The 57,671-nt window shown below is 60.8% G+C and carries 47 protein-coding genes (2 of these 47 cut by a window edge); 17 read left to right on the top strand and 30 right to left on the bottom strand.

The genetic code is table 11. The features are described from left to right. From NKJ26_RS02940 to NKJ26_RS02915, 6 genes are all read left to right on the top strand, one after another. Positions 1–359 carry the 3' portion of a hypothetical protein gene (locus tag NKJ26_RS02940; protein WP_352693517.1) on the top strand. Its footprint begins 118 nt before the window's first position, so the window shows 359 of its 477 coding nt (coding positions 119–477); the start codon falls outside the window, past its left edge; its stop codon occupies positions 357–359. Then, positions 334–1,221 (top strand): exonuclease domain-containing protein, encoded by an 888-nt coding sequence (locus tag NKJ26_RS02935; RefSeq protein WP_352693515.1) that lies wholly within the window; start codon positions 334–336, stop codon positions 1,219–1,221. Before NKJ26_RS02940 ends, NKJ26_RS02935 begins: the two co-directional genes overlap by 26 nt. Beyond that, a complete protein-coding gene (locus NKJ26_RS02930) occupies positions 1,221–1,703 on the top strand; it encodes a hypothetical protein (protein ID WP_352693513.1) in 483 nt (160 codons plus the stop codon). Before NKJ26_RS02935 ends, NKJ26_RS02930 begins: the two co-directional genes overlap by 1 nt. Then, positions 1,700–1,921: a hypothetical protein gene (locus tag NKJ26_RS02925; RefSeq protein WP_352693511.1), complete on the top strand. Its 222-nt coding sequence runs from the start codon at positions 1,700–1,702 to the stop codon at positions 1,919–1,921. Before NKJ26_RS02930 ends, NKJ26_RS02925 begins: the two co-directional genes overlap by 4 nt. A gap of 262 nt (positions 1,922–2,183) precedes the next feature. Further along, the gene (locus tag NKJ26_RS02920) at positions 2,184–3,341 is read left to right on the top strand and encodes a tyrosine-type recombinase/integrase (protein ID WP_352693510.1); all 1,158 of its coding nucleotides are present in this window, start codon (positions 2,184–2,186) and stop codon (positions 3,339–3,341) included. A gap of 588 nt (positions 3,342–3,929) precedes the next feature. Continuing rightward, on the top strand, positions 3,930–4,226 hold the full coding sequence (locus tag NKJ26_RS02915; protein WP_352693508.1) for a hypothetical protein: 297 nt from the start codon (positions 3,930–3,932) through the stop codon (positions 4,224–4,226). Positions 4,227–4,274: 48 nt separating this feature from the next. Here the strand turns inward: NKJ26_RS02915 and NKJ26_RS02910 are convergent, their stop codons facing one another. The 4 genes from NKJ26_RS02910 to NKJ26_RS02895 all read right to left on the bottom strand — a co-directional run bounded on the left by NKJ26_RS02910 (position 4,275) and on the right by NKJ26_RS02895 (position 9,702). Then, positions 4,275–5,894 (bottom strand): ABC transporter ATP-binding protein, encoded by a 1,620-nt coding sequence (locus tag NKJ26_RS02910; protein WP_352693506.1) that lies wholly within the window; start codon positions 5,892–5,894, stop codon positions 4,275–4,277. A 17-nt stretch (positions 5,895–5,911) separates the two neighbouring features. After that, positions 5,912–7,033, bottom strand: coding sequence for an ABC transporter permease (locus NKJ26_RS02905; protein WP_352693504.1), 1,122 nt, complete (start codon positions 7,031–7,033; stop codon positions 5,912–5,914). After that, positions 7,026–7,949 (bottom strand): ABC transporter permease subunit, encoded by a 924-nt coding sequence (locus tag NKJ26_RS02900; protein ID WP_352693503.1) that lies wholly within the window; start codon positions 7,947–7,949, stop codon positions 7,026–7,028. The genes NKJ26_RS02905 and NKJ26_RS02900 overlap by 8 nt, the downstream gene beginning before the upstream one ends. 160 nt (positions 7,950–8,109) lie before the next feature. Continuing rightward, on the bottom strand, positions 8,110–9,702 hold the full coding sequence (locus NKJ26_RS02895) for a peptide ABC transporter substrate-binding protein (RefSeq protein ID WP_352693502.1): 1,593 nt from the start codon (positions 9,700–9,702) through the stop codon (positions 8,110–8,112). Positions 9,703–10,071: 369 nt separating this feature from the next. On the opposite strand from NKJ26_RS02895, the gene NKJ26_RS02890 reads away from it, so the two are divergent. Further along, a complete protein-coding gene (locus NKJ26_RS02890) occupies positions 10,072–10,527 on the top strand; it encodes a TadE family protein (protein ID WP_352599472.1) in 456 nt (151 codons plus the stop codon). Then, positions 10,528–12,282, top strand: coding sequence for a Tad domain-containing protein (locus tag NKJ26_RS02885; RefSeq protein WP_352693500.1), 1,755 nt, complete (start codon positions 10,528–10,530; stop codon positions 12,280–12,282). 21 nt (positions 12,283–12,303) lie between these two features. Here NKJ26_RS02885 and bglA read toward each other — a convergent pair whose 3' ends face one another. The 10 genes from bglA to NKJ26_RS02835 all read right to left on the bottom strand — a co-directional run bounded on the left by bglA (position 12,304) and on the right by NKJ26_RS02835 (position 28,434). Continuing rightward, the gene (gene bglA / locus NKJ26_RS02880; protein WP_352693499.1) at positions 12,304–13,920 is read right to left on the bottom strand and encodes a beta-galactosidase BglA; all 1,617 of its coding nucleotides are present in this window, start codon (positions 13,918–13,920) and stop codon (positions 12,304–12,306) included. Continuing rightward, the gene (glgX, locus tag NKJ26_RS02875; protein ID WP_352693498.1) at positions 13,920–15,923 is read right to left on the bottom strand and encodes a glycogen debranching protein GlgX; all 2,004 of its coding nucleotides are present in this window, start codon (positions 15,921–15,923) and stop codon (positions 13,920–13,922) included. The genes bglA and glgX overlap by 1 nt, the downstream gene beginning before the upstream one ends. Before the next feature lie 157 nt (positions 15,924–16,080). After that, a complete protein-coding gene (locus NKJ26_RS02870; protein ID WP_352693496.1) occupies positions 16,081–17,709 on the bottom strand; it encodes an alpha-D-glucose phosphate-specific phosphoglucomutase in 1,629 nt (542 codons plus the stop codon). A 3-nt stretch (positions 17,710–17,712) separates the two neighbouring features. Then, positions 17,713–19,158 (bottom strand): glycogen synthase GlgA, encoded by a 1,446-nt coding sequence (glgA, locus tag NKJ26_RS02865; protein WP_352693494.1) that lies wholly within the window; start codon positions 19,156–19,158, stop codon positions 17,713–17,715. A 76-nt stretch (positions 19,159–19,234) separates the two neighbouring features. Next, positions 19,235–20,500 (bottom strand): glucose-1-phosphate adenylyltransferase, encoded by a 1,266-nt coding sequence (gene glgC / locus NKJ26_RS02860; RefSeq protein ID WP_027022864.1) that lies wholly within the window; start codon positions 20,498–20,500, stop codon positions 19,235–19,237. 35 nt (positions 20,501–20,535) lie between these two features. Continuing rightward, complete coding sequence (gene glgB / locus NKJ26_RS02855) at positions 20,536–22,749, bottom strand: 1,4-alpha-glucan branching protein GlgB (RefSeq protein WP_352693493.1); 2,214 nt, start codon at positions 22,747–22,749, stop codon at positions 20,536–20,538. A gap of 101 nt (positions 22,750–22,850) precedes the next feature. Beyond that, a complete protein-coding gene (locus NKJ26_RS02850) occupies positions 22,851–25,319 on the bottom strand; it encodes a glycogen/starch/alpha-glucan phosphorylase (protein ID WP_352599457.1) in 2,469 nt (822 codons plus the stop codon). Between the two features lie 133 nt (positions 25,320–25,452). Further along, positions 25,453–26,235, bottom strand: coding sequence for an ATP-binding cassette domain-containing protein (locus NKJ26_RS02845; protein ID WP_352599747.1), 783 nt, complete (start codon positions 26,233–26,235; stop codon positions 25,453–25,455). A 2-nt stretch (positions 26,236–26,237) separates the two neighbouring features. Beyond that, the gene (locus NKJ26_RS02840; RefSeq protein ID WP_352599455.1) at positions 26,238–27,299 is read right to left on the bottom strand and encodes an ABC transporter permease; all 1,062 of its coding nucleotides are present in this window, start codon (positions 27,297–27,299) and stop codon (positions 26,238–26,240) included. 157 nt (positions 27,300–27,456) lie between these two features. After that, on the bottom strand, positions 27,457–28,434 hold the full coding sequence (locus NKJ26_RS02835) for a sugar ABC transporter substrate-binding protein (protein WP_502899492.1): 978 nt from the start codon (positions 28,432–28,434) through the stop codon (positions 27,457–27,459). A 269-nt stretch (positions 28,435–28,703) separates the two neighbouring features. Here NKJ26_RS02835 and NKJ26_RS02830 point away from each other — a divergent pair, with 269 nt between their 5' ends. From NKJ26_RS02830 to NKJ26_RS02815, 4 genes are all read left to right on the top strand, one after another. Then, positions 28,704–29,924, top strand: coding sequence for an ROK family transcriptional regulator (locus NKJ26_RS02830; protein ID WP_352693491.1), 1,221 nt, complete (start codon positions 28,704–28,706; stop codon positions 29,922–29,924). Continuing rightward, positions 29,925–30,365 carry an RbsD/FucU family protein gene (locus NKJ26_RS02825; RefSeq protein ID WP_352693489.1) on the top strand — a complete coding sequence of 147 codons (441 nt, stop codon included), beginning with the start codon at positions 29,925–29,927 and terminating at the stop codon, positions 30,363–30,365. It abuts the gene before it with no gap. A 2-nt stretch (positions 30,366–30,367) separates the two neighbouring features. Further along, positions 30,368–31,291 carry a carbohydrate kinase family protein gene (locus tag NKJ26_RS02820; protein ID WP_352693487.1) on the top strand — a complete coding sequence of 308 codons (924 nt, stop codon included), beginning with the start codon at positions 30,368–30,370 and terminating at the stop codon, positions 31,289–31,291. Positions 31,292–31,555: 264 nt separating this feature from the next. After that, positions 31,556–32,698 (top strand): DegT/DnrJ/EryC1/StrS family aminotransferase, encoded by a 1,143-nt coding sequence (locus tag NKJ26_RS02815; protein ID WP_352693485.1) that lies wholly within the window; start codon positions 31,556–31,558, stop codon positions 32,696–32,698. A 13-nt stretch (positions 32,699–32,711) separates the two neighbouring features. On the opposite strand, the gene cysQ is transcribed toward NKJ26_RS02815, so the two are convergent. From cysQ to cysD, 3 genes are read right to left on the bottom strand one after another with little or no spacing between them, the layout of a single operon-like run. After that, positions 32,712–33,503 (bottom strand): 3'(2'),5'-bisphosphate nucleotidase CysQ, encoded by a 792-nt coding sequence (gene cysQ, locus NKJ26_RS02810; protein WP_352693842.1) that lies wholly within the window; start codon positions 33,501–33,503, stop codon positions 32,712–32,714. A 10-nt stretch (positions 33,504–33,513) separates the two neighbouring features. Further along, positions 33,514–35,451 (bottom strand): sulfate adenylyltransferase subunit CysN, encoded by a 1,938-nt coding sequence (gene cysN / locus NKJ26_RS02805; RefSeq protein ID WP_352599445.1) that lies wholly within the window; start codon positions 35,449–35,451, stop codon positions 33,514–33,516. A gap of 2 nt (positions 35,452–35,453) precedes the next feature. After that, complete coding sequence (gene cysD, locus NKJ26_RS02800; RefSeq protein WP_027022876.1) at positions 35,454–36,359, bottom strand: sulfate adenylyltransferase subunit CysD; 906 nt, start codon at positions 36,357–36,359, stop codon at positions 35,454–35,456. A 464-nt stretch (positions 36,360–36,823) separates the two neighbouring features. Between cysD and NKJ26_RS02795 the strand changes: the two genes are divergently transcribed. Continuing rightward, positions 36,824–38,122 carry an O-antigen ligase family protein gene (locus tag NKJ26_RS02795; RefSeq protein ID WP_352693483.1) on the top strand — a complete coding sequence of 433 codons (1,299 nt, stop codon included), beginning with the start codon at positions 36,824–36,826 and terminating at the stop codon, positions 38,120–38,122. Positions 38,123–38,139: 17 nt separating this feature from the next. Beyond that, a complete protein-coding gene (locus tag NKJ26_RS02790) occupies positions 38,140–39,087 on the top strand; it encodes an NAD-dependent epimerase/dehydratase family protein (RefSeq protein ID WP_352693481.1) in 948 nt (315 codons plus the stop codon). Between the two features lie 36 nt (positions 39,088–39,123). Here NKJ26_RS02790 and NKJ26_RS02785 read toward each other — a convergent pair whose 3' ends face one another. The 3 genes from NKJ26_RS02785 to NKJ26_RS02775 all read right to left on the bottom strand — a co-directional run bounded on the left by NKJ26_RS02785 (position 39,124) and on the right by NKJ26_RS02775 (position 42,805). After that, the gene (locus NKJ26_RS02785; protein WP_352693479.1) at positions 39,124–39,663 is read right to left on the bottom strand and encodes a sugar transferase; all 540 of its coding nucleotides are present in this window, start codon (positions 39,661–39,663) and stop codon (positions 39,124–39,126) included. Between the two features lie 122 nt (positions 39,664–39,785). After that, positions 39,786–40,718 (bottom strand): glycosyltransferase family 2 protein, encoded by a 933-nt coding sequence (locus NKJ26_RS02780; RefSeq protein ID WP_352693477.1) that lies wholly within the window; start codon positions 40,716–40,718, stop codon positions 39,786–39,788. A gap of 107 nt (positions 40,719–40,825) precedes the next feature. Beyond that, complete coding sequence (locus NKJ26_RS02775) at positions 40,826–42,805, bottom strand: UDP-N-acetylglucosamine 4,6-dehydratase (RefSeq protein ID WP_352693475.1); 1,980 nt, start codon at positions 42,803–42,805, stop codon at positions 40,826–40,828. Between the two features lie 416 nt (positions 42,806–43,221). Here NKJ26_RS02775 and NKJ26_RS02770 point away from each other — a divergent pair, with 416 nt between their 5' ends. Beyond that, on the top strand, positions 43,222–44,013 hold the full coding sequence (locus NKJ26_RS02770; RefSeq protein WP_352693474.1) for an ABC transporter permease: 792 nt from the start codon (positions 43,222–43,224) through the stop codon (positions 44,011–44,013). A gap of 59 nt (positions 44,014–44,072) precedes the next feature. Then, on the top strand, positions 44,073–44,720 hold the full coding sequence (locus NKJ26_RS02765; RefSeq protein ID WP_352693472.1) for an ABC transporter ATP-binding protein: 648 nt from the start codon (positions 44,073–44,075) through the stop codon (positions 44,718–44,720). A 38-nt stretch (positions 44,721–44,758) separates the two neighbouring features. On the opposite strand, the gene NKJ26_RS02760 is transcribed toward NKJ26_RS02765, so the two are convergent. Then, on the bottom strand, positions 44,759–46,606 hold the full coding sequence (locus NKJ26_RS02760) for a rhamnan synthesis F family protein (protein WP_352693470.1): 1,848 nt from the start codon (positions 46,604–46,606) through the stop codon (positions 44,759–44,761). Between the two features lie 50 nt (positions 46,607–46,656). Here NKJ26_RS02760 and NKJ26_RS02755 point away from each other — a divergent pair, with 50 nt between their 5' ends. Further along, entirely contained in the window at positions 46,657–48,081 is a 1,425-nt protein-coding gene (locus NKJ26_RS02755; protein WP_352596516.1) for an acyltransferase family protein, read from the top strand. 117 nt (positions 48,082–48,198) lie between these two features. Here NKJ26_RS02755 and NKJ26_RS02750 read toward each other — a convergent pair whose 3' ends face one another. The 9 genes from NKJ26_RS02750 to NKJ26_RS02710 form a co-directional block, all read right to left on the bottom strand. After that, complete coding sequence (locus NKJ26_RS02750) at positions 48,199–50,091, bottom strand: rhamnan synthesis F family protein (RefSeq protein WP_352596514.1); 1,893 nt, start codon at positions 50,089–50,091, stop codon at positions 48,199–48,201. Between the two features lie 156 nt (positions 50,092–50,247). Then, complete coding sequence (locus tag NKJ26_RS02745; RefSeq protein ID WP_352693468.1) at positions 50,248–51,306, bottom strand: NAD-dependent epimerase/dehydratase family protein; 1,059 nt, start codon at positions 51,304–51,306, stop codon at positions 50,248–50,250. A 125-nt stretch (positions 51,307–51,431) separates the two neighbouring features. Then, positions 51,432–52,514: a class I SAM-dependent methyltransferase gene (locus NKJ26_RS02740; protein WP_352693466.1), complete on the bottom strand. Its 1,083-nt coding sequence runs from the start codon at positions 52,512–52,514 to the stop codon at positions 51,432–51,434. A 25-nt stretch (positions 52,515–52,539) separates the two neighbouring features. Beyond that, positions 52,540–53,427 (bottom strand): dTDP-4-dehydrorhamnose reductase, encoded by an 888-nt coding sequence (gene rfbD / locus NKJ26_RS02735; RefSeq protein ID WP_352693464.1) that lies wholly within the window; start codon positions 53,425–53,427, stop codon positions 52,540–52,542. Continuing rightward, positions 53,424–54,494 carry a dTDP-glucose 4,6-dehydratase gene (gene rfbB / locus NKJ26_RS02730; RefSeq protein WP_352693462.1) on the bottom strand — a complete coding sequence of 357 codons (1,071 nt, stop codon included), beginning with the start codon at positions 54,492–54,494 and terminating at the stop codon, positions 53,424–53,426. Before rfbB ends, rfbD begins: the two co-directional genes overlap by 4 nt. Positions 54,495–54,534: 40 nt before the next feature. Beyond that, positions 54,535–55,089 (bottom strand): dTDP-4-dehydrorhamnose 3,5-epimerase, encoded by a 555-nt coding sequence (rfbC, locus tag NKJ26_RS02725; protein WP_352693460.1) that lies wholly within the window; start codon positions 55,087–55,089, stop codon positions 54,535–54,537. Further along, entirely contained in the window at positions 55,090–55,971 is an 882-nt protein-coding gene (gene rfbA / locus NKJ26_RS02720) for a glucose-1-phosphate thymidylyltransferase RfbA (protein WP_352693458.1), read from the bottom strand. A gap of 157 nt (positions 55,972–56,128) precedes the next feature. Beyond that, positions 56,129–57,463, bottom strand: a complete 1,335-nt coding sequence (locus NKJ26_RS02715) for an O-antigen ligase family protein (protein ID WP_352693456.1) — start codon at positions 57,461–57,463, stop codon at positions 56,129–56,131. Continuing rightward, positions 57,460–57,671: the final stretch of a tetratricopeptide repeat protein gene (locus tag NKJ26_RS02710; RefSeq protein WP_352599412.1), read on the bottom strand. 1,048 nt of this gene lie beyond the right edge of the window; the window shows 212 of its 1,260 coding nt (coding positions 1,049–1,260); its start codon lies off the right edge, out of view — the gene reads right to left on this strand; the stop codon is at positions 57,460–57,462. The genes NKJ26_RS02715 and NKJ26_RS02710 overlap by 4 nt, the downstream gene beginning before the upstream one ends.

The raw sequence follows: 57,671 nt of genomic DNA, 5'->3' as shown, positions 1-57,671 counted from the left end.
TGCGCGCCAACATCACTATGCCGCGCTCGCTCCCTCGCCATCGGTTCTATTGGGTGCTGCTTGGCATCGTCGCGGAGAACCAAGACCGCTGGCGCACGGCGGAAGACCTTCACACCGCGATCAAGGTCAAGCTTGGCTACATCGAAGACTTCCACCTTATCGACGGAAGCCTCTTGATCCGGCCGCGATCGACCAACTTCGACAGCATGGATGAACTGGAGTTTCGCGAATATCTCGACGCTGCGCTTCAGGTCATTTGCACCGAAATCATTCCCGGCCTCGACATCAAAGCCTTGAAGGCCGAGGGCGAGCGCAAGACAGGCAAGCCTCGACATGACCGCTACCTTTCGCACGCTTGACATTGAGACTTCGGGCCTCGACCCGAAGGAACATGAAATCCTGCAAATCGGCTGGCGCGACAGCGTCCAGCCGGAGGCCGGGCCGATCTCGATCGGGCCTTGGTATGACGAAACCTTCGTGAAGAACACGAAGCCGATCCCGATCGAGGCGAGCGCAATTCACCATATCGTCGAGAGCGATCTCGCGGTTGCGCCGCCTCGCTCCCTCGTCGTCGAGCGCATCAAGCGGGCGAGCCTCTACGTCGCCCACAACGCCGATTTTGAAGCGAGCTTCCTTCCGGAGCTTCAGCCGTGGGTTTGCACCTACAAGACCGCTCTACGCCTCGTCCCCGACGCGGCAAAGCACAGTAACCAGTATCTCCGATACCACTTCGGCGTCGCCGTGACCCGCGACGAGCGCGAGAGCCTGTTTCCGCACCGCTCCGGCCCGGATGCCTATGTCACGGCTCCGATCTTCCTCCAGCTATTGAAGCTCGCTCCCCTGGACGAATTGCTTCGGATTTCAGCGCTCCCGGCCCTGTTCAAAAAGTTCGGGTTCGGCAAGCACAAAGGCCAGCCGATTGCCGTGGTGCCGCTCGACTATTTCGACTGGATCAAGGGCGAAGGAACGTTCGACGACGGCGTTCTCCACTCGATCGCCGTCGAGCGCGCCCGGCGGCTCGACGGCGACCACGAAACCTACTTCGGCCTCGCGTGCATTGTTCTGGAGGCTTCCGAGAGCCGGGCGATGATGGTCGATTGGTGGAAGGCCGAAGCCGTCAACCGGGCGAAGCATTACGTCGTTGAGGGAACGCCGCTTTATGCACGCTTGGTCGAGCGGTGCGCCGCCAAGACCGCCACGTTCGTTTCCGAGGCCGCGTGATGTCTGTAGCGCCACGCGAACCCGAAGCCGCCCCACCGGCCGGCTACCGGCCGAAGATCAGCGTTAAGACGACGCTGGAGGCTTGCCTTGTGCAGGCACGTTGCCCGGACTGCGGCGAGAGGCTTGGCTCCCTCGACAATATCCACCGCGACCACGTCCCGCCGCTCCAGCTGCGGGCCTGGGACGCGGAGGCCGGCGACACAATCCCGGGGGCCAATGATCCGAAGCATATTGTCATCCGCCACCGCGATTGCCACGTCGGCAAGACCTCCGGCGGCAAGACGAAGGCCAAGGCGCAAGGCGACGTGACGGAGATTTACCGCGCGCGTCGTCTCGCCAAGGAACAAGCCGCCTTCCGAGCGCGAATGCTCGCCACCGCCACCGAAGAGGAGCCGACCGACCCGCCGCCGAAAAAGAGATCGAACTTCGCTTCCCGACCATTCCCTAAGCGCCCTACCACGCTGAAACGGAGAGACAGATGATCAAGACCAAGATTGAATTCATATGCCGGCGAGACGCCGCCAAGCGCGCCAAGGTCGACCCGCAACTGATCGACTATTGGGCCAAAAAGCATCCCGACCTTCTGAAGCATTACGGCGAGGATGGCCGCATGTATGTCGCGGCCAAGGCTCTCGACAGCATCATCGCCCTCCGCGCGGCGCTGAAGGGGCTGGCCAAGGCAAAGGCGGTGATGTCGTGAACGCAAGAGCCGTTTGCTTATTCGACAAAGACGCCCCGATCCGGCTTGACACCGCAATTAAGATCGCGTTTCCCGATAGGACGATGACGGTCAAGGGGCTTCGAAAAGAGCGCGACCGGGGTCGCCTTACCACAGAAATGATCGCCAACAAGGAATATACCACCCTGGAGGCGATCGAGCGCATGAGAGAACTATGTCGCGTCCAACCAAAGGTGCCCGCCTCGTCTGGCGAGACGAATACCGGAAAAAAGACGGCTCGCCCATGCACAGCGCCGGCTGGTATATCGAAGATGGCGGACGACGATATCGCACTGGCTGCGCTCGATCTGACATTGGACAGGCTGAAAAACTACTCGCGGCCCATATCGCATCGAAGCACGCGCCAGCGCGCCAGCGCAACCGTGACCCGGATCAAGTAAAGGTTCACGACGTTCTAAGCGTCTACGCCGCCGAGGTAGCGGCCGACCATGCGAGGCCGGCCGAGACAGCGGCCCGCCTGAAGGCGATCTCGAAATTCTTCGGTCGCTTTTCGCTGGCGGATATCAATGGCAAGCTTTGCCGCGACTACGTCGAACAAGCATCGTCGCCAGCGGCGGCCCGACGCCAGCTAGAAGACCTTCGCGCCGCCCTGAAACACTATTACAACGAAGGCTTCGTCAACGCGGTCCCGGCCGTCGTGCTTCCGGAGAAGAGCGAGAGCCGCCAGCGCTGGCTTACGCGGCAAGAGGCCGCCCGCCTGGTGCGCGCCGCGTGGCGGATGCGCCAGACATGGAAAGGCATCGCCAGCGACCGCTACACCGGCCGCCACGTCGCGCGGTTCATCTTGACGGCCGTCTACACCGGCACGCGGTCGGGCGCGATCTGTGACGCTGCAATCCGGCCGACAGAGGGCCGCGCTTATGTCGACCTCGAACGCGGCGTCTTTTTTCGACGCGCCGACGGCGAGCGCGAGACAAAGAAACGACAGCCGCCGGTGAGGCTCCCCGACCGCCTGCTCGCCCATATGCGCCGTTGGGCGCGGACGCCGATCTTCCTGAAGTATGAGCGCCGACAGAAGAGCCTCAACATCGGGCGCATGATCTCGCACGACTACGTGGTCGAATGGGAGGGCGCACCTATCGGCTCCATCCGCAAGGCGTTTAAGTCCGCGTGCGAGGCGGCCGGACTTGGCTGGTATGACGACGACGGCCAGTTCCAAACCGACGTGACGCCCCATATCCTTCGGCACACCGCCGCGACGTGGTTGATGCAGAACGGAACCGACCTCTCCCTCGCGGCCGACTACCTTGGCATGACGGAGGCGGTTCTCCGTTCGACGTACTATCACCATCATCCGGACTTCCAGGCCGAGGCGGCCGAGCGGATCACGGCCAAGGCTCCGGCGCTGAAGGTGAAAAGCAACGTTGTTCGGATGCGTTAGAACGCGACTAGAACACCTACCTTTTACCTACCTGAAACCTACCTGAAACCCCGGAATAAATGCGGAACAAGCGGGCCGGGAGGCAACAAAAAAGCCCGGAAATCCGGGCTTTTCTTGGCAAGACGCCTTGTTCGGGACGAGGGGGTCGCAGGTTCAAATCCTGCCACTCCGACCAGAAAAAACAATATGTTAGCGCATCCCGACTTTGGCGCCCCACCTGATATCCCACCTGAAACTTGGCGCCATGAGCGGCTGCCTCCTAAAAAGTTCCGTGAATTCCTCCAGGCGATGTCTTCGATGTCCCGAAGTCCGCCTTCATCAAATCCGATGCGAGCCGGCGACTTGATTGCGGTCTCCATGATTGGGGTTGAATCAGCCCTATGCGTTGGCCTTTAGATCTCCGTTCCAGCGACAAAGTGATCGCAACAATGGTTTGAGCCAATGGCTGATGATCGGTAGGGCATTTTGACGAGACAGACCCCTGCGCTACCTCAATAATGGGATCACGGCTGACGAAGCAGTGCCAGAGAGGTTGCGGATATGAATGTTATTTCGAACTCGGGCCTGTCGTCCTCCGTGGTACTCGCTTTGTTTCTTGCCGCCGGCTGTTCGTCGATCGGCCGAACCGTCGATCCGTCCAAATATGAAAGCATGAGCTGTACCGAGCTCAACAGCGCGCTGGGAGACACCGCCCGCAATATCTCGCAGACCGCAATCACCCGCGGCAAAGTCGCGAACACCAGCGTTCCACGCTGGTTGCTGGGCGGCTCGCGCGTGAAGGCGGCGATCGCCAACCGTGAAACGGCTGGCATCGACCGGCTGAAGCAGCAGCAACAGGCCATCGTCGCGGTGCGGGCGCGCAAGTGCCCCAGGTCAGCGGACTAGCGGACAGTGTGGTCCTGAAGAATTTGCATCATCTCGCGGTGACTGCCCTCAGGCGCTCAAACGGAACCGCGTGACGTCGATCGCGGCATTCATGAGCGTCTGCGTATAGGCAGCCTGCGGGTTGCTGAAGATGGCCTCGGTCGGCCCCTCCTCGACGATCTTGCCCTGCTTCATGACGATGATGTAGTCGGCCATGGCGCGCACGACGGCAAGGTCGTGGCTGATGAAGAGGTAGGACAGTTCGTGGTCAGCCTGCAGCTTGCGCAGCAATTCGACGATCTGTTTCTGCACCGAGCGGTCGAGCGCCGAGGTCGGCTCGTCCAGTACCACCAGCTTTGGTTTCAGGATCATGGCGCGGGCAATGGCGATGCGTTGCCGTTGCCCGCCGGAGAATTCATGCGGGTAGCGGTTGCGGGCGTTGGGATCGAGACCGACTTCCCGCAAGGCCTCGACCGCGCGCTGGTCGCGCTGCTTGCCCGACAGGTGCGGCTCGTGCACCAGCAGCCCTTCGGTGATGACCTGGCCCACAGTCATGCGCGGGGACAGCGAACCGAACGGATCCTGGAAGACGAGCTGCATCTCGCGCCGCAGCGGCCGCATCGCCTGCCGGTCGGCCTGCGAAATGTCGCGGTCGCCGAAGCGGATGAGGCCATCGCTGGGCAGCAGCCGCAGCAAGGCGCGGCCGAGCGTGGATTTGCCCGAGCCGGATTCGCCGACGATGCCGATGGTCTGGTTGCGTTGCAGCCGGATGGAAATGTGATCGACCGCACGCAGCATCAGCGGCTCGCCACCGAGAAAACCGCCGCCGATCCTGAATGTCACTTCGACATTCCTGCCTTCGAGCACCACGGGAGCGGCGGCAGGCGGCGGCGCCTTGCTGCCGGTCGGCTCGGCCGCCAGCAGCATCTTGGTATAGGCATGCTGCGGATCGACGAAGATCGCTTCAGCGTCGCCCTCCTCCACCACCTCGCCCTGGCGCATCACATAGACCCGATCCGCGAAGCGGCGGACGATGCCGAGGTCGTGGGTGATGAAGACGATCGCCATGCCGAGCTTGCGCTGCAGCTCGGCAAGCAGCACCAGGATCTGCGCCTGGATGGTCACGTCGAGCGCCGTCGTCGGCTCATCGGCGATCAATATGTCGGGATCGTTGGCAAGTGCCATGGCGATCATCACGCGCTGGCGCTGGCCGCCGGACATTTCGTGCGGATAGGATTTCATCCGCCGTTCCGGATCTGGAATATGCACAAGCCGCAAAAGCTTGAGCGCCTCTTCGCGCGCTTCGGCGGCCCTCAAGCCGCGATGCCGGCGGATCGGTTCGATCAGCTGGTTGCCGATCGAATAGAGCGGATCGAGCGAGGTCATCGGCTCCTGGAAGATCATGCTGATCTTGCGGCCGCGGACCTGGTTCAGCTCGGCTTTGCTCAGCGTCAGAAGGTTGCGGCCGCGATAGTCGACACTGCCTGACGCTTCGCCATTGGACGCCAGCAGGCTCATCGCCGCCATCATCGTCTGGCTCTTGCCGGATCCGGATTCGCCGACCACGGCAACGGTTTCGCCCGCATTGACGTGGATGTTGATGCCTTTCACCGCCTCGACCGCACCGTCGAGCGTGCGAAAGCGGACGCGCAGGTCCTTGACGCTGAGGATCGTTTCGGAAGCAGCCATTTCAGCGGTCCCCACTTTTATCGATCTCTAGGGTCGAGCGCGTCGCGCAGGCCGTCGCCGACGAAATTCAGGGCGAACAGCGTCGAGACGAGGAAGAAGGCGGGAAACAGCAGCAACCAGTTGGCCGTTCCAATATTCTTGGCGCCGACCGAGATCAGCACGCCCCAGCTGGTCATCGGCTCCTGGATGCCCAGCCCAAGGAACGACAAGAAGCTTTCCAGGATGATGACCTGCGGCACCAGCAGCGTCATGTAGATGACGACCGGACCGAGCAGATTGGGAATGACGTGGCGCAGCAGGATGCCACGCTGGCCAACGCCCATGGCTTCCGCCGCCTGGACATATTCTTGGCGACGGATCGACAGCGCCTGGCCGCGCACGATGCGCGCCATATCGAGCCACAGCACGGCGCCGACCGCCAGGAACATCAGCACGAAGTTGCGGCCGAAGAACACCACCAGCATGATGACGAAGAAGATGAAGGGCAAGGAATAGAGCACATCGACGATGCGCATCATCACCTCATCGACCTTGCCGCCGGCAAAGCCGGCAGCCGCGCCATAGATCACCCCGATAACCACCGCCACGACACCCGCAAGCAGGCCGATGGCCAGAGATATGCGCCCGGCCATCAGCGTGCGCGACAGCAGATCACGGCCGGTGTTGTCGGTGCCGAACAGGAAATATTGCTGCTTGATCGATGCGCTCATCGTCACTTCAAGTCCGTCGGGCGATTTGCTCTCGATCCTGGTCCCGTCAAAGGCATCGGAACGGTCGAGGTAGCGGATGTTGCGATCGTCGATCGGCTTGGTCGACTTGACGGTAACGAAAACCTTACTGCCTTCCTGCCGCCATTCCTTGATGTCGACCCGCATGCGCCTGATCGCTTCGCTAAGCGCCGTCTCGATCATCTCGGCCTTCGGATAGGCCGACAGGCTTGGCGGCATGCGCACGTAATCGGCGTAGATCGTGGTGTATTGATGCGGCACGAACGAGGGTCCGAATACACTGATTAACGCAATCGCGGCGAGATAATAGAGGCTGAACATGGCGGCGCGATTGGCCTTGAGGCGCGCCCAGGCATCGCCCCAGAGCGAGCGGCCGATGACAGCGGGAGCGGTGGCTGCGATATCAGTCATAGCGCACCCTCGGATCGACGACCGCGTACATGACATCGACGATCAGGTTGAAGACGATGGTGAAGATGGCGATCACCACCACCGTGCCCATCACCAGCGTATAGTCGCGGTTGAGCGCGGCATCGACGAAATAGCGGCCGACGCCCGGGATGGAGAAGATCGTCTCGACGATGACCGAGCCGGTCAGCAGTGCCGCGGCTGCCGGGCCGGTGAAAGAGACGATCGGCAGGATGGCGCCGCGCAAGGCGTGCTTGACGACCACCGACCAGTCGGAGAGGCCGAGCGCGCGTGCCGTGCGTATATGATGGGATCGCAGGGATTCGATCATCGAGCCACGCATCAGCCGGGCGACGATGGCGATCTGCGGCAGAGCAAGCGTCAAAACCGGGCCGACCTTGTTGATAAAGGCGCCGTCGCCCCATCCACCGATCGGCAAAAGCTTCCAGGTCAGCCCGAACAGGAGCTGGATCACCGGGGCGATGACGAAGGTTGGGATGGTGCTGCCGGCGGTCGCCAGCGCAATCACCGTGTAGTCGCCAAGCTTGTTCTGGTTGAGCGCGGCAATGGTGCCGAGCATGGAGCCGAGGAGCAGTGCCAGGATCAGCGCCGAGGCACCGAGCTGGACCGAAATGGGCAGGCCCTTGGCGAACAGTTCGGTGACGGTGAAATCCGGCATGTTGTAGCTCGGCCCGAAATTGCCGCGCAGCAGATTGCCGAGATAATGGACAAATTGCAGCCAGAGCGGATCGTTGAGGCCAAACTGGGCTTCGAGGTTGGCCTTGATCTCGGGGCTTAGCCCTCGCTCCTGGTTGAACGGGCCGCCTGGCGCGACACGCATCAGGAAGAACGCCATCGTCAAGATGACGAAAAGCGTCGGGATGGCGGTCAAAAGCCGCCGGAATACGTATCGCAGCATCGGTGCCCCGCTTGATCCAGAGCAACGCGCGTCCAGCTGGACGATTGCGCTCTAGCCTTCAAATCTTCGCATCGGGCTTTCCGAAAATCGATCCGATTCACGGGGTCCGATGCGACGGCAAGCCACCGCGCATTTCGATGCGCGGTGGCCCGGCCAGGGATCAGTCCTTGCTGATGAAGCGGGACGGATGCACGTCCATCACATTGTCGACGAAGCCATGCAGCTTCGAGGAGACGATATCGTGGTAGCTGTAATAGAGAAGCGGAATCTGGCCAACGTCGTCGATGAGGATGCGCTCGGCTTCAGCGAGGTCCTTCATGCGCTCTTCGGGCTTGCCGCCGGCGGCGGCTGCCTTGTCCATGGCCTCTTCGTATTTCGGGCTGTTGTAGTTCGAATAGTTGTTGCCGCTGGCCTTGCGTGTGATGCCGAGGAAGGTCTCCGGATCCTTGTAGTCGGCGATCCAGGCGGCACGCGCGACGTCATAATCGCCCTTCTGCTCGAGGAAGGAGTAGTGGGTCTTGGTGTCGGTATTGAGCAGCGTGACGTCAACGCCAAGCGGCTTCAACTGTTCCTGGATGGCGACCGCGGTGTTCTTGTGGTTTTCCGAAGTGTTGTAGCGGATCTCCATCTTCAATGGATGCTCGGGCGTATAGCCGAGTTTCTCGAGGATCTTCTTGGCGGCGTCCTCGCGGTCGATCTGAGGCATGTCGGCATATTTGGCCAGTGCCGGCGTGTAGCCCTCGATGCCGGGAGGCACCATCGAATAGCCGGGCAGCATCGAGTTCTGCCAGACCTTTTCGGCAATGAAGTCACGGTCGATCGCCATCGAGATGGCATTGCGCAGCTCGACATTGTCCCAAGGCGCCTTGTCGGTCTTGATCGCGTAATAATAGGTGCCGAGATACGGTCCGACGTGGATCTGGTCGCCAAACTTGGTCTTGAGGTCGGCGAGCTGTTCTGTCGGCAGATCGTCGTAGCTGTCGAGTTCGCCAGCCTCGAAGCGCTTCATCGCAGACGAGCGATCTTCGGTCGGAATGTAGTTGACCACGTCGAACTTGACGCTCGCGGCATCCCAGAATTTCGGATTCTTGATCAGTTTCATGTGGTCGTTGGGAACCCATTCGGCAAGCGAATAGGCGCCGTTGGACACCAGATTGCCGGGCTTGATCCAATCGGCGCCGAGCTTTTCGATGGAGGCCTTGCTGACCGGGTAGGTCGCCTGGTGGGTCAGCATCTCCAGGAAGTAGGGTGTCGGCGCCTTGAGCGTGATTTCCAGGGTATTTGCGTCAATCGCCTTGACGCCCATGTCCTCCGGCTTGCCCTTCTTGGTGTTGACTTCCTCGGCGTTCTTCACGGGATAGAGCATGGAAGCATATTCGGCGCCGGTCGCCGGATCCTCCAGCCGGTGGAAAGAGTAGACGAAGTCATCTGCCGTCACCGGGCTGCCATCCGACCACATGCCGTCCTTGCGAAGCTTGAACGTATAGACGGTGCCGTCATCCGAAACCGTCCAGCTCTCGGCGGCGCCTGGAATGACGTTGGCCTTCTCATCCTGCATGACCAGGCCCTGGAACAGGTCGCGCAAGACATTGGCCTCATAAACCGTCGAGGTCTTGTGCGGGTCGACCGATTCCGATTCGGCGGCGGTGCCTCGGTTGTAGACGGTCTCGGCGAAAGCCGGCGTATAGAATGTGCCGGCGGCTACCGCCATGGTCGTGGCGAATACCGTCGCCTTCAGCATATTTTTCAGCATGAAGTTCTCCCTGTCGGCGCTGCCGTCGGCACGCCTTTAAGTGTTGACGCCCCGGAACCGATTTCTGGCCCCTTTGAGCGCGCCGCCGGTTCCCTTCCTGCGGCTGGTGTCCAGACACTAACGCGGAGAATTTTTATTTCAACAGACTCTCTGGGTCACCCAAAGTAAGGCGGCACGAAAGCTGTGCCACGGCGATGAAAACACCAGCCGAAACCATAAGCTTGACTTGGTTTCCTCACCTCCACGCGATTTCTCTCGGGGAGTTTGCGGCCGCGTCGGTCCGTCGGGATGTGTTAATGCGTTTTTAAGCAACCAACAGTTACATTACAATCGGCTTCTATATAGTTCCTTCTCAGATGCGTGATAGTCATGAGTAGCAGAGCAAGTAAATTATCGATATTTTGCGAAATTTTGAATAAATTCAGAGAAGAACGTGCAACTTCCGCCGTTGAATTCGCCCTGCTCTCACCACTCTTCATTCTAATTTTGCTCGGCATGGTTGCATACGGTATATACTTCGGCGCCGCCAATTCGATCCAGCAGATCGCTGCCGATGCAGCCCGGACTGCCATCGCCGGATTGAATCAGACCGAGCGGCAGACGCTCGTGGCGAGTTTCGTCAGCAACAATGCCGGCGGATATCCCTTCGTCGACGCCAGCAAATTGACCTATCAGGCCAACGACAGTGCGGCCGACGGAAGCCAGTTCGTGGTGGCCATCCAGTACGATGCCCGCAACCTGCCGATCTGGAACCTTTTTCCAGGCATAGCCATGCCGGGGACCACGATCAAGCGCCAGTCGACGATAAGAGTTGGGGGCATCTGAATGTCGCTGCGCGGGCGCAAGAGGATCGGCCGGCTTGCTCGGCTGATGCTGGATGACAGGAAGGCGAACTTCGCCGTCATGACGGCATTGAGCGCGCCGGTCGCGTTGGCGTTGGCCGCGGTAGCCATCGACGAAGCCTCGATCTACGGCGAGCGCCGCGAAGCCCAGGCGATGGTGGACCTGGCGGCGATCACCGCGGCCTCGAACATCACCAAAATTCAAACCGCGGTGGTGACCACGCTCACCGACAACGGGATGCCAGGTGTTGTCGTTCAGAATTCGGGACAGACGATCGCTCCAGCCGTCGGAAAGACCGTCGTGTCGGTTACGCCCGGACGATACGCAACATCAACCGCCAATGTCAGCCAACGCTTCCAGGCTGGCGTAACACCCTACAACGCCGTCCATGTCACCCTGAAGAAGATTCCGGCGCGTTATTTCGCGAGTTCGCTTATCCCTTCTCCCATCATCGGCACCGAGGCCACCGCCAGCATGACGCCGGAGGCAACGTTCTCGGTCGGGTCGAGGCTGGCCAGCGTCAATGGCGGCATTCTTAACGCTTTGCTAAATGGTCTTCTCGGCAGCAACATCTCGCTCAGCGTCATGGACTACAACTCGCTGATCGCCGCCGATGTGAGCGTATTTTCGTTCGTGGACGCCCTGGCAATCCAACTGAGCCTTACCGGAGTATCATATTCGGATGTACTGGCATCCAAGGCGACCGTCGGCCAGATCGCCACCGCAATGGCTAACGTGCCCGGCCTCGGCAATACGGCAAAAATCGCCTTGCAAACCATCGCGACCAAATCGACGAGCACGGTCAAGATTCCACTCAGCCATCTCATCGGTCTCGGTTCCGCCGGCAGTCTTGGCCTCGGGCAAAGGCCAGCCGGCCTTGGCGTCGACGCCAGCGCGATGGGAATGCTGATGGCCGCCGCCGGACTGGCAAACGGTTCGAAGCAGATCGACCTCGGTCTCAGCACCGGCATACCGGGGGTGCTGTCGACCACGCTCGCCATCGCCGTCGGCGAACCGCCGCAATCCTCGCCATGGCTGGCAGTCGGAGAAGTCGGCACCATTGTGCGGACGGCCCAGACCCGCATCAAGCTGGTGGTGAAGATCGGGGGCGGCAACAGCAGTATCGGGGGCGGCATTACCCTGGTGTCGGTCAGTCTGCCCCTACATGTCGAAGTCGCCTATGCCGAGGCCAAGCTCACCGACATAAGTTGTCCGACAGGCCCGGACAGTATCAAGGTCAGCATCGCTACACGTCCCGGTATCGTCGAAGGGCATCTCGGCGACAGCAGCAGCGCCGGCTTCGCCGATTTCACCAATAAGGAGACGTTTTCCAACACCGAAATCGCGGGCGTGAAACTTCTGCTCATTCCGCTGCTGTCCGTGGTGGGCTCAGCGGCGTTTGACATGGCCAACAACACGCCGACGACGCTGACTTTCAACAAGGCCGATATCGATGCCAAGACGATAAGGACCGCTTACACGCAAAATTTTACCCAATCGTTGACTACGTCGCTGGTCAGCGATCTGTCGCTGACGGCGAATTTGCTGGGTCTGCCGCTGAATCTGGACAGCCTTCTGGGATTTGTGAAGCCTCCAGTGGTGGCGCTTCTGAACGGCGTAGCGGCTCCGGTCGACGCGTTGCTTGCCGACCTGCTCGCAACCCTCGGCGTGCGCCTCGGGGAAGCCGACGTCCGGGTCACCGGCGCAATTTGCGGGCGTTCCGTACTTGTCCAGTAAGGTGGCCGACGGCGCGCTGAATTAGGCAAGCCGTCCAAGAAAGCATCCGAGTGCCGGCAGCGAAAGCTCGTCCTCCCTGTGGGGCGAGGCATCGCCGCCAAGTTTCGCAACCCCTCCGATATCCTGCGGCACCGGCCAATTCGCCGGCTCTCCGGAGAAATTGAAGACGCAGAGCAGTCTTTCGCCGCCCTCCTCGCGGACAAAGGCCAGCACGTCGCCTTCGGCGTCGAGAAAGCGGATCGAACCGGCGACCAGCGCCGGATGCCGCTTGCGTAAAGCGAGCGCCGAGCGGTAGGCGGAAAGTACCGATTCATCGCCGCTCTGTACATCGACCGCACGAGCGCGGTGGCTTTCCGGCACCGGCAGCCAGGGCTTGGCCGTCGAGAAGCCTGCATTGTCGGCGCCCGCTTCCCAGACCATGGGCGTGCGGCAGCCATCCCTGCCCTTCACACCGGGCCAGAAGCGGATGCCGACCGGATCGCGCAGGTCCTCATAGGCAAGTTCCGCCTCCTGCAAACCGAGTTCCTCGCCCTGGTAGAGGCAGATCGAGCCGCGCAGGCAGGCGAGCAGCATGATCGAGAATTTGGCGACCGCGTCGGGATCGCCGTCCGGTCGCGTCCAGCGGCTGACATGGCGCACCACGTCATGGTTGGAAAACGCCCAACAGACCCAGCCATCGGCGACCGCATTTTCAAACGCCTCGACGCAGCCGCGCACGTGGGCCGCCGAAAACTGCGGACCAAGCAGGTCGAAAGTGTAGCACATATGCAGTCTGTCGGCGCCAGAGGTGTAGGCGGCCAGCGTCTGCAGCGAGCGGCCTTCATCGCCGATCTCGCCGACGGCGGCGCGGCCCTCATACTCGTCGAGCAGCGCCCTGAAGCGCTGGAGGAACGCCAGGTTCTCCGGCTGTGTCTTGTCGAACAGATGTTCCTGGTAGAGGTAGGTATTGGTCTCGCTGTTGGTCCCGGCGACGCTCGACGCCAAGGGTGGATTGCTGCGCAGCCAGCGGTCGTGGACATAGTAGTTGACCGTATCGAGCCGGAAACCGTCGACGCCACGGTCCAGCCAGAAGCGCACCGCATCCAGAAGCGCATCCTGGACGTCCGGATTGTGAAAATTCAGGTCCGGCTGCGAGGCGAGGAAATTGTGCATGTAGTATTGCCGGCGGGTCGAATCCCACTCCCAGGCCGGGCCGCCGAAGACGGACAGCCAGTTGTTGGGCGCGTTGCCATCTGGCTTGGTGTCGGCCCAGACGTACCAGTCGGCCTTGGGATTGTCGCGGCTGGCGCGGCTTTCGACGAACCATTCGTGCTGGTCGGATGAATGCGACAGCACCTGGTCGATGACGATTTTCAGGCCAAGACGATGGGCCTCGGCGACCAGCGCATCGAAATCCTCCAACGTGCCGAACATCGGATCGACGGCACGATAGTCCGACACGTCGTAGCCCATATCGGCCATCGGCGACTTGAAGAAGGGCGACAGCCAGACGGCGTCGACCCCGAGCGCAGCGATGTGGCCGAGCCTGGCGGCAATTCCGGCGAGATCGCCGCTGCCGTCGCCGGTCGTGTCCTGGAAGGATCGTGGATAGACCTGATAGATGACGCAGCCGCGCCACCATTCGGCGTTGTCAGCCATCACGAACCCTTCCCGGCGCTGGCCTTTCCGGCCCGACGCTCAATCATGAAGTTCACGCTGCGGCCCGGCAACGGGCGCGCAAGGTCGATCGGCTGTGTCTCGATCGCCTGATGCCATTGGAAGCCATCCCGCGACGGCAGCGCGAACACGCATTGCCGGCGATCGCCATTGATCATCACGGCAAGGCGGCCGCCCACTCCGCTGCTGTCGCCAAGCAGCATGACGAGGCGGTGCCGCGAGAGCTCACTCCAATCGGACTGGCCGAGCGGCGCTCCGGTCTCCGTCAACCAGGCGACATCGGAGATGCCTGGAGGATCGGTGGCCTTCCCGGTCAGGAAATGCGTGTCCGACAGCGCCGGGAAAGTGCGGCGCAGTGCCGAGAGCGCTCCGACATATCGCTCCAGCGCCTCGTCACGGCCTGCCCAGTCGAGCCAGGTGATCGCGTTGTCCTGCGCGTAGGCATTGTTGTTGCCTTGCTGGGTGCGGCCGAATTCATCGCCGGCCGTAAGCATTATGGTGCCGCGCGAGGCGAACAGCGTGGCAAGCAGCGCCTGCTGGTCGTTGAGGCGAGCCAATGCCACGGCTGGGTCGGTCGCCTGGCCTTCCACGCCGTTATTCCACGACAGGTTCTCATTGTGGCCGTCGCGGTTCTGCTCAGCATTGGCGTCGTTGTGCTTGCGCTCATAGCGCACGATGTCGGCGAGCGTCATGCCGTCATGGGCTGCAATGAAATTGACCGTACGGCTGGTCGGCCGGCCGGCTCTATCGAAAATGTCCGAGGATCCGGCAAGCCGGGTCGCCAGCGCGCCGGCCATGCCGGCATCGCCACGCCAGAAGCGCCTGACATCGTCGCGGTATTTGTCGTTCCATTCGAGGAAGGGCGGCGGGAAGTTACCAAGCTGGTAGCCGTCCACACCGATGTCCCAAGGCTCCGCGACCAATACGCGGTCGGCCAGCAGCGCATCCGTGCGCATCGCCTTCAGCAATGGCGCATCGGCATCGAATGTTCCGTCAATCCGGCCGAGGACCGGCGCCAGGTCGAAACGAAAACCATCGACGCCGGCATTGAGAATGAAATGGCGGAGCGTATCGAGGACCATTTCCCGAACGACGGGATGGTCGCAGGCAACCGTATTGCCCGTCCCGGTATCGTTGGCGAGCCCGTTGTCCGACATGTGCCGGTAGTAGGCCTGGCTGTCGAAACCACGCAGCGACAGCGTCGGGCCAAGCCTGTCGCTCTCACCGGTGTGGTTGAAGACGAGATCGAGAATAACGCCAATACCAGCCTCGCGCAGCGCGGCGACCGTAGCCCGCAATTCCATGATCCCGCCCGGCGCCAGACGCGGGTCGAGCGCCATGAAGGTGACGGGATTGTAGCCCCAGGCGTTGCGCAGCCCGAGGGGTGGCAAATGCCGTTCATCTATCGATGCCGTCACCGGCATCAATTCGACGGCGGAGACGCCGAGCCCTTTCAGGTGCTCGATGATAGCCGGATGGGCGAGCGCTGCGACCGTACCGCGCAGTTCTTCCGGGATATCGGGATGCAGCAAGGTGAAGGCGCGCACCGGCACTTCGTAAATCAGACCACCGGGCTGAAAAAGCGGCGGCGCAGCCTTTGCCGGTTTCAGGGCGGCGGCAATCGCCTTCGGCATCAAGGGGGCGGTATCGGCCCCCTCGCCCCGGCGCTGGGCCAACCGCCAGTCATGCGCGTAGGGCCTGTCGATTTCGACGGCGTAGGGATCGGTCAGCAGCTTATCGGGGTCGAACCACAGCCCACGCTCGGGCGCATAGTCGCCATCGGCACGAAAACCGTATCGGGTGCCGGCGGCAAGGCTTGGCACGAAGAGCGCATGGACGCCGTTGCCTTCCGGCTGCAACTCCAGTCGCTCGAGCTCACGGCTTCCCTGCTCGTCGAAGATCGAGACCCAGAGGCGACGGGCCGACGACGACCAGGCGGCAAAGCGGATGCCTTCGGGGGTGATGATGGCGCCGAGCTGGCTCATGGGCTCGTCCTCCACCCTCCCGCTTGTGGGGAGCGCCGCGAACGACGTGAGCGGGGTGGGGGGCGACGCAGGGAAAGCGCTTTACGAGCGCGCCCACCCCGATCCGCTACGCGGATCGACCCTCCCCACAAGGGGGAGGGTGAAGCCGCCACCACGCTCAAGTAATCACGCTCGGCTTGTCGCGGCCGGTGTGGTTCTTTATCCCGGCTATGTCATCGGCGGCAGCAATGAGATCGGCGAGTGCTGCCTGCGTATCGAGATCGTGCCTCGCCTTGTCCGGCTCGTAGCGCTCGATGTAGACGCGCAAGGTCGCGCCCGAGGTGCCTGTGCCGGAGAGCCGGAAGACGACACGCGAGCCGCCTTCGAACAGCACCCGGATGCCTTGATGCTCGCTCACCGAACCGTCGACCGGATCGCGATAGGCGAAGTCGTCGGCGCTGGCGATCGTCATGCCGCGCACGCTGGTGCCCGGCAGCGAGCCGAGCCTGGCGCGCAGTTCATCGACCAGCGCGTTGGCGCGGTCGCTCTCGACCTCTTCATAGTCGTGGCGCGAATAATAGTTGCGTCCGTAGGCCGCCCAATGCTCGGTGACGATTTGTTTGCAGCTTTCGCCGCGCGCGGCAAGGATATTGAGCCACAAAAGCACCGCCCAGAGACCGTCCTTTTCGCGGACATGGTTGGAGCCGGTGCCGGCGCTTTCCTCGCCGCAGATCGTCGCCATATCGGCGTCGAGCAGATTGCCGAAGAATTTCCAGCCGGTCGGCGTCTCATAGATGCCGATGCCGAGTTTTTCGGCGACGCGATCGGCCGCGCCGCTGGTCGGCATCGAGCGGGCAATGCCCTTCAACCCGTCCTTGTAGCCCGGTGCCAGGCGGGCGTTGGCGGCAAGCATGGCGACAGAATCCGACGGGGTGACGAAAATGCCCTTGCCGATGATCAAATTGCGGTCGCCATCGCCATCGGATGCGGCGCCGAAATCCGGCGCGTCCGGCCCCATCATCTCATCATAGAGATGTTTGGCATGGACGAGATTGGGGTCCGGATGATGGCCGCCGAAATCCGGCAGCGGCTTGAAATTGCGGCAGGTGCCGTTGGGCGCGCCAAGCCGGTGTTCGAGAATCTCCTTGGCGTAGGGACCGGTCACCGCATGCATGGCGTCGAAGCGCATGCGGAAGCCCGACTTGAACAGCTTGCGCAGCGCGTCGAAATCGAACAGGCTTTCCATCAGTTCGGCATAGTCGGCAACCGGGTCGATGATCTCGACGGTCATGCCGCCGGCCTTGACGGTGCCGATCGTGTCGATGTCGATCGGATCGATGTCGGCGGTCTTGAAGCTCGAAATCGCCTTGGTCCTGGCGAAGATCGCATCGGTCAGCTTTTCCGGCGCCGGACCGCCATTGCCGGCATTGTACTTGATGCCGAAATCCTCATGCGGGCCGCCCGGATTGTGGCTAGCGGAGAGGATGATGCCGCCGAAGGTCTTGTATTTGCGGATGACATGCGAGGCGGCCGGCGTCGACAGGATGCCGCCCTGCCCGACCATCACCTTGCCGAAGCCGTTGGCGGCGGCGATGGCGATGGCCTTCTGGATAACCTCGCGATTGTAGAAGCGGCCGTCGCCGCCGATCACCAGGGTCTTGCCCTTGAACCCGTCCAGCGCGTCGAAGATCGACTGAATGAAGTTCTCGGCATAGTGCTCCTGCTGAAACACAGGCACCTTCTTGCGCAGGCCCGACGTGCCAGGCTTCTGATCGGAATAGGGCTTGGTGGGAACGGTCCGTATCATGCTTCAAGAAACCCTTTTTGAAAGCAGCAGGCGATAAAGTTCGACATATTTTTCCGCGCTTCGATCCCATGACACGTCGGACTTCATGCCCTGGCGCTGGATGGTTTCGAAGGTCGCGGGACGGGCGAACGCGTCAGCCAGGCGGCGGATGGCGTGGATAAGCGCACCACCATCGTTCGGCGCGAACTGGAACCCGGTCGCCACACCTGCCGCCATTGCGGCCTCGTTGGCGTCGATGATGGTGTCGGCGAGCCCCCCGGTGCGGGCAACCACCGGCACGCAGCCGTAGCGCAGCCCATAAAGCTGCGTCAGCCCGCAAGGTTCGAAGCGGGATGGAATGACGATGGCGTCGCAGCCGCCTTGCATGATGTGGGACAGCCCCTCGTCATAGCCGATGACGACGCCGATGCGGCCGCGGTGGCGCGCGGCGGCGGCAAGCAGCGCGCCTTCGAGGCCGGCATCGCCGGAGCCAAGGATGGCCAGCCGCGCGCCCGTCGCGACGATACCGTCGACGACCGTCGCCAGGATGTCCATGCCCTTTTGCCACGTGAGGCGGCTGACGACGCAGACGATAGGGCTCTCGTCGCGGTCTAGGCCGAAGCGGTCCTCGACGGCGGCCCTGTTGGGCGCGCGCGCTTTCAGTGTTGCGGCCGTGTAGTTCGACAGCAGATGCTTGTCCGTTTCCGGATCCCAGATGCCGGTGTCGATGCCGTTGACGATGCCATGGAGATCGCTGGAGCGCATATTGATGAGGCCATCGAGACCCATGCCGAATTCGGGCGAACGGATCTCTTGCGCATAGGTCGGGCTCACCGTGGTGATTGCCCAGGCGGCCTGGAGGCCGGCCTTGAGGAAGCCGACGCCGCCATAATATTCGACGCCGTCAAGCGCCATGGCTGCCGCGGGCAAGCCGAGTTCGGCGAAAATGCCGGCGCCGAACTGGCCCTGGAAGGCGAGATTGTGGACCGTCATCATCGACGGCGTCCCGACCGCCTTGCCGTAGCGCATATAGGCAAGCGTCATGGCTGACTGCCAGTCATGGGCATGAACGATGTCGGGAAGATAGCCGGAGATGGCTCCGCCGGCGATATCGCCGCCAACCCGGCTCAGCGCCGCGAAGCGCCGCCAATTGTCCGGCCAGTCCGCACCCAAGGCATTGCCGTAGGGACCGCCGGGGCGGTCGAAAAGATGCGGCGCGTCGAGCACGAAAAGATCGAGCCCGGCAAGTTGGACGGAATGGACCGAGGCCTTGCCGCCCTGAAGCAGCGGATACTGGTAAACCGCCTTCTTCTTCTTGAAGGCGTCCATCACCGCGGGAAAGCCTGGAATGAGCGTGCGCATGGTCACGCCCTTGGCGGCGAGCGCGATGGGCAGCGCCCCGGTCACGTCGGCAAGCCCACCGGTCTTGATCAGCGGAAAAATCTCGGGCGTGACCGAAAGAACCTGCATGCGCTTAACGATCCGCTCCTAGTGCATGTCGCCCAAAAGTGTAGTGGTTTTGGGACAACGGCATGCAAGAAACACCCTAGAGTGACAGCTTGTTGATCATGTCCTGCGTGACCAGGCAGATGCCTTTTTCCGAAACGCGGAAGCGCTTGGCGTCGAGCACGGGATCTTCGCCGACCACCAGCCCTTCCGGTATCCTTACACCGTGGTCGATGACGACGCGCTTCAACTTTGCGTTCCGGCCGACATGGACGTCGGGCAGCATGACGACCTCTTCCAGCGCCGAATAGGAATTGATCCGCGCGCCGGTGAAGATCAGGCTCTTCCTCAGCGACGCACCGGAGACGATGCAATCGCCCGAGACCAGCGAGGAAATGGCCGAACCGCGCCGGCCGTCCTCGTCATGGACGAACTTCGCCGGCGGCTTCAGCTCGGCATAAGTCCAGATCGGCCAATCGCGATCGTAGAGATCCAACTCCGGCGTCACGTCGGTCAGATCGATATTGGCTTCCCAATAGGCGTCTACCGTGCCGACGTCGCGCCAATAGGCCTCGTTCTCGGCGGTGGAACGCACGCAGGACTTGGCGAAGCGGTGGGCGATCGCCTTCCCATGCTGGACGATGTAGGGGATGATGTCCTTGCCGAAGTCGCGGCTCGAGCCCGGTTCGGCGGCATCGCGGCGCAGCTGCTCCATCAGGAACTTGGTCCTGAACACGTAGATGCCCATGGAAGCCAAAGCAAACTCCGGCTTGTCGGGAATGCCGGGCGGATCGGCGGGTTTTTCGACGAAGGCGATGATATTGTCCTTGGCGTCGACATGCATGACGCCGAAGCCGGTCGCTTCCATGCGCGGCACTTCGAGGCAGCCGACCGTGACGTCCGCGCCGGCATCGACGTGCTGGCGCAGCATCAGCTCATAGTCCATCTTGTAGACGTGGTCGCCGGCTAGGATCACCATGTATTCGGGGCCATAGGCCTCGATGATGTCGATGTTCTGGTAGACGGCATCCGCCGTACCCTCGTACCACTGCGTTTCCGACACGCGCTGGCTGGCCGGCAGGATGTCGAAGCTCTCGTTTCGCTCGGGCCGCAGGAAGTTCCAGCCACGCTGCAGATGGCGGATCAGCGAATGCGCCTTGTACTGGGTGGCGACGCCAAGGCGGCGAATGCCGGAGTTGAGCGCGTTGGAGAGCGCGAAATCGATGATGCGCGTCTTGCCGCCGAAGTAGACGGCTGGCTTTGCGCGCCGGTCGGTCAGTTCCTTGAGGCGGCTGCCGCGGCCGCCGGCCAACACGTAGGCCATGGCATCGCGCGCCAGTGGCTGGGTCCGTTTCAAGTCTGCCATTTCTACCCTCCCAATTTACTCAATCCCGACATGGCTCAGCCGGCAACGAGTTCAAGCATGATCGTCGACAGCGGCGGCAAAAGCATCGTTGCAAAGATGCTCTCGCCTTCTGCCCGCGCCTCGACGGCGCCGCCATTGCCCTTGCCGGAACCGCCATATTCGGAAGCGTCGGTGTTGATGATCTCGCGCCACGTGCCAGCGCTCGGCAGCGGCACGCGATAATTGTCGCGCGGCACCGGCGTGAAATTGGAGATGACGGCCACCGGACTGCCGCCCGGCGCGCTGCGCAGCCAGGCAAAAACAGAGTTTTGGCTATCGTCGACGATCAGCCAGGAAAACCCTTCCGGCTCGCAGTCGCGGCCGTGCAGCGCCGGGCGCGAACGATAGAGATAGTTGAGATCGCGCACCACTTGCCAGACGCCGCGATGCGGCCGGAAATCAAGCAGGTTCCAGTCGAGCGCGCGCGCCTCGCTCCATTCGCGGCGCTGCGCGAACTCCTGCCCCATGAACAGCAGCTTCTTGCCGGGATAACCCCACATGAAGCCGTAATAGGCACGCAACGTCGCGAATTTCTGCCAGTCGTCGCCGGCCATTTTGCTTAGCAGCGTACCTTTGCCGTGCACGACCTCGTCATGCGAGAGCGGCAGCACGAAATTCTCGGAAAAGGCATAGACCAGCCCGAAGGTCAGGTCGTTGTGATGGTGCTTGCGGAAAATCGGCTCCTTGGAGAAATACTCCAGTGTGTCGTGCATGAAACCCATGTTCCACTTGAAGCCGAAGCCCAGCCCGCCTTCGTGAACCGGTGCCGAGACCTTGGGCCATGAGGTCGATTCCTCGGCGATGGTCATCACGCCCGGATGGTGGCCGTAGACCTCCTTGTTCATCTTCTGGAGGAAGCTGACCGCCTCGAGGTTCTCGCGGCCGCCCTTCTCGTTGGGGATCCATTCGCCCGCCTTGCGCGAATAGTCGAGGTAGAGCATCGAGGCGACCGCGTCGACGCGCAACCCGTCAACATGATATTTCTCGGCCCAGAACAGCGCGTTGTTGACCAGGAACGACACCACCTCGCGGCGGCCGAAATTGTAGATCGCGGTGTTCCAGTCGGGATGAAAACCCTTGCGCGGGTCGGCATGCTCATAGAGCGCGGTGCCGTCGAACTGAGCCAGGCCGTGCTCGTCGACCGGGAAATGCGCCGGAACCCAGTCGAGAATGACGCCGATGCCGGCGCGGTGGGCGCCGTCGACGAAGCGGGCAAAGCCATCGGGATCGCCAAAGCGGGCCGACGGCGCGTAGAGTCCCGTGGTCTGATAGCCCCAGGACGGATCATAGGGATGTTCGGAGATCGGCATGAACTCGATGTGGGTGAAGCCGGTCTCGACCACATAGGGGATCAGCCGGTCGGCGAGTTCATCCCACGATAGGAAGGTACCGTCGTCGCGAAGCTGCCAGGAGCCGGCATGGACCTCGTAGATCGAAATGGCCTCGCGCCGGGGATCGGCATTGCGCCAGAAACTGCGGTGCGCCTCGTCGCCCCACGGATGCGACGACGACACCGCGGTCACCGACGCCGTTGCCGGCCGCAGTTCGGACTTGAAAGCGAACGGATCGGCCTTCAGCGGCAGCCTGACGCCGTCGGGGCCGATGATCTCGTATTTGTAGGGCCGGCCGGCGCCGATATCGGGAATGAACACTTCCCAGATGCCCGTGTCGCGACGGTCTCGCATCGAATGCCTGCGGCCGTCCCAGTCGTTGAAATCGCCGACCACCGAGACACGTCTCGCATTGGGAGCCCAGACGGCGAAATGCACACCGGTAGCGCCTTCGTGCTCGATGACATGGGCGCCGAGTTTGTCGAAAAGCCTCAAATGCGACCCTTCGGCGATATAGTAGTCGTCCATCGGGCCGAGCACGGGACCGAAAGAATAGGGATCGGTCAGCCACCAGTCGCCGCCGGCATTCCTGGCGTGATAACGCAGCGGCTGGCGTTTTTTTATCGACAGCGTCCCTTCGAAGAAACCGGCATCGTCGCGCCTGGACAATTCGCCGGCCTTGATACCGGTCAGCGTGTAGGCGGTGACGGACTCGGCATGCGGAACGAAGCAGCGGGCAAACAGGCTTTTGCCGACCTCATGCACGCCAAGAATCGCGAACGGATCTCCATGCGTACCGGCGACAATCGCCGCAACATCGCTGGCTGGCGCCAGTCCGTCCGGCCCGCTTGTCGCAGCGGTCACGCGCGGCTTCTTCATCAGGCAGTGTCCCTCCCCGGGCACCAGGTGTTTGCTTTAGCGGTGTGAATTCGACACCCACACCACCAGGACCACGTTGTTCGCAGCCTCATGCAATCACATCAGACAGGTACGTTCCAGATGTCTTTCGCATATTGGCGGATCGTGCGGTCGGACGAGAACCAGCCGACCCGTGCGACGTTGCGGATCGCCTTGGCATACCATTGCGGGCTGTTGCGCCAGACTGCGTCCACATCGCGCTGGCAAGCGGCGTAGGCGTCGAAATCCGCAGCGACCATGAACCAGTCGCTCTGGTAGAGCCCATTGATGAGATCGCGGTAGCGGTCGGGATCGTCCGGCGAGAAGACGCCCGACGAAACAGCGGCCACGGCCTGTGCCAGTTCGGATGATGCTTCGATCACACCGCGCGGATTGTAGCCATTGTTGCGCCGCTCGGCGACCTCGGCGGTGGTCAGGCCGAAGATGAAGATGTTGTCGTCGCCGACACACTCCTTGATCTCGACATTGGCGCCGTCGAGCGTGCCGATGGTCAGCGCGCCGTTGAGTGCGAATTTCATGTTGCCTGTGCCCGACGCTTCCATGCCGGCGGTGGAGATCTGTTCGGAAAGATCGGCCGCCGGCATCATGATCTCGGCCAGGCTGACATTGTAATTCGGCACAAAAACCACTTTCAGCAAGCCGCGAACGGCCGGATCGCGATTGATGACCCTGGCGACGTCGTTGGCCAGCTTGATGATCAGCTTGGCGTTGTGGTAGCTGGGCGCCGCCTTGCCGCCGAAAAATTTCACCCGGGGCATCCAGTCGCGCTCGGGATGCGAGCGGATCTGATCGTAGAGCGCGATCGCCTCGAGGATGTTGAGGAGTTGGCGTTTGTATTCGTGGATGCGCTTGATCTGGATGTCGAACAGCGCTGAGGGATCGACCTTGATGCCGAGCCGGTCGGCGACGAGATTGGCCAGCCGCACCTTGTTGGTGCGCTTGACGGCGGCGAACTTGTCGCGAAAGGCGGCATCATCGGCGAAGGCGTCAAGACCCTTGATGGCATCGATGTCATCGAGAAAGCGGTCGCCGATCGCCTCGCGGGCGAGCGACGTCAGCCCGGGATTGCACTGGATCAGCCAGCGCCGTGGCGTGATGCCGTTGGTCTTGTTGTTGATGCGGTCGGGATAGAGCTTGTGCAGGTCGGCAAACACCGTCTCCTTCATCAGATCGGTGTGCAGCGCCGAGACGCCGTTGATCGAGTGTGAACCGACAAAGGCCAGATTGCCCATGCGCACCCGGCGGTCGCCATTTTCCTGGATCAGCGAGATGCGGCTGATCTGCTCGTCCGAGAACTGGTCGGAGGCACGCGCTTCCAAAAGCACTTCGGCGTTGATGGCGTAGACGATCTGCATATGGCGCGGCAAAAGCCGCTCGAACAGCGGCACCGGCCAGCTTTCCAGCGCCTCGGGCAACAGCGTGTGGTTGGTGTAGCCGAACGTGCGCTTGGTGATGCTCCAGGCCTGATCGAAATCCATGCCGTGGACATCCATCAACAGGCGCATCAGCTCGGGCACGGCAATCGCCGGGTGGGTGTCGTTGAGGTGGATCGCCGCCTTGTCTGGCAGCGATTTCAGGTCGCCATACTGGCTGAGGTGACGCTGGACGATGTCCTGGAGCGAGGCGGTGGAGAAGAAATATTCCTGCCGCAGCCTGAGCTCTTGCCCGGCCATGTGGGAATCGGCGGGATAGAGCACGCGCGACAGCGCGTCCGCCTTGTTACTCTCTGCCAGCGCGCCGATATGGTCGCCGGCGTTGAACTTGTCGAGCAGGATCGGATCGACCGGCATGCCCGACCACAGCCGCAGCGTGTTGACGCGGTTCGCCCGCCAGCCGACGACCGGCGTGTCGTAGGCGACGGCCAGAACGTGCTCGGTCGGTTTCCAGACATGGCGTTCGAGTCGACCGTCCTTCGACGTGACCGATTCCACCGAACCGCCGAAGCCGACCTCGAAGGAACGCTCGCGCCGTTCGAACTCCCAGGGATTGCCGTGGTCGAGCCAGGTTTCGGGCAGCTCGACCTGCCAGCCGTCATGGATCTCCTGGCGGAACATGCCGTTGGCGTAGCGAATGCCGTAGCCATGCGCGGGGATGTCGACGGTCGCCATGCTTTCCATGAAGCAGGCGGCGAGCCGGCCAAGGCCGCCATTGCCGAGGGCGGCATCCGGCTCGAGCGCAGCGATGAGATCGAGATCGACACCCAGAGACGAGAGCGCCTCGCGCATATTGTCCATCAGGCCGAGATTGGAGAAGGCGTCGCGCATCAGGCGGCCGATGAGGAACTCCAGCGACAGGTAGTAGACGCGCTTTTCCTTCTGGTCGTAGGCCTCTTTCGTCGCCTGCATCCAGTGGTCCACGATGCGGTCGCGCACGACCTTGATCGAGGCGGTGAGCCAGTCGTACTGGGTCGCGACGGTGGTATCCTTGCCGACCCTGTATTTGAGGGCCATCAAGACTTCCCTTGCGAGCGTCTTTGGATCAGGATTTTCAAGGAGGGGCGGAAGGGGTTCGGATGTCATCGCGCGCGTCATGCTACCTCTCGTGCGGTTGCCACGATCATACCGGCTTTCAGCATTCCTCCCAGCCCATGGTAGTGCATCCTTCGATATGTTCAATCGATTTAGACAGCGAGACCGCCGGAATGACCCTGCGGCAATTTGGCAGTCAGGCGGCGAGCGCCGCTTCGGGAGGCGTCTTGGCGCCGGTCATGAATGCGACGGCGTCCGACATCGTGTACTGCTTGGGGTCGATGACGCAGAGGCGTCGGCCAAGGCGATGGATGTGAATGCGGTCGGCGACCTCGAAGACATGCGGCATGTTATGCGAGATTAGCACGATCGGCAGACCGCGCTTCTTCACGTCGAGGATCAGTTCCAGCACGCGACGGCTCTCCTTGACACCGAGCGCTGCCGTTGGCTCGTCCATGATGACCATTTTCGAGCCGAAGGCGGCGGCGCGCGCTACGGCCACGCCCTGCCTTTGGCCACCCGAGAGCGTCTCAACCGCCTGGCTGATGTTCTGTATCGTCATCAGGCCCAGTTCGGTCAGCTTGTCGCGGGCGCGCTTCTCCATCGCCGGGCGGTCGAGCATGCGCAGCCACTGGCCGACAAAGCCGGGCTTGCGGATCTCGCGGCCAAGAAACATGTTGTCGGCGATCGACAATGCCGGCGACAACGCCAGGTTCTGGTAGACGGTCTCGATACCGGATTCTCGGGCTTCCATCGGGGACTTGAAGGCGACGGGTTTGCCTTCAAGCCGGATTTCGCCTTCATCGGGCACGACGGCGCCTGAAATCGCCTTGATGAGCGACGACTTGCCAGCGCCGTTATCGCCGATGACAGCGAGGATTTCGCCGGGGTAGAGGTCGAAGTCGGCATTGTCGAGAGCGGTGACGCGGCCATAGCGCTTGACCAGGCCACGAGCGGTGAGAATGGGTTCCTGGGTCATGGTTATGCCGAAACCTTTCTGATCCATTGGTCGACCGCCACGGCGCCGATGATCAAACCACCGGTGAGCAGCACTTTCCATTGCGGATCGGCGCCCAGCATGTTGAGGCCCATGGAGACGACGCCGACGATCATCGCGCCGAACAGCGTGCCCAGGATCGAGCCGCGCCCGCCGAAAAGAGAAATACCGCCGATCACCGTCGCGGTGATCGCCTGCAGATTGTAGTCGGTGACGGCAGCCGAAGGCGAGATCGAACCATTGCGGCCGATGGAGACCCAGGCAGCGAAAGCGGCGATCAGCCCGGCAAGCGTGTAGACCGTCATCAGCACTTTCTTGGTCTGGATGCCCGAGAGCTTCGCCGCCTCCTGATCGTCTCCGACGGCATAGACATGGCGGCCCCACGCCGTGTGGTTGAGCACGTACCAGAGGAGCAGCACCAGCGCGACCATGGCAATGACGCCGGCCGTCAGCACCGCGGTGCCGACCTTGAAGCTCAGGGCGAACAGATGCAGCAGTGGTGCCTGGATATCGACATCGGTGTCGCGGATCGTCTCATTGGCCGAGTAGATGAAGTTCGTGGCCATGACGATATTCCAGGTGCCGAGCGTCACGATGAAGGGCGGCAGCTTCATATAGGCGACCAGCACCCCGTTGAGCAGCCCGCAGGCCGCGCCGGCGGCAAGCCCGATCGCCACGGCGAGCACGCTCGGCAGGCCGTAACTGACCGCGCAATTGCCCATGATGACTGCCGAGATCACCATGATCACGCCGATCGACAGGTCGATGCCGGCGGTCAGGATGACCAGGGTCTGCGCGGCGCCCAGAATGCCGACGATGGCGATCTGCTGCAGGATGAGCGTCAACGTGTAGGACGAGAAGAACCGCCCTCCAATGGTGAGGCCGAAGATGATGATCGCGAGAACCAGCACGATCAGCGGCACCGCCGCCGGTGTCGAATGCAGGAAGTGCTGGATGCGCCTGACGGCCGATTTATGCTCGTCGAAAGCGGCAACGCTTGTATCGCTGCCCGAGAGAACCTTCTCGAATTCCTGAGTTTGAGCCATGTTTCCTCCCCGTAGGGCTTCAGCCACGCACTGAGGCCGTCCACGCTTTCCGGTCTGCCGCCGGGATTGTTCGCGGTTACGCGACCCATCGTCCACCCGAAGCGGCCGGGGATCAAGCCCAGACCGCTTCGGTTTGTTGTTACCGGTCAGACCGGCATCAGCCCCAGCACTTGGCGAGGCCTTCCTTGGTATCGATGGACTTCACGCCATTGGCCGGCTTGTCTGTCACGAGATTGACGCCGGTATCGAAGAAATTCTTGCCCTCGGTCGGCTTCGGCTTCGTTCCGTCCTTGGCGAAAGCAGCGATCGCCTCGATGCCGAGAGCCGCCATCTGCAGAGGATATTGCTGCGACGTCGCACCGATGACGCCTTCGGCAACCGATTTCACGCCAGGGCAGCCGCCGTCGACCGAGACGATCAGCACCTGGCTTTCGAGGCCGACGGCCTTGAGCGCCTGATAGGCGCCGACAGCGGCCGGCTCGTTGATGGTGTGGATGACGTTGATGGTGCTGTCCTTCTGCAGAAGGTTCTCCATCGCCTTGCGGCCGCCTTCCTCGTTGCCATTGGTGACGTCATGGCCGACGATGCGCGGATCGCTCTCGTCGCCGATCTTGTTGGCGTCCTTCACGTCGATGCCGTAGCCCATCATGAAACCCTGGTCGCGCAGCACGTCCACGGTCGGCTGCGAGGGGGTCAGATCGAGGAAGCCGATCTTGGCGTCCTTGGCCTTGTCGCCGAGCGTGGCGGCGGCCCAGGCACCGATCAGCTTGCCGGCTTCGAGATTGTCCGTCGCGAAAGTCGCATCGGCCGCGTCGATCGGATCGAGCGGCGTATCGAGGGCGATCACCAGCAGACCGGCGTCGCGCGCCTTCTTCACCGTCGGCACGATGCCCTTGGTGTCGGAGGCGGTGATCAGGATGCCCTTGGCGCCGTCGGCGATGCAGCTTTCGATGGCCGCTACCTGGCTCTCGCTGTCGCCGTCGATCTTGCCGGCATAGGTCTTGAGGTCGACCCCAAGCTCCTTGGCCTTGGCGGCGGCGCCCTCCTTCATCTTCACGAAGAAGGGATTGGTGTCTGTCTTGGTGATCAGGCAGGCGCCGACACCGGCTGCGGATGCGGACGATGCAAATGCCATCAGGCCCAGAGCGGCCGCCGCGAAAACGGTGGACTTCAACAGTTTTGTATTGGTCACGATCTTCCTCCCAGTGGAACCATTCCGGATGCCGGCCAACCGGCATCTACGGCGCATCCAACGAACTTCTCCCAGCGTGGACGCTGCTTCAACAGAACACCAGAGCGCGGCCTCTGTCAATAATTAAATCACTCTTATTTATTATTGACAGCCTTGCTTCGTTCACTCATTCTGGCCCAAAAGCATTGCGGGGAAACGACGGGAGGAACAGGGTGGAGACCGCCAGGCACGGTTCGCCCGATGTGAATGAGAGCCTTATTCACCGCGGCACCAATCAGAGCGGCATGCGCGACCACAACGAGCGGCTGGTGCTCTCGCTGGTGCGCCAGCACGGCAGTCTGGCGAAGTCCGACATCGCCCGCATGACCGGACTTTCGGCGCAGACGGTTTCCGTCATCATGCGCGAACTCGAGGAAGAAAGCCTCCTCGTCCGTCAGGCGCCGATGCGCGGCAAGATCGGCCAACCCTCGATCCCGATGGCGCTCAATTCCGAAGGCGCCTTCTTCATCGGCCTCAAGATCGGCCGCCGCAGCGCAGAGCTCGTTCTGATCGACTTTCTCGGTAATGTGCGCTCGATGCTGCAGCATTCCTACCGCTATCCGGCACCGCGCGAGACCGTGGAATTCGTCACCAACGGCATGCGGCAGATGCGCGGCGAACTGACGCCTGCGCAGGACAAGCGTATCGCCGGGCTCGGCATCGCCATGCCGTTCGAATTGTGGAACTGGGCCGATACCGCCGGCGCGCCGCGCGACGTCATGGACGAATGGCGTCATCGCGACATCAGGGCCGACATCCAGGCGCAATGCGAATTTCCAGTCTATCTGCAAAACGACGCCACATCGGCCTGCGGCGCGGAACTGGTCTTCGGGCAGGCAGGTGCCGCGCGTGACTTCGTCTATTTCTATATTGGCGCCTTCGCCGGCGGCGGCATCGTGCTGAACGGCCGCCTGTTCGGTGGCCCGACCGGCAATGCCGGTGCGCTGGGCTCCATGCCTGTGCCCGGACCCGATGGAAAGCCGACCCAGCTGATCGATGTCGCTTCCATCGCCATGCTCGAAAAGGCGCTCAATGCGCGCGGCATCGAGGCCTCGCATCTGTGGACGTCGCCGGAGGACTGGGGCGAGATCGGCACCGAGCTCGACGACTGGATCGCCGTCGCCTCGCAGGCGCTCGCCTATGCCATCGTCGCGGCATCCTCGGTCATCGATTTCGAGGCCGCGGTGATCGACGGCTGGATGCCGAAGGCGGTACGCCGCCGGCTGGTCGACGCCGTCATCGCCGCTATCGCGGCGATCGACGGCGAAGGTTTGAAACTTCCAGCCGTTCGCGAGGGAAGCGTGGGCATTCATGCCCGGGCGCTAGGCGGCGCCAGCCTGCCGCTTTCCGAACGCTTCCTTATCGGTTCGACGACGATTTCCAGGAGCGTGTGAATGCTGATCGGAATCCCGGCGCTGCTCGGCCCGGAGCTTCTGGCGACACTGCGCGCCATGGGCCATGGCGACGAGATTGCCATTGTCGACGGAAACTACCCCGCGGAGGACCAGGCTAACCGGCTCATCCGGGCCGATGGTCATCATCTCTTGCCGGTGCTCGACGCAATATTGAGCGTTCTCCCGGTGGACGACGCCGTGCCGGAGGCGCTGTTTCGCGCGTCGGTAAAAGGCGACCCTTCGCTCGCCGATTCCGTCCACCATGAGATGGAAGCGATCTGCGCCAAGCGCGCGCCGGGCCGCAAGGTGGTTGCGCTGGCCGGCGCCGACTTCTATGCACGGGTCAAATCTGCACATGCCATCGTCGCGACAGGCGAGCCTAGGCTCTACGCCAACATCATCATCCGCAAGGGCGTGATCTATCCGCCGGAGACCAAGTAGCCATGATCCTCTGCTGCGGCGAAGCCCTGATCGACATGCTGCCGCGCGCCACGACGCTGGGTGAGCCGGCCTTTGCTCCCTATGTCGGCGGCGCGGTGTTCAACACGGCCATCGCGCTCGGCCGTCTGGGCGCGCCGGCCGGCTTCTTTTCCGGCCTGTCGTCGGACCTGTTCGGCGGCCAGCTCCGCGAGGCGCTGGGGGCAAGCAACGTCAGTTCCACCTATGCGCATACCTCCCCTCGCCCTACCACGCTCGCCTTCGTTCGGCTGAACAACGGTCAGGCGACCTACACCTTCTATGACGAAAACACCGCCGGGCGCATGCTGACGGTCGACGACCTGCCGCAACTCGGCAGCGAGATCGAGGCCATGCTGTTCGGTGCCATCAGCCTGATCTCTGAGCCAGCCGGCAGTGCGTATGAGGAATTGATGCGGCGCGAACACGCTGGCCGCGTCATGATGCTCGATCCCAACATTCGCCCGAACTTCATCCCTGACAAGGCAAAGCACCTCAGGCGCATCCGCTCCATGATGGCGATGGCCGATATCGTGAAACTATCGGACGAGGATCTGAACTGGTTCGGGGAAGCCGGCTCGCATGAGGATGTCGTGCGCAATTGGCTCGACCGCGGCCCCAAGCTCATCGTGGTCACGCATGGCAGCGATGGCGCGGTCGGCTACAGCAGGGACCACGCCGTCACGGTGATCCCGGAAAAGGTCGAAGTGGTCGACACGGTTGGCGCGGGCGACACGTTCAACGCCGGCATTCTCGCCTCATTGCATGAACAAGGGCTGCTATCGAAGTCAGCGATCGCCGCGCTTTCGCAAGACGCCATCCGCAAGGCGCTGGCGCTGGGGGCCAAGGCGGCGGCGGTAACCGTATCGCGGGCTGGCGCCAACCCGCCCTGGCGGCGCGAGATCGGCTGAGCCGCTGTTCAATATAAGTTGAGGCCGTCGATCACTTTATGTTTCGCAGAGCCGATTCCCAGGACTATAAAGGCCGCATCGCGCCCGACGGAGCCCGGATTTGCGGCATCTGGCGAAGGTCCGCTGGGATATATAGGTAACAGCCGCGATATTTGCGCAATTCGCGGCTCTGCCTGCCCGGCTTTCTCGGCAGGCACAACTCTGGTACCAGCGGGCCGTTATCTGGCTAAACCGCCTACCCTGGTCAAACCGTTCGAGGCCGACATGCAGTTCATCGATCTTGGCGCACAGCGCGAACGAATCCGCGACCGGCTGAAGGCCGCCATCGACCGTGTCGTCGAGGAAGGCCGCTATATCCTGGGACCGCAGGTCACCGAATTCGAGAACAAGCTCGCCGCTTATGTCGGCACCAAGCATGTCGTGGCCTGTGCCAACGGTACCGATGCGCTGCTGTTGCCGCTGTTTGCCGCCGGCATCGGCCCGGGCGACGCGGTGTTCGTGCCGAGCTTCACTTTCGCCGCCACCGCCGAAGTGGTGGCATTGGCCAAGGCAGAACCGGTTTTCGTCGACGTGGATCCCAAGACCTACAATATCGACGTCGCCAGCCTTGAAGCGGCCATCGCGATGATCAAGAAGGAAGGCCGGCTGAAGCCGAAGGCAATCATCCCGGTCGATCTGTTCGGCCTTGCCGCCGACTACGAGGCGATCCTGGCGATCGCCAACCGCGAGAATCTGATGGTGATCGAGGATGCCGCCCAGTCGATGGGCGGTTCGGCGGACGGCAAGATGTGCGGCTCGTTCGGCGCGGTCGGCTCGACCAGCTTCTATCCCGCGAAACCGCTTGGCTGCTATGGCGATGGCGGCGCGATGTTCACCAATGACGATGCGCTGGCCGAGCAGCTCAGGTCCTTCGCCTTCCACGGCAAGGGCGAGACGCAATATGACAATGTCCGCGTCGGCATCAATTCACGGCTCGACACGATACAGGCGGCGATCCTGATCGAGAAGCTGGCTATTCTCGAGGACGAGATGGTCGCGCGCCAGGTGGTGGCAAACCGTTATGCCGAAGGGCTTGGCGACATCGTTACCGCCGCCCGCAATCTGGACGGCAGCCGCTCGGCCTGGGCGCAATACGCGATCGAGACGCCCAAGCGCGACGGACTGAAGGCACATCTTACGGAAAAGGGCATTCCGTCGGTCATCTACTACGTCAAGCCGCTGCATGCCCAAGTCGCCTATCGCGACTACCCGCGCACGCCGACCGGTCTTGCCGTTTCAGAGGAACTGCCGAAGCGGATCCTGTGCCTGCCGATGCATCCGTATCTCAGCGAAGCCGACCAGGACCGAGTCATCGAAACGATCCGCAACTATGTCGGCTCGAATTCGGCGCAGGCTGCGGCCGAGTAACAGTCGGCCGGCCTCAGACGGGGCCCGCCCCTGCCTTGCCGCTGGCGATGAAATGCGGATTGGCGAAATCTTCGTCGTCGGCCTGATTGCGTTTGCCATAGGCGAGCGGCTGGCCGTCCAAAGTGCGTGTCATGCCGCCGGCCGCGCGCAGCACCGCGTCGCCGGCCGCCGTGTCCCATTCCATGGTGCGGCCGAAGCGTGGGTAGACATCCGCCTCGGCGCCGGCGAGAAGGCAGAATTTCAACGACGAGCCGACCGAGACGATCTCGGCGGCACCGAGGTCGCGAACATAGGCCTCGGTTTCCGGGGTGTTGTGAGAGCGGCTGGCAACGACGGCCAACGGTGTCACGGCTGTCCTCACCGAGATCGGCCGGCGGCCGACGATCCGGTAATCGTCACTGACCTCGATCGTTTCCGCCCTACCCGGCCGGCCGGAAAAGAACCGGCCGGTACAAGGCGCAAAGACGACGCCGACTTCCGGCACGCCATGGCGGATAAGGGCGATGTTGACGGTGAAATCGGTGCGGCGGTTGACGAATTCCTTGGTGCCGTCGAGCGGGTCGATCAGGAAGAAGGCGTCGCCAAGATCTGGCGGCATGATGCCGGCCGCCGCTTCCTCCTCGGCCACGCACGGAATGTCGGGGAATGCGGCGCGCAGCCCGGCGAGAATGATCTTCTCGCTCTCGCGGTCCGCCTCGGTCACCGGCGAAGCATCGGACTTACGGTCGACCGCGCAGCCGGCATGGAACACACGCATGACCTCGCGGCCGGCCGCCAGGGCCAGTTGCTCGAAGATTTCGAGCATCGGCCCGTCGTCAGATGCCGCCGCCGCTGTCGTATTGGTCTTCGGCAATGTCGCGCTCGTTCAGCCAGTGTTCCAAGGTATCTACCATCTCTTCGGCCGATTTGCCGAGCGTCTCGAGATGGATTTCCGGGTGTTGCGGCGCTTCGTAGGGGGAATCGACGCCGGTGAAATTCTTGATTTCGCCGCTCAACGCCCGCGCATAGAGGCCCTTCGGATCGCGCCGGGCGCATTCCTCGAAAGGCGTGTCGACAAACACCTCGATGAACTCGCCATCGGCCATCAACTCGCGCGCCATGCGCCGCTCGGCGCTGAACGGCGAAATGAACGAGACGATGACGATCAGCCCGGCATCGGCCATCAGCCTGGCCACTTCGGCGACGCGGCGGATGTTCTCGACGCGATCGGCGTCGGTGAAACCGAGATCGCGGTTGAGGCCGTGACGGACATTGTCGCCATCCAGGATATAGGTGTGGCGGCCGGTGGCGGACAGCTTCTTCTCGAACAAATTGGCGATGGTCGACTTGCCCGAGCCGGACAGGCCGGTGAACCAGAACACCGCCGGCCGCTGGTTCTTCATGTCGGCGCGCACGCGCTTGCCGACATCGAGCGACTGCCAATGGATGTTCTCGGCGCGGCGCAACGAATGCAGGATCATGCCGGCGCCGACGGTGGCGTTGCTGATCCGGTCGATCAGGATGAAGGCGCCGGTGATGCGGTTCTCGGCGAAAGGGTCGAAGGCGATCGGCGCCCGCGTCGAGATGTTGCAGATGCCGACTTCGTTCATCTCCAGCGATTTGGCCGCCTCATGGGCAAAGTCGTTGACGTTGATCCGGTATTTGAGATCGGTGACGGTGGCGCTGGTCTGGTCGGTCTCGGTGCGCAGGATGTAGGAGCGGCCGGGCAGCAGCGCATGCTCGTCGAACCAGACGATGTTGGCGGCGAACTGGTCGGCGACCTGCGGCCGCGCGGCGGGCGAAACCAGCATGTTGCCGCGCGAGACCTCGACCTCGTCGTCGAGAACGAGCGTGACGGCCTGGCCGGCGACCGCGTGTTTGAGATCGCCTCCCTGGGCGACGATGCGCTTGACGTGCGAGGCCTTGCCGGATTTGGCGACGACGACCTCGTCGCCGGGCGCGACGGAGCCGGAGGCGATCGTGCCGGCAAAGCCGCGAAAGTCGAGATTGGGGCGATTGACGTACTGGACCGGAAAGCGCAGCGGCAGCTCCGCGGCGGCTTCTTCGACCGACACCGTTTCGAGATGCTCGATCAGCGTCGGACCGGAATACCATTGCAGGCGTTCGGAGCGGCTGCTCACATTGTCGCCATAGCGGGCCGACATCGGGATCGGCACGATGGTCTGGAAGCCGAGATCGCGCGAAAAGCGGCGATAGTCTTCAACGGTGCGGTCAAAGACCGCCTGGTCGAAATCGACGAGATCGATCTTGTTGAGAGCCACCACGATGTGGCGGATGCCGAGCAGCGAGGCGATGATCGAATGACGCCTCGTCTGGCGCAGCACCCCTTGCCGGGCATCGACGAGCACGATCGCCAGGTCGGCGGTCGAGGCGCCGGTCGCCATGTTGCGCGTGTACTGTTCATGGCCGGGCGTGTCGGCGACGATGAACTTGCGCTTCGGCGTGGCGAAAAAGCGGTAGGCGACGTCGATGGTGATGCCTTGTTCGCGTTCGGCCTCGAGCCCGTCGACCAGCAGCGCGAAATCGACGTCGTCGCCGGTGGTGCCGTGCTTGCGCGAATCGCGTTCGAGCGCGGCGAGCTGGTCCTCGAAAATCTGCTTGGTGTCGGACAGCAGCCGCCCGATCAGCGTCGACTTGCCGTCATCGACAGAACCGCAGGTCAGGAAGCGCAGCAGCGACTTCTTCTCCTGCGCCGCCAGATAGTCGCGGACCCCGTCCGTCGGTGCCAGGCTCTTTGCCATGATGTGGCGCATGGTCAGAAATACCCCTCGCGCTTTTTCTTTTCCATCGAGCCGGATTCATCGCGGTCGATCAGGCGGCCTTGCCGTTCGGACGTGCGCGCGGTCAACATCTCGCCAACGATGGCTTCGAGCGTGTCGGCATCCGATTCTATGGCGCCGGTCAGCGGATAGCAGCCAAGCGTGCGGAACCGCACCAGCCGGTTTTCGACAACCTCGCCGGCGCGCAGTTTCATACGCTCGTCATCCCTGAGGATCAGCATGCCATCGCGTTCTACCACCGGCCGTTCCTTGGCGAAATAGAGCGGCACGATCGGAATATCCTCCTGAAGGATGTATTGCCAGATATCGAGTTCGGTCCAGTTCGACAGCGGAAAGACGCGGATCGACTCACCGGACGCGATGCGGGTGTTGAATATCTTCCACATTTCGGGCCGCTGGTTCTTCGGGTCCCAGACGTGCTGCGCATTGCGGAAGGAAAAGATGCGCTCCTTGGCGCGCGACTTTTCCTCATCGCGACGGGCGCCACCAAAGGCGGCATCGAAACCGTATTTGTCGAGCGCCTGGCGCAGCGCCACGGTCTTCATCACATGGGTGTGGGTGTTCGAGCCGTGGTCGAACGGATTGATATTGTCGCGCACGCCGTCTTCGTTGACGTGAACCAGCAGGTCGAAACCGAGTTTCTGCGCCATCTGATCGCGAAAGGCGATCATTTCACGGAATTTCCAGGTCGTGTCGACGTGGAGGAACGGGAACGGCGGTTTGGCGGGATAGAACGCCTTCATCGCCAGATGCATCAGCACGGATGAATCCTTGCCGACCGAATAGAGCATGACCGGCTTGGCAAAGGCGGCCGCAACCTCGCGAAAGATGTGGATGGACTCGGCCTCTAGCCGCTGCAGATGCGTAAGCGCTGTTGTCATGGACTGTGAGTGTTCTCTCGTGCGGCAGAAGACCTTGCGTCGGATCGTCGGGGCCTTTGCGCCCGGTTCAAGCTTCGCTTCTGGATAATGTGTTCCGTGCGGGCGTTCTAGCAGATCGCCGCTGTCGAGAACAATGCAAGACGAGCGCGCCACCGTCGGTTCGAGAATGAATTTTCCATGGGCGCGCCAAAACCCGGAAATTTCTGCCCGCTAGGCCGATGGCCGGGAAAGCGACGGGAAAATATTGCTTGAACCAAGGCACCCCGCCGAACGCCGTCCCGGATTACTGGCGCCGTTGCCGATTTTTCCGTGACGATCAGCCCAACACTATCGAAAACGGAGCCCGGCCGTTATACCAGCCTCTGAAAGAGGGAAAAATGCGTCATCAGGCATGGGCAATTTCGACCGGAACCATTCGATTCCCTCTGCCTTATGGAACTTCCAGAAAATAGCGGGCAAGACAATTGAACCGGCTTTCGTCGATCAGGCAGCAATTCACGGCTTCTCGGGTCAATATCTACTTCTCCATCATTTGCTTCCTTTTCCCGCCGATCCTGGGATCGGTGGTCAGCTTCGTGTTCAATGGCGGCGGCCTGGCATCGGCCCTATTGATTGCCGTCAGGAGAAGACGTTTCAACATCGACCGGGCGATGATGGCGTTGACTGTCGCGATCTATGCCTATTGCGCGGTCAATCTCATGGCTTCCATCGTCAACAATTCGATCGTCCGGGACGCCTCCCACCTCATCCCGCTGGTAACCTTGCTGTTTTTCCCGCTCTCCTATTCGACCTGGAGCATCACGCAGAAGGCAACGCTTGTCCGCATTGTCGTGCTGAGCAGCATGGCGGCGTGTTTTGCCGCGCTGCTGCTGGCGATCATTCAGCAATATTGGCTTGGGATGAGGGCCGAGGGCGGAGCCGGAAATGCGATTATCTTCGCCACGGTGCTGTGCCTTGCCGTGATGGTCTGCATGGCCGGGGCCGTGTCGGATATCGAGAAGCGCGGGGTCGCCCTCGTCTGCGCCTCGCTCTGCGGGACGATCGCCATCATCTACTCCGGGTCGCGCATTATCTGGCTGGCGCTGCTGATTGCCGGCATCGCCGTTCTAATGATCAACCGGCAGAAGCTGAGAGAGATGAATGCCGTCCGCCTGCTGCTGCTGCTGGCGGCAGTCGGCATCGTGATCGCTGCTTTCGGCTTCCAGACGATATCCGGGCGCCTCGACTTTCTGCGCTCCGACTGGGATACGCTTGGGGCCCACGGCAATTACGACACCTCGTTGGGGATGCGTGTCGCGCTCTGGGAGATCGGCCTGAAGGCGTTCCGGGAGATGCCCCTGTTCGGACATGGAGTGGGTGCAACCCAGCTTTTGATAAAGCAAGGTTTCCAAGACCAGTTCGCGATGGACGCAGGCTTCAATCATTTCCACAACGGCTTTCTGACTGCATTGGTGCAGGCAGGAATTCTGGGCGCGGTAACGCTTGCGTCGATCTTTGTCGTTGCCGCCAGGAATGCCGCCGTGGTGCTGCGCAACAGCGTCGATCCGATCGAGCGGTTCGGCGCCACCATGATCGTCGTCGCGGTGATCATTTATCTGACCGGTGGGATGACCGGCATTCTGGTCGGCCATGACATTCTGGACTCGGTGCTGATGGTCTTCCTGGTGTCGGGAACATATCTTGCCTGCGGACATCAGGCCCCACTGCCGGAAGAGCAAGCGTCAAGAGTGGAAGAGCAGGCTCTTCCATCAGCCGCTCGATAGCCGTTGCGGGCTGGACAATGAAAGTGTTGGTCACAGGCGCGACGGGTTTCATCGGGCGCGTTGTCGTCAGCCAGCTTCGCGAGGCTGGTGCCGAACTTCGCCTCGCCTCCCGCCGCCCCGAGGGGCTTGGCTCCGGGGACGACGCGGTGCTTATGCCCGATTTCGATGCGCCGGACGCGGCTTTTGCCGCGCTTACCAAGGATGTGACGCATGTCGTCCATTGCGCGGGCCTGAACAACGATCAAGGCAATGCCACCGAGGCCGACTTTCAGGCAGCCAACGCTGAATTGACCGCGCGGCTGGCGCATGCCGCTGCCACGCATGTGAGCGGACGCTTCATCCACCTGTCCTCGATCCGGGCCGTGATCGGCGCGCGGGTCAGCGCAACCATCGACGAGGAGACAGTTCCCGACCCGCAATGCGCCTATGGGCGCTCGAAGCGCGAAGGCGAGATCAGGGTGCTGGACGCCTATGCCTCGCGCGGCCGTCCGGATGCCACCGTATTGCGCCTGCCTCCGGTCTACGGAACCGGCATGAAGGGGAATCTGGCGACGCTGATGCGCCTGGCCGATACCGCCCTGCCGCTGCCGACCGGCGCCCTGACCGGAACCCGCTCGCTGCTGTCATCGCAATCGGCCGCCCGAACGGTGCGGCATTTGCTGACGCATCCGGGACCGCTGCATCCGGTCTATGGTGCCAGCGATGTGCCGCCGGTTTCGGTTGTCGCCATTGTCGGCGCTTATCGCAGCGGCTTCGGGCGGCCGGTGCGCCTGATGCCCATGCCGGCCCAGTTGATGCAGGCGGCCGCCATCCTGCTGGGCAAGCGGACATTTTGGGACAGCATGACCGCGACGCAGATATGCGACCCTTCCCTGCTGATATCCCAGGGCTGGACGCCTGAAAGCGGCACGCTGGAGCGGCTGGCAGAGATAGCACGGCTCGGCAAATCGCAATTTCTTGCTTGACCATGATGGTCCAACGACCGGCTTGCGCTGGGCCGCTCAACTTCGATAGAGCGTTCCAACCAGGATCCGAAGATCGAGCCAGAACGACGCTGCCTTGAGATAGGCCGCGTCCGTTTCGGCCAAAAGCTGCGGGTTCGACATGTCGATACCCTTGATCTGGGCCAGGCCGGTAATGCCGGGAAGCGCAGCCGAGACCCCCAGCCGCTCGCGACACTCGATCAGTTCCGTCTGGGTCGGCAGGCAGGGACGCGGCCCGACCAGGCTCATCTCGCCCTTCAGGACGTTCCAGAACTGCGGCAGCTCATCGAGCTTGAATTTTCTCAAGAGCTTTCCGACGGAGGTCACGGCATTCGCCGGCGCCTCGTGCGAGGGCAATGACGGCGTTCCCTGATACATCGTCCTCAGTTTGTGGCAGCGAAAAAGCACGCCGCCGCGGCCGACCCGCGTCTGGGAAAAAATTACCGGACCGGGCGACGATGCCCGGACGGCGAGCACGGCGAGCAACAGCACGGGGGATGTGACCACCAGCAGCAGCGTTGCACCGGCGACGTCGAAGATTTGCTTGGCTGCCTTCATGAACGGCCGACTATGCTCCTGGTCAAAGCCCCCCGTGGCAATCCGCGGGCGAAGCTGGTCAATCCGCCGACGTAGCATGAGGTCCCCCTCTTGACCAAGCGCGCCTTACAGCCGCTCGAAGTTCAGATGCGCCCCAGGATGAATGCGAGGTAGAGCCCCAACGTCCCGGCAAAAGTCTGGCGATAGACGCCGCTTTTGCGCAAACCATCCAAGCGGCGAAAAAGACCGCCTCGCCGACTATTTGTGAACAGGTCGACGCATGCCGCCGCATCCTGGGTAAGCAAGTCGCGATTGGCGGCAAGGCCGGCAAGATTGAGATCGGTCCAGTCGGCAAAGTCACCCTTGAACAGGCGGCCAAGCCGCGAGATTCTCGCCTGCCACGATGCGTTGGCGCCGACCAAATTCGCCGCATGCTGCCGGTAGCGCACCAGCGGTCGCGGATCGTAGCGGACGAGCCCGCCGGCGCCGGTGACGATCAGGTAGGCCCACCAATCGTGGCTGACGAAGCCGCTCCGCGCAGAAGCCGTGGCCAGCAGATCGCGCGCCGCGCGGTTGAGCAGGATGGTGTTGCCGCCGGCGATGCTTTGAACAAGCGCGTTGCGGAAGGACGGCGGCCGCCGAAACAGCGGCGAATGGCCGACCAGGCTTCCGGTTTCGGTCATGGTCGCGGTCCGCGAGCAGAACATGAGCGGGATTTCTGCGTCGAATGCCTGCATCCAGGTGATGGCGCTTTCCAGCCTGTCGGGTTCCCAGATGTCGTCCTGGTCGCTGAATGCATAGCAGTCCGCATCGATGCGCCGATCGAGGAGCATCGACCGGAAATTGGCGGCGAACCCTTGCCGCGGGCCTTCCATCAGGGTCATTCGGCCCTTGGACCAGCGAGGTTTCCATGCCTCGACAATGGCGGTCGTGCCATCGACGGAGCCGTCGTCGGAGATCCACAGATCGATCAATGGGTGCGACTGCATGAGCAGCGACTGCAACTGCTCATCGATGAAAGCGGCGCCGTCTTTCGTGCCCATCAGGACCGCGATGCGCAGATCTGCCCTACCCACGAATGTCAAACACCTTGTCTAAGGTTTTCAGATCGACGAAATCGCGACCATCTGTTGTTAAGCGGATTTTGCGACGCCAAACGGTTCTGCCCAGGCTGCAAATTGCTCTAACTCGCCTGGCCGGCTGTCTTCGGGATCAGCCGTGCGTGCGCCCTTGTCTTCGTCGTACGGTCGAGGTCCGCCAGGACGGCGAGCGAGGTTGCCTTGTCCTGCCCCTTCATCGATTGCTGCAGCGCGGCTAGCGCGGCCTGGACATCCGGCCACTGCGCGACATCCGTGCTCAGGCCAAAAATCTTCGAGGTGCTGAGTTCGACCAGTTCCTCGTCTTCGCCGTGCAGCGTCTCGTGGAGCTTCTCGCCTGGCCTGATGCCGGTGAAGCGGATCGGAATGTCGCTGTATGGGCTCTTTCCCGCCATGCGGATCATCGTCTCGGCAACTTCGAGGATCGGCACCGGCTTGCCCATGTCGAGCATGTAGACGGCGTAATCCTGGCCGGCCGGGCGCGACGCGGCGTCGGCGGCGGACATGATGACCAGGTCGACAGCTTCGGCGACAGTCATGAAATAGCGCGTCATGCGCCGGTCGGTAATGGTGACGGGTCCGCCGGCCTCGATCTGCGCCTGGAATATGGTCGCCACCGAGCCATTGCTGCCGAAGACGTTGCCGAACCGGACGGCTATGAACTTGGTGGCGGAGCGGCGCCCGGTCGGCTCGCTGGCCGCTGTTCCGTGCAAGGCGCTGACGATCTGTTCGGCGGCACGTTTTGTCATGCCGAGCACGGATGACGGATCGACGGCCTTGTCGCTCGATATCAGGACGAATTGCGCCACCCCGCACTTGGCGGCAACCTCGGCGCAGACGAGCGTGCCGAAGACATTGGTCTGGATGGCCGATTCCCAGTTCTCCTCGAGCAACGGCACGTGCTTCAGCGCCGCGGCGTGGAAGATGATGTCGGGCTTGAATTCCGTGACGACACGCGTCATCTGGCGCCGGTCCGCGACATCGACGATGCGGACCTTGAGCCGGTCGTGGTCCTTCTCCTCGACGTACTGGTTCAACTGGAAGATGCCGAACTCGGAGTTGTCGGCGACCAGCACCGCCTCGGCCCCCAGTTCCAGCGACCGCTTGACCAGCGTGCGGCCGATGGACCCGGCGCCTCCCGTAACCAGGACGCGCTTGCCGCCGACGAAGGCGCCGATGCGCTCGATATCGGAGGGCACCGTCTGGCGGCGCAGGATGGTTTCCATCTCGACCGCGTCCAGAACGAGCTTTCCCTGGCCCAGCTGCGAGAGCCCCGAGAACTGGACGACCGCAATGTCGGCATGCCGCGCGACGCGGACAAGCTCCGAATATTCCTCGATCTCATGCTCGGCTCCGCTGCCGAAAATCAGGAGATCGAGGCTTTGGGTGCCGGATGTATAGCCCTCGAGGACCTCGACCAGGCGCGGCCGGGTCGCCACCACGGGAACGCCTTGGATCCGCGTGCCCAACGGCGCACCCTGCTCGGTCGCCATGATGCCGGCGATCGAGTGATCGGCCGGCTGCGCCGTGCGTGTGAAGCGGATGATCAGGTCGGCCTCGCCGAGCCGGCCGACGAACAATGCCTGCTTCGTCTGCGCCCTGTCGGCCTCGCGGTTCAAGATGCCCCAGCTCGCGCCGTCGCGCAGGAAGCGGTAGAACAGCCTGGGCGCGGATATGATGGTGAAGGAGACCAGCAAAAAGACGATGAACTGGCGCTCGTTGAGCCCTTGCACAGGCTGGAAGGAACGAACCAGCAGCGAGACCAGGTAAAGAGTGAGCGTCAAAATCGCGCAGCTCTTCAGGATGTTGAAAAAGTCCGGCGTCGAGGCAAAACGCCAGACCGTGGTGTAGAGCCCGCAATACCGGAACAGCAGATGGCCGATGAGAACGATGCTCGCCCAGGTGGCCAGACCCTCGGTGGACAGCGCATCGAACGAAAGATCCGACCGCGACAAAACGAGGCTGAGCGCCACCGCGACCAGGACCATGACCACGTCCTGGACCATGATGAAGACACGCCGCATCTCCGGCCTGAGTCCGAACACAGCTTCCAGGTAAGAATTCATGGGGTAGTACTAGACTCCAGGCTTTCGGAGATGGGCAACAGCGAGGTGCGGACACGAAGACATTCGCGGCCGATCACTCCCACAAAGCGCCATCTCCGGCCCCCGCCGTACCGTATCGCATACTGCGCGCGTGAGGGCATAGCTAGAGGTTTTTTTGGGATGAGCGCGCGAATAAACGTAAGCTTGAGCCGCAATTCTCAGATGATTGCTGCCAAGCCCGCAGGGAACCTGCGACTTTCGGACACGTGCAGCTTCAGCGTGCATCCAGTCTTGCCGCAGTTGACTCTGCTTCCGACCTCGTTACGACGCAATCCGTTGCCATAAGCTCATGGTAATAGCTATTAAGAGGTCGCCGTGGTTCGTCACCGACCCTGATGAAACAAAATGCCTGAACAGCAGATGCGACACTTCCCACAATGATTTATGCACTAAACGGCGCTCTTGACGACATCTCGAAAGCGATGAGGCTGCACAGGGTCTGGGTCGCGCTTGCCCATGAGGACATCGGCGACCAGCACAGACGCACGACGCTCGGCCCGCTTTGGATGCTGGTCAACTATTTCGCTTTCGTCGGCACATTTGCCTTTGTTTTCGTGACCAAGGACGCAAGCAACCCAAGCTATATAGCCTATGTGGCCATCGGCATGCTGGTGTGGTTCTATCTCACCGAGACCATCACCATGAGCGTGTCTCTCTTTCAGCGCGAAGCGAGCTTCATTCAAGGCACGACGCTGCCGTTGTTCGTATATGTGATGCGATTGACGATGCAATGCATCATCCGGGCTGGGTATTCGCTGGCGGGTTGCGTTCTTATTTTGCTTTTGAGCGGTTACGGAATCAACACAAACTGGCTGCTGTCCTTGATGGGTTTGTTGCTCCTCATCCTAGCAACCCCTGCATTTGTGGTGGTTTTTGCGTTCCTCGGCGCATTCTTTCCCGATAGCGAGTTCATAGTTGGCAACCTGATGCGGGTGGGCATGTTCTTCACGCCGGTCTTCTGGGTCTATAGCGGGCAAGATGGCGTTCAAGAATATGCCTATCATTGGAACCCGTTCACCTATTTCCTGGAGGGCGTGCGCGAGCCGATCACGGCAGGCATATTTCCAGGGCATGCCTTGGCGGTGACAGGTTATTTCTGCCTCGGCCTCTGGGCTATTGCGCTGCTGCTGCTGGGCCTTTATCGCAAGCGCATCGTTTTCCTGATCTGAGTTCCATGACCTCCATCACACTGAACAATGTCAGCCTCGTCTATCGCCTGTTTGAAAAGTTGACGCTTTCGGCGCCCGGCCGGCGTCGGAGCGCTCTCGGCGGCAACATAGCCAAGTCGGGCACCAAACAGGTCGTGCAGGCGCTCGACGGTGTCAGCTTCGAGCTCAAGGCGGGCGACCGGTTAGGGCTTGTCGGCCCGAATGGCGCCGGCAAGACCACCCTGCTCAAGGTTCTATACGGAATCTACCAGCCCTCGGGTGGCACGATATCGATCGCGGGCAAGGTCGATGCCCTGTTCAACATTCATATAGGGTTTCGTCCCGAGGCCACCGGGCGCAGAAACATCGTGCTGAGGGGATTGATCAGCGGGTGGACGGCAGCCGAGATCGAAGAGAAGATGGAAGAAATAATCGATTTCAGCGAACTGGGCGACTTCATCGACCTGCCGTTCAAGGCGTATAGCCAAGGCATGGCGGCACGATTGGCATTTGCAGCAGCGACCGCGCTTGAGCCTGAAATTCTGCTCATGGACGAATGGATCGGCGCCGGCGACGCGTCATTCCAGGAAAAAGCCAAACGACGGATGGACGAACTGGCGGAAAAGGCCGGCATCATCGTGCTGGCCAGCCACGACGACGCCCTAATCCAGCGTGTCTGCACGAAAAAAATGACACTTCGAGCTGGCCGGGTGGAGTCGCTGACTTAAGAGCGCCTGCGATTAGTTGGCCTCATGATCTCGTGAGCTTAATTTTCGGCGCTGCGACCAAGCGTGATTTTGACTATCCGTCGGACACCGCGATAGAGGGGCCTGAGGACCCTGAACGCTATTGGCGATTTGGCCACGATTGATCTCTTGATCGAGAAGACGAGGCCATGAAAAGCTCTTCTCACCCCCAGGTTTCCAAATTCCACCGGAACTCCATTGGCGCATAATGCCTGCAATTTGGCCTCCAGCATTACATAGTTGTGAGCAGCGTGCCCCTCAGTCATCACGTGTCGGAAGGTATAGCCGGCGTCGATTGCGACATAGGCTATGGTCCGTTCGATGGCATGGACCAAACTCCCATCGCGATAATCCATGTCGGCAAAGTCGTCCCAGCTCCATTCATGTTCGAAAAGCTTCCTTAGGGCAGCAGGACGAAACCAGTACATTCCACCATAAGGCGCGACTGGCGTACTATCGTCCAAATGCACGATCAGGCGCAGTTGTCTGGCCAGCTTTGCAACAGTGGCTCTGTTACCAGCCCATGCGTTTCCCAAGGTCGGGTAGCCGATCTGAACCACTGGTGGCATAACCAGACCAAGCGCTGGATTGCCGACAAAGAGCTCAAGCAAGTTTTCGACATATCCAGGCGTGTGGAGAAGGTTGTCGAAATTGTGGAGCTTAAACAGCTCTCCCCTTGGGCCGTCCTGGGGAGATCGTTTGGAATGGATCCGGCAGATCAGGTCGTAACGGTCCTCGAGCACGTAGTCCCGGCACCCTACAAGGAGAGCTGAAGTATCCCTTCCGTCGTTCTGGACGACCAGGACGACCGCATTCCTGGCGTTCGTCGCCTTCGCGACTGCTTGCCGAATCAATGCCTGCTTATTGGCATTGTCGGTCGTGACGATCAGGTCGTAGCCTTTCGGCACGTTTTCGGCATAACCCAGAATCTCGTCGATCATGTCGACGTGATATACATGCGCGAGGATCGCTATCCGATAATCGTCCCAATTCCTTTGCGGACCGACCTGTACATCCGGCAGGACGGACAGCAACGCGGCGTTGCCGTTTAGCGTGCGAGGCGGACCCAGGCGGCCGACGCTCTTCCATATTAGCGACAAATCATAATCTGATTGGTTCTCTACGATCTGCAAGGCACGCGGCAGGTTGATGGCCTCGCGCTCGAGAAACAGCGTGTCATGAAAAAAGAGGCGCCGCTTCAGGATCGGGCTCCGGTCCTCCAGCGTTTTGTCCGGCTCCATGAAAACCGGGTATGGCGTCTTGTATCGTTCCGGATCGAGCAATACCGAACAGGTATAGCCCAAAGCCTGAAAATGCGCCGTGAACACCGTCTCGTGCTTGGCAACTGATTCCATATAGGAGCGGATCGGCACCATCTGGGTCCAATAATCACGAAACGCCTTCGACTGATGCAAGGACCGGCGCACCGCGATGAAATGGGAGTTGAGATGGAAGGGCAGTTCCGATCTTCTGACGTCGAACGGATGGGGTCTCATCGCCCTGTGAGCGGAAATTCCCCAGAAATCACAGCAACGCTGGTCCATCTCGGAAAACAGTTCCGAAAACGGGAAAATCGGGCCGTAGAACGTGTGATTGAACAGCAAAATCTCGTCGAAGCGCGAAAGTTCATCCCACCCGATAAGTTCGAGGCCGGCTCGATAGGCCCATACATCGAACCCTTTGTTTTCCCTGGTCAGGAAACCATCAGCGGCCTCGGAAAGACGAGACTGAGCCTCTTCGTCCACCGGGCCGTTGCAAACCACCAGCAGTTTCTCAGCAAAAGGCCGGATCGACGCAATCAGGTGAAAATAGTAATCATCTACCTTGCCGTATTGATCGTAGTAAAATGCAATTGCTAAGCGCCTCATCGACTATCTCTCTCTGGTGCAAATGGCACTTAGAATTAGAACGCTCCGATATGGGATCGCCGGCGGCGCAGAACCACTTCCTGCCACGCAAACATCATCGAGACGCGGTGTTTCCAGGTTGCGTCATCGATGCCCGTGATAGCGTTGAAAGACAGGTATTCCAAGACCGCTGGTTGGAATGGCACTATCTGGCAGGACGTCGGCCGCACCCATTAAACCATTCGGCGCCGATAAAAAAGGACCGGCCACATGCGATCTTCTACGCGACGCGGGAGGATGCCAAGTTGCGCCTCAACCCCAATCACTGTAGTCGACATCCATTCTCGTTTATATGGGGCCGCCCAGTGGATACAACGGCAACTAAGAAACAGGTCCGGTACGCTTACCTCAGCGCACTGCGGGGCATCGCAGCTCTTTGGGTAATATCGGTCCATGTCGCCCACATGCCGCAGCCTCATATGGAATTGCCGCCTTGGTTCGACCTCTACGTTGCGAATGGTGTTTGGGGAGTGCAACTGTTTTTCGTCGTTAGCACGTTCTCTCTCTGCCTCATGCAACCAAGTCATGCTGACGAGCAACGCCCCCTTTTGGGTTTTGCCTTGCGCCGCTTCTTCCGAATCGCGCCGCTGTTTTACCTCCTGGTCGCGTTCACGATACTATCCAACTTCAATCCGGCTAACTTCCCGCTCAACGTGAAAACGATTCTTTCGAACGTGACGTTCATTTTCAACCTGATGCCAGGATATGGCTATCAGACATCCATCGTCCTGGCCGGCTGGACGATCGGCACTGAAATGATGTTCTACCTGATCTTTCCGTTCGTCTACGCCCGTACCAAGAACGTATGGTCGGCGACGGCAGCGATGCTTATCAGCTTGGCCGTCGCAAAGGTCTTCAGCATGACGGTTTCCCTGTTCACGACCGACCCGGCCAGTTACCAACTGTATTCAATCTTTCACCACCTGCCGATTTTCATGTTCGGCTTCATAGCCTTTTGGACACTGCCCTTGCTCAAGGATCGACCCAACAGCAAGCAGATTGGCGTCACATTGCTGGCTTCTGTTCCTGTGCAGTTCTATGCGACAGCAGGAGGCTCGGTGCCCTTCATCGAGCCGTATCATTGGTTAGGCGTGATGTTCGCCAGTCTGGTCGTTGGCCTCGCTCTCTGCCCGATCCGCCTACTCGTCAACGGCGCTACCGCGTGGGTCGGCGAGATCAGCTTCTCGGTTTATCTTGTCCACAGCCCGATCATTGTTTTTCTGTTCCCGATCTATAAGCAGATACAGGAGTCGGGAGGGGGAAGGATAGAAACGTTTGTTTCCTGCTTTGTGCTGACGCTGGGGTGCGTCCTTCCAACTGCTGCGATGACCTATCACATCTTGGAGAAGCCGACCAACAATTGGGGCAAGCGGCTTGCCTCTCGATTGGCAGGACGAAAAGAGCGGCCCAGATTGGTCGTTCGTGAAGCAGCCTAGGGCTCGAAGCGGGTTGCTAACCTTTGAGCGCAATTATCCTTTGCAGAACGCGATCTCCCAAGTTTCCGAATTCCGCCGATGCCCCGCCCGCACAATGCCGGCAAGCCACGCATCGCTCTAATTTCGCCCTGCTCTAGCTAGCCTTCGAGCTGCGCGATAGAAAGGGCGCATGGCATAAAACAAGAATGACGATCGATGTAGTAGTGACCGCTTAATGGCAAACCGTAAGGCACGCGAAGCTTCTCGAATCTGCAATGTTTGGGATGAAATACCTTTTGTTTGACCTTTCAGGCTATCTATATGGGCATAAAAGAAGTTTCGGGGCGACAACGCCAAAACCTTTTGAATTTTATATTCAAGCATAGTATAATTTATTGAAGCATCATCTGTCGTTATAATATGTTGAGCCGTATACCCCGCATCCTGGGCGACATACACAAAGATGCGCTCAAGAGCATGGGGAAGATCGCCATCGCCATACTGCCCTTCGAGGGGAAACTCCTCCCAACGGAACTTATGCAAGAAGATTTTACGCAATGCCGCCGGCCGAAACCAGAACATCGATCCGTAGGCAGCAACTGGCGTATCCTCATCAAGAGGAATGGTCAAATCCAATTGCTTCATCAATTCAATGACTCTTGGCTTGTTGGCAAACCAAGCATGGCCGAGGGTCGTGAAGCCGATATGGATAATCGGCGGCATCGCTATTCCTATTGCGGGATTCGACTGAAACATCTCGAGAACGTTCGATACATACCCCTTACTGTGAAGCAGATTCTTCAAGAGATGATTCTTGAAGACGATGCCTTGAGTGGCCGGAACCTGCGGCGTTTTTTTTGTATGGAGCCTGCAAATCAGGTCATAGTCACCGCTAAGGATGATGTCGCGACAAGTGATCAGCAACGACGCCATGTCTCGACCTCTGTTCTGCTCCACGACCAAAACAGTCGTTTTTCTGATTTTTGGATACTTGGAAGCGATCCTCTCTATTTCATTTCTTTTCCCCTCTGTGTCCGTGGTCGCTATAAGATCGAAACTCTCAGGGATATTATCCGAATATCCAAGAATTTCATCCAACAACTCTACATAGAAAACGTGCGCACAGACAGCAACACGCAACGACACTCTATCGGGAACTGGCGAGAAAATGGGCACGTCTGGGAAAACTGACATCAAAGAAGCATTTGTATTTAAAATGCGAGGCTGCGTGGTTCTTGCGATATTCTTCCAGACAAGGCTTAGATCATAAGTCGAATGCTCCTCGATACGCCGCAGGACGTTGGGTAGAATAATAGCCCAAGCGTCGTGAAAAACCGGATCATGGAAAAAAAGGCGCCTTTTCAAAATTGGCAGCCTATCTTTTATTGACTCCTCAATATCAATAAACGATGGGTATGGAGATCCGTATTTGTCTGGATCTTGGTACACACTTACTCTGTAGTTTAGCCTTATGAAATGATGGGTAAATCTGGATTCGTGCTTTATAACCGATTCGTCGTAACTATTTATATCCTCCATTGAATCCCAGTAATGCTTGAAAGCAAGGGAAGTTAGCATAGGCTTGCGAACTGCGATGAAATGAGAATTGATATGGCGGCGCAATGGTGTTCCAGGTTTGAATGGATTTTCAGCCATCTCTTTATGCATGGTAATACCCCAGAAGTCACAGTCTCTCGACTCCATAACCTCGAACATCTCAGAGAATGGAAAAATTGGCCCATAGAATGTATGATTGTACAACAAAAGCTCATCAAAATCGGCCAACTTTTCATAACCCACTGCCTCAATCGCGGTTTTGTAGGCCCAAACATCAAAACCCTTGTTTTCGCGAATTATTATTCTGTCAACTACTTTTGAGACAGAAGATTCCGACCCTTTTGTCAATGATCCGTTTGATACAAACACCGTTGTATCCACAAACGGCTGAAATGATTTTACCAGATGAATCATATATTCATCGACAATGCCTTCTTCATCATAAAAGAACGCTATGGCTAGGCGTTTTGTCATGGTTTACTCTCGGTGAGGAGCGAAGATAGAGGACGGAGCTGCACGTTGAGGTGAAATGGCAGTTCAGGTTTCATCGAGTCGAGAGGATGTGGGCGTATCGCACGATGTGCCGATATGGGGCATAACACATGCGCCTTTCGACTCGAGATGCGGGTTCTAGCCAATTTGTGAATCGATCCACTCGGAAAGCTGGCCGATTCCCTCGTCTACACTTTTCAAAGGTCGCCATTCCAATTCGCGGACTGTCCTGTCAATGTTGGCGACCGCGCAGCGCACATCGCCGTTGCGGAACATGCCGTTGACGTGCGGTTCCGGCGCGCCGTATCTTTTTGCGACGACCCTTGCCAGGTCAAGAACCGTGGTCTTGGAACCGGTGCCGACATCATAGGCGAGCGACTGCGCCAGATCCGTGGCCGTGGCCTTGTCGAGGGCAGATGCCACATCGTCGATGAAAACGAAGTCCCTTCCGATATCCCCGTCCTCATAGATCGGGATGCTCTTGCCTTCCTTGGCCATCCGGATGAACAACGAGACAATTCCCGTGTAGCTGTTCGTCAGCGATTGGCCAGGGCCGTATACGTTCTGAAGGCGAAGCACGTTGACGGCAGTTCCGAACGAAAGTGCCCAAGCCCGCAATATCTGTTCCTGGGTTAGTTTCGTCGCCCCGTAGATACTGGTTGGATTCGGTATCGTTTTCTCCGCGACCATTGGGAGAGGTTCAAGTCCGGGAAAATCCCACTCCGCGCGTTCAAGCTGCTGCTTCGATCTCTGGCCCGGATAGGTTACTTCGCCTGCTTTCTTGGACCGCCATGCCCCTTCTCCGTAAACGGCACGACTCGAAGCCAGAACAAAGCGTTCCGGGACGTGCGATACTGCCGCGAAGGCGTCCAACATGCGGGTTGTGCCAACTACATTTGTTACAGCGTGGCGTGAAGCCTCTGTGAGCGATTGCCCTGTGCCCGTTTCAGCCGCCAAATGCACCACGACTTCCGGTCGGGCGATTTCCAATACCCGCGCCCACGCCGAAGCTTCCGTCACATCGGCGATCAGGAGTTCAACGCGAGGGTCAAGCGCGGCGGGACGTTTTTGTTCCGCATGGATTTGCGGATGCAAATTGTCGACGACAATTACGCGCCCGAAGCGGTCTGCCAACTTAGTCGACAGCGCACAACCAATGAATCCAGCTCCGCCAGTCACAACACACATTTTTGACATTCAATCAGCATTCCATGTTTCGTTGACTCGGTCATTCGCCATCAGCACCAACCTAGCTTGAATAGATTAGAGCCGCGAACCTTTAGCTGTGTCCGCACGAACACAGCAAGGACTTGGCTAACAGCTTATTTGCCCACGCCTGGCCACCGCACATTTTGGAACACCAACCTGGCATTGCTTGAAAATGCACGCAGAGGGGCGGTGACTCGCCAACTTGTTGAGTTCTTAAATTCTTCAACAGCAAGCTCCGTTTGCTTTATTTTTGCCTCAAGTGCAGTCGTCAGCGCTTGCGCCCGCATAGTCTCCTTGTCGCGCCCTTCGATCTGTCGTTGCCACTCTTCTCGGCTCAGCGCAAAGTGTGCCTCGCACTCGCTCGCCCGCGCTGCCGCCCGCTCGCGCTCGACCGTCAGCGCAGCAATCTCGCCGTCACGCTGTTCGATCTGCCGCCGCCACTCTTCGCGGCTCAGCGCGAACTGCGCTTCCGCCTGCCTCACCGCATGGGCCGTATTCTCGTGATTAGCGACCGCTTGACCGAGATGGGCGAACGCCGTCCGTACCGCTCCTATGCTGGAATCTTGTTGACCGGCAGCGAAAAGCGCCTCGACTGCCTTCGGATAACTGTCGCCAAGTCCCAGAACGCCAAGCCCGTGCCCGTGCAGAAACTCGAAATGCGGCCGACCTGCCGAGATTTCGTTCCAGAGACGAAAGACGCCGAAACCGCGCTCTCGCACATTCGTATCGTGAAAGAGCACGACGGCGTTTTGCGAGAGTTTCGGCCGCCAGGCGTCGAAGTCATGCCGAACAGCGTCGTAGGTGTGTAGACCGTCGATGTGCAACAGATCGATGCTGTCGTCCTCGAAATGACTAATGGCCTCGTCGAATGTCGACCGCACTAGGCGCGAGAAGGAGCCATACTTTGGAGCGTGGTAGGCGGCCAGATCGGAATAGACTTCCTCTCCGTAAAAGCCCGCATGTTCGTCACCTGTCCAAGTGTCGACCGCGTAGCAGTTGCACGTTAGACGCAATAGCTCAATGGCCTGGCAGGCGGCACAATAGGAGACCCCGTTATGCGTGCCAAGCTCTACAAACCGACGAGGTTGGAGCGCATCGACTAGCCAAAACATGAATGGGACATGCTCGACCCATGCAGATGGAGCCATGAGGTCAGGGAACCGGAATGTCGTCGAATTGAAAGGAATCATCGCCATCTTCCAGGTCCCGGCAAAGGCATCGTCAAGCAGTCCGAAGAAGCCGGCGCACCACCTTCCCCGTTGAATCCTGCCAGTCCGGCGCCGTCCATCCGAACGCCGTCGCAAACCTCGCCGTCGAAAGCCGTGAATTGGCGGGGCGGCGCGCCTTGGTCGGATAGCCGGTCGTAGCGATGTCCCGTACCCGCGCCCAAGGGCCACCAAACACGCGGCTTGTGTCCAGTATATGGCGGGCAAAGCCGCTCCAGCTGGTCTCGCCGGTGCCGGCCAGGTGATAGGCGCCGAACGCGCCGAAGTTCTTGTCGCCATGCAGCATTGCCGCCGCATGCAGGATCGCGTCGGCGATATCAAGCGCGGAGGTGGGATTTCCCCACTGATCGGCCACCACCGAAATCTCGTCCCGGTCGGCGGCGAGGCGCAGCATGGTTTTGACGAAATTCTTGCCGAACGGGCTGTAGACCCAGGCGGTGCGCAGGATCACATGGCGCGGGTTGGCGGCGGCGACCGCCTGTTCGCCGGCAAGCTTGGAGGCGCCGTAGACGCCGAGCGGTGCGGTCGGGTCGGTTTCGACGTAGGCGCGGTCCTTCGAGCCGTCGAAGACATAGTCGGTCGAGAGATGGATGACGGGAACGCCGAGCCGCGCGGCCGCTTGCGCCACCTTGCCGGCACCGACGGCGTTCACCTGGAATGCCAGGTCGGGCTCATCCTCGGCCTGGTCGACGGCCGTGTAAGCGGCGGCCGACACGACGATGTCCGGCTTCGCCGCCGCGATGGCGTCGATCACCGTATCGGGGTTTGCCAGGTCGAGTTCCGGGCGGCCGATGGCGATGACCTCGACGCCGGCGCGCGCCTGGCCGGCCTCCAGAAGGCTCGCCGCGACCTGGCCCTCGCGCCCGGTGACAACGAGCCTCATACGGCCTCCTTGCGCGCTTCGCCCAGCCTTTCGCCGGCGTAGCGCTGCTCGCGGATCGGGCCCCACCACCATTTGTTGTCGAGGTACCAGTCCACGGTCCGCGCCAGGCCGCTGTCGAAATTCTCCCTCGGCTCCCAGCCGAGGTCGCGAGCGATCTTGGAAGCATCGATGGCATAGCGCCGGTCGTGCGCGGGACGATCGGTGACGAAGGAGATCAGGTCGCGATAGCTCTTGCCGCCGGCCCGGGGGCGCCTGGCGTCGAGCAAGTCGCAGATCGTCTCGACGACGGCGAGGTTCGTCCGTTCCGAATTGCCGCCGACATTGTAGCTCTCGCCGGGCGTGCCCCTGGTCGCAACCAGTTCCAGCGCCCGCGCATGGTCCTCGACGAACAGCCAGTCGCGCACATTGGCGCCGGCGCCATAGACGGGCAAGATTTTTTCATCGAGCGCGTTGAGGATGACGAGCGGGATCAGCTTTTCGGGAAAATGATAGGGGCCGTAATTGTTCGAACAGTTGGAAAGCACGACCGGCAGGCCGTAGGTCTCGTGCCAGGCCCGCACCAGATGGTCCGAGGCCGCCTTGGAGGCGGAATAGGGCGAGGACGGCGCGTAAGGCGTCTCCTCGACGAACATGCCGCCGTCGAACGGCAGATCGCCGAACACCTCGTCGGTCGAGACGTGGTGAAAGCGGAAGCGGCTCTTCCTGTCGCCGGAAAGGCCGCGCCAGTATTCCAGCGTGGCATTCAGGATCCGGTAGGTGCCGACGATGTTGGTCTCGATGAAGGCGCCCGGCCCGTCGATCGAGCGGTCGACATGGCTCTCGGCGGCGAGGTTCATGACGATGTCGATGTCGTCGCGGCGCAGGATCTCGAGCACCGCCCTCTCGTCGCAGATATCGGCCTGGGCGAAGCTGTAATTATGGGCATTCTCGACCGGCCGCAGCGAGGCCAGATTGCCGGCATAGGTCAGCTTGTCGAGATTGGTCACGCGGTTGGCCGGGTTGGCGCACAAATGCCTGCACACCGCCGAACCGATAAAGCCGGCACCGCCCGTCACCAGAAAATTCATGCCGCTGTCCTCATGCCCTTTGTCTCTTCAGCAACACCCATCAGGCGAACACCTCGGCGGCGGCCAGCATCGGCGCCTTGAGATCCTTCTCCGAAAGCTGAAATCCGCTTGGGATGGGCGGCCACTCGATGCCGATGGCGGGATCGTCGAAACGGATCGACCGGTCATGTTCGGGCGAATAGGTATCGGTCACCTTGTACAGCACCTCCGTGTCGGGCACGAGTGTGACAAAACCGTGCGCGAAACCCTTTGGCACCAGAATCTGGTTGCCCTTTTCGGCCGACACTTCGAGAGCGACCCATTTGCCAAAAGTCGGGGAGCCGCGGCGAATATCGACCGCAACGTCGAGGACGCTGCCACGGATGACGCGCAGCAGCTTGTCCTGCGCACGCGGCGCAAGCTGATAATGGAGCCCGCGCAACACGCCTGCCGCCGCGGAATAGGAATGGTTGTCCTGCACGAAATGCAAGTCTATGCCGGCCTGCGAAAAGCGCTCTGCATTGTAGGTTTCCATGAAGAAACCGCGCGCGTCGCCATGTCGCTTCGGAACGATCTCCAGCACGCCTTCGAGACCAAGGGACCTGACCTCCAGCATCTATCCCTCCGAAAGATCGACGACACGCCGGCGCAGATAGGCGGCGTACTCGTTCTTGCCCAGCCGGGCGGCGCGCTGCAATACTTTTTCAGCCGTCAGCCAGCCCTGTTCGAGGGCGATCTCCTCGGGGCATGCGACCTTGATGCCCTGTCGGTGTTCGATCGTGCGCACGAAGGAAGAGGCTTCGTGCAGACTGTCATGCGTGCCGGTGTCGAGCCAGGCATAGCCGCGCCCCAACCGGTGCACATGCAGCTGGCCGCGCTCGAGATAAACGTTGTTGATGGCCGTGATCTCGATCTCGCCGCGCGCCGAAGGCCGTATCGTGGGCGCAATGTCGACGACCTCATTGTCATAGAAGTACAGGCCGGTAACGGCCCAGTTGGATTTCGGCGTTTGCGGCTTTTCCTCGATCGTAAGCGCCGTTCCCGTGGCCTTGTCGAAGGACACCACGCCGTAGCGTTCGGGATCCTCGACATGGTAGGCGAACACCGAAGCACCGCTTTGGCGCGCTGCGGCGGTGCGGCAAAGCTGCGACAGCCCGTCACCGAAATAGATGTTGTCGCCCAGTATCATCGACACGCTGTCCTTGCCTATGAAATCCCGGCCGATAATAAAGGCTTCCGCGAGCCCGTTGGGCTGCGGTTGCTCGGCATAGGACAGCTCCAGCCCGAACTCCGATCCGTCGCCGAGCAGACTGCGGAAAGCCGGCAGGTCACGCGGTGTCGAAATGATCAGAATCTCGCGGATACCCGCGAGCATCAGCACGCTCAGCGGATAATAAATCATCGGCTTGTCGTATATTGGGAGGATTTGCTTAGAGACCGCTAATGTTAGTGGATAAAGACGCGTTCCACTGCCTCCAGCAAGGATAATCCCTTTCAAGAAGCTCTCCTTGAAATGCCAAAGCCCCCCGGCCTTGAGCGCCTGTGCTTAGGTTCCCTGTAATGGCTTGTCAATCGCGGCGTTGGGCAAACGATCGGACTGCGTTCGGTGCAGGGCCGGTGACGGGTGCCTGCCATTGCGACCGAGCCGGCGGCTCCTACGTCGGCAAGGCCGACGGCTTGGCGGGAACAAGGAAATCACCATCGTCTGGATGGCCAGTCCGGTCGTCCCTTCGGTTCAGCCGATCAGCGGCACCCTTGTGAAAGACAATCCCATTCAAATAGGCAAACGTCATTGCAAGCGCTGCGGTTCGCAAGGGATAGTCGACAAGAGAGTGGACAAGCAGAAACAATATCGAGAGGAAAGAAGCCTTCCGGAGAGGATCCAGGCGAATCTTCGCAGAGCAGGCCACAAGCAATGCTGCATACGCGAATATCAACAGAAATGTTGGCACTCCACCCTCGAGAACAATCTCCAGATAATCGTTATGAGCGTGGTTCACATATGATTTGAAGATCATACTGCCTTTCTCGTATATCTGATAAACCTTCGGGAAAGCCCCGAAGCCAACGCCAGTCACCCAATTCCGTTCGATCCCCTCGATCGTGGTGCGGGCAAATTCCGCCCTGCCGAAGGCCGGATCGACCACTTTCGCGTCGATCTTTGTCCACGCGCCTATCGTAAAGATCGAAAGGCCGATGAAAACCGCGGGGATGCCATATCCGCCCACTCTCGAGCGAGCGGACAGGAAAACAACGGATATCGCGGTGATCGCCAGCCCGATCAGAATGCCGGCCCGCGAGCCCGCGGCCAGAAGCAGCAACAGCAGCAGCATCAAGCCGAGCGCCCCAGACAGAAGCTGCCCGCGGGACAGGCCGTAATAGACTATGAAGGGGATGGAGACGAAGAGCAGGGCCGAGAAATGATTCTGATTGGCAAACAGGCCCGCATTGATCGTGAACGGCAACAATCCATCCATGGCGACGGTATCCGACAGCGAATACTGGATCGCCGCGGCCAGGCCGTTGCAGACGACACCCATGAAAAAGAAGGGAAGGAGACCATAGACCTGCTCGGGGCGCAGGCGCATGACGCCGAGGAAGAAAGCGGCCGTCGCGGCGAAATACAAAAGACACTCGATCGTGCGCCCCACTCCGACGCTGACGAAGCGCAACCGGCTTTCCTCGCCCAACCATGGATTTGCAAGCAGTATCTCGGGCCGCCATCCGTCCAGCAGGGTCGCTGGCAAAGGAATGATCTGAAAACAAAACACGACGACCACAGAAGCAAGCAGCCACAGCACGGCGCGAGGGATCGTCTGTTCCGACGGCCGAGAGAGAACGGCCGCGGCCGAGACAATCGCCGCGATCTCGATCAGCGTTTCTGTGTAGAGGCCGCTTGCGGTGCCGCCCCCGATCAGCAGCGACAGAAAGAGAACCGAGCCAAGCAGGTACCTGTCCCACCCTCCCGGCCGTCGTGACCGCTCCCTCACGATGCCACTCTTTCGATGCTCAGTCGGTGCATGACCAACGTCCCGACGTAGCGAAATCGCCAACTCTGGGCAATTGCGGCTGTTTCCAGCCTCAGCACCTGCATCGGACAGCCGGTCGGCCCGACCGTGAAATCAAGGCTCAGACTGCGCCGGTTGAACGTGCCTTCCGGTATGTCGAAGCGCGCTATCTCGTTTGACGGATCGATGC

The organism is Mesorhizobium sp. M0152 (assembly GCF_040322415.1).
In the GTDB taxonomy this organism is placed as follows: domain Bacteria; phylum Pseudomonadota; class Alphaproteobacteria; order Rhizobiales; family Rhizobiaceae; genus Mesorhizobium.
This window is presented reverse-complemented; position numbering and strand designations above follow the sequence as displayed.

Coding starts and splice junctions, on each gene's coding strand:
- NKJ26_RS02935 (WP_352693515.1), top strand. CDS start 334: ATGACCGCTACCTTTCGCACGCTTGACATTGAGACTTCGGGCCTCGAC.
- NKJ26_RS02930 (WP_352693513.1), top strand. CDS start 1,221: ATGTCTGTAGCGCCACGCGAACCCGAAGCCGCCCCACCGGCCGGCTAC.
- NKJ26_RS02925 (WP_352693511.1), top strand. CDS start 1,700: ATGATCAAGACCAAGATTGAATTCATATGCCGGCGAGACGCCGCCAAG.
- NKJ26_RS02920 (WP_352693510.1), top strand. CDS start 2,184: ATGCACAGCGCCGGCTGGTATATCGAAGATGGCGGACGACGATATCGC.
- NKJ26_RS02910 (WP_352693506.1), bottom strand. CDS start 5,894: ATGGCTGCTTCCGAAACGATCCTCAGCGTCAAGGACCTGCGCGTCCGC.
- NKJ26_RS02905 (WP_352693504.1), bottom strand. CDS start 7,033: ATGACTGATATCGCAGCCACCGCTCCCGCTGTCATCGGCCGCTCGCTC.
- NKJ26_RS02900 (WP_352693503.1), bottom strand. CDS start 7,949: ATGCTGCGATACGTATTCCGGCGGCTTTTGACCGCCATCCCGACGCTT.
- NKJ26_RS02895 (WP_352693502.1), bottom strand. CDS start 9,702: ATGCTGAAAAATATGCTGAAGGCGACGGTATTCGCCACGACCATGGCG.
- NKJ26_RS02890 (WP_352599472.1), top strand. CDS start 10,072: ATGAGTAGCAGAGCAAGTAAATTATCGATATTTTGCGAAATTTTGAAT.
- NKJ26_RS02885 (WP_352693500.1), top strand. CDS start 10,528: ATGTCGCTGCGCGGGCGCAAGAGGATCGGCCGGCTTGCTCGGCTGATG.
- bglA (WP_352693499.1), bottom strand. CDS start 13,920: ATGGCTGACAACGCCGAATGGTGGCGCGGCTGCGTCATCTATCAGGTC.
- glgX (WP_352693498.1), bottom strand. CDS start 15,923: ATGAGCCAGCTCGGCGCCATCATCACCCCCGAAGGCATCCGCTTTGCC.
- NKJ26_RS02870 (WP_352693496.1), bottom strand. CDS start 17,709: ATGATACGGACCGTTCCCACCAAGCCCTATTCCGATCAGAAGCCTGGC.
- glgA (WP_352693494.1), bottom strand. CDS start 19,158: ATGCAGGTTCTTTCGGTCACGCCCGAGATTTTTCCGCTGATCAAGACC.
- glgC (WP_027022864.1), bottom strand. CDS start 20,500: ATGGCAGACTTGAAACGGACCCAGCCACTGGCGCGCGATGCCATGGCC.
- glgB (WP_352693493.1), bottom strand. CDS start 22,749: ATGAAGAAGCCGCGCGTGACCGCTGCGACAAGCGGGCCGGACGGACTG.
- NKJ26_RS02850 (WP_352599457.1), bottom strand. CDS start 25,319: ATGACGCGCGCGATGACATCCGAACCCCTTCCGCCCCTCCTTGAAAAT.
- NKJ26_RS02845 (WP_352599747.1), bottom strand. CDS start 26,235: ATGACCCAGGAACCCATTCTCACCGCTCGTGGCCTGGTCAAGCGCTAT.
- NKJ26_RS02840 (WP_352599455.1), bottom strand. CDS start 27,299: ATGGCTCAAACTCAGGAATTCGAGAAGGTTCTCTCGGGCAGCGATACA.
- NKJ26_RS02835 (WP_502899492.1), bottom strand. CDS start 28,434: ATGGCATTTGCATCGTCCGCATCCGCAGCCGGTGTCGGCGCCTGCCTG.
- NKJ26_RS02825 (WP_352693489.1), top strand. CDS start 29,925: ATGCTGATCGGAATCCCGGCGCTGCTCGGCCCGGAGCTTCTGGCGACA.
- NKJ26_RS02820 (WP_352693487.1), top strand. CDS start 30,368: ATGATCCTCTGCTGCGGCGAAGCCCTGATCGACATGCTGCCGCGCGCC.
- NKJ26_RS02815 (WP_352693485.1), top strand. CDS start 31,556: ATGCAGTTCATCGATCTTGGCGCACAGCGCGAACGAATCCGCGACCGG.
- cysQ (WP_352693842.1), bottom strand. CDS start 33,503: ATGCTCGAAATCTTCGAGCAACTGGCCCTGGCGGCCGGCCGCGAGGTC.
- cysN (WP_352599445.1), bottom strand. CDS start 35,451: ATGCGCCACATCATGGCAAAGAGCCTGGCACCGACGGACGGGGTCCGC.
- cysD (WP_027022876.1), bottom strand. CDS start 36,359: ATGACAACAGCGCTTACGCATCTGCAGCGGCTAGAGGCCGAGTCCATC.
- NKJ26_RS02790 (WP_352693481.1), top strand. CDS start 38,140: ATGAAAGTGTTGGTCACAGGCGCGACGGGTTTCATCGGGCGCGTTGTC.
- NKJ26_RS02785 (WP_352693479.1), bottom strand. CDS start 39,663: ATGAAGGCAGCCAAGCAAATCTTCGACGTCGCCGGTGCAACGCTGCTG.
- NKJ26_RS02775 (WP_352693475.1), bottom strand. CDS start 42,805: ATGAATTCTTACCTGGAAGCTGTGTTCGGACTCAGGCCGGAGATGCGG.
- NKJ26_RS02770 (WP_352693474.1), top strand. CDS start 43,222: ATGATTTATGCACTAAACGGCGCTCTTGACGACATCTCGAAAGCGATG.
- NKJ26_RS02760 (WP_352693470.1), bottom strand. CDS start 46,606: ATGAGGCGCTTAGCAATTGCATTTTACTACGATCAATACGGCAAGGTA.
- NKJ26_RS02755 (WP_352596516.1), top strand. CDS start 46,657: ATGGGATCGCCGGCGGCGCAGAACCACTTCCTGCCACGCAAACATCAT.
- NKJ26_RS02750 (WP_352596514.1), bottom strand. CDS start 50,091: ATGACAAAACGCCTAGCCATAGCGTTCTTTTATGATGAAGAAGGCATT.
- NKJ26_RS02745 (WP_352693468.1), bottom strand. CDS start 51,306: ATGTCAAAAATGTGTGTTGTGACTGGCGGAGCTGGATTCATTGGTTGT.
- NKJ26_RS02740 (WP_352693466.1), bottom strand. CDS start 52,514: ATGGCGATGATTCCTTTCAATTCGACGACATTCCGGTTCCCTGACCTC.
- rfbD (WP_352693464.1), bottom strand. CDS start 53,427: ATGAGGCTCGTTGTCACCGGGCGCGAGGGCCAGGTCGCGGCGAGCCTT.
- rfbB (WP_352693462.1), bottom strand. CDS start 54,494: ATGAATTTTCTGGTGACGGGCGGTGCCGGCTTTATCGGTTCGGCGGTG.
- rfbC (WP_352693460.1), bottom strand. CDS start 55,089: ATGCTGGAGGTCAGGTCCCTTGGTCTCGAAGGCGTGCTGGAGATCGTT.